Annotated in this window: 54 protein-coding genes and 2 tRNA genes (2 of these 56 cut by a window edge); 32 read left to right on the top strand and 24 right to left on the bottom strand. The window is 72.1% G+C overall.

Annotation, left to right across the window (positions count from 1 at the left end; translation table 11 throughout):
• Together holA and rpsT are read left to right on the top strand one after the other, a co-directional pair.
• Positions 1–823, top strand: the 3' portion of a protein-coding gene (gene holA / locus JNO54_RS11110; protein ID WP_307818177.1) for a DNA polymerase III subunit delta. The gene continues 158 nt to the left of window position 1, outside the view; only the last 823 of its 981 coding nucleotides appear in the window; the start codon falls outside the window, past its left edge; the stop codon is at positions 821–823.
• Positions 824–1047: 224 nt separating this feature from the next.
• Complete coding sequence (gene rpsT / locus JNO54_RS11105) at positions 1048–1314, top strand: 30S ribosomal protein S20 (protein ID WP_204143959.1); 267 nt, start codon at positions 1048–1050, stop codon at positions 1312–1314.
• A gap of 68 nt (positions 1315–1382) precedes the next feature.
• Here rpsT and JNO54_RS11100 read toward each other — a convergent pair whose 3' ends face one another.
• Complete coding sequence (locus JNO54_RS11100) at positions 1383–1931, bottom strand: type II toxin-antitoxin system PemK/MazF family toxin (RefSeq protein ID WP_204143958.1); 549 nt, start codon at positions 1929–1931, stop codon at positions 1383–1385.
• Positions 1932–1995: 64 nt separating this feature from the next.
• On the bottom strand, positions 1996–2760 hold the full coding sequence (locus JNO54_RS11095) for a CPBP family intramembrane glutamic endopeptidase (protein ID WP_307818176.1): 765 nt from the start codon (positions 2758–2760) through the stop codon (positions 1996–1998).
• Positions 2761–2828: 68 nt separating this feature from the next.
• Between JNO54_RS11095 and lepA the strand changes: the two genes are divergently transcribed.
• Positions 2829–4673 (top strand): translation elongation factor 4, encoded by a 1845-nt coding sequence (gene lepA, locus JNO54_RS11090; RefSeq protein ID WP_204143957.1) that lies wholly within the window; start codon positions 2829–2831, stop codon positions 4671–4673.
• Between the two features lie 39 nt (positions 4674–4712).
• Here the strand turns inward: lepA and JNO54_RS11085 are convergent, their stop codons facing one another.
• Genes JNO54_RS11085 through JNO54_RS11075 form a run of 3 tightly spaced genes read right to left on the bottom strand, consistent with a single transcriptional unit; the run spans position 4713 to position 9048 of the window.
• A complete protein-coding gene (locus tag JNO54_RS11085; protein ID WP_204143956.1) occupies positions 4713–5549 on the bottom strand; it encodes an SDR family NAD(P)-dependent oxidoreductase in 837 nt (278 codons plus the stop codon).
• Positions 5546–7600, bottom strand: a complete 2055-nt coding sequence (locus tag JNO54_RS11080) for a DUF8754 domain-containing protein (protein WP_204143955.1) — start codon at positions 7598–7600, stop codon at positions 5546–5548. The genes JNO54_RS11085 and JNO54_RS11080 overlap by 4 nt, the downstream gene beginning before the upstream one ends.
• Complete coding sequence (locus JNO54_RS11075; protein ID WP_204143954.1) at positions 7597–9048, bottom strand: WS/DGAT domain-containing protein; 1452 nt, start codon at positions 9046–9048, stop codon at positions 7597–7599. The genes JNO54_RS11080 and JNO54_RS11075 overlap by 4 nt, the downstream gene beginning before the upstream one ends.
• 115 nt (positions 9049–9163) lie before the next feature.
• Here JNO54_RS11075 and JNO54_RS11070 point away from each other — a divergent pair, with 115 nt between their 5' ends.
• Entirely contained in the window at positions 9164–9646 is a 483-nt protein-coding gene (locus tag JNO54_RS11070) for a hotdog fold domain-containing protein (RefSeq protein ID WP_204143953.1), read from the top strand.
• Between the two features lie 33 nt (positions 9647–9679).
• On the opposite strand, the gene JNO54_RS11065 is transcribed toward JNO54_RS11070, so the two are convergent.
• Entirely contained in the window at positions 9680–10468 is a 789-nt protein-coding gene (locus JNO54_RS11065; protein WP_204143952.1) for a tyrosine-protein phosphatase, read from the bottom strand.
• 27 nt (positions 10469–10495) lie between these two features.
• Between JNO54_RS11065 and hemW the strand changes: the two genes are divergently transcribed.
• The 3 genes from hemW (at position 10496) to fabG (ending at position 13290) form a co-directional block, all read left to right on the top strand.
• Positions 10496–11755: a radical SAM family heme chaperone HemW gene (gene hemW, locus JNO54_RS11060; protein WP_204143951.1), complete on the top strand. Its 1260-nt coding sequence runs from the start codon at positions 10496–10498 to the stop codon at positions 11753–11755.
• Entirely contained in the window at positions 11752–12429 is a 678-nt protein-coding gene (locus JNO54_RS11055; protein WP_204143950.1) for a trimeric intracellular cation channel family protein, read from the top strand. The genes hemW and JNO54_RS11055 overlap by 4 nt, the downstream gene beginning before the upstream one ends.
• Positions 12430–12534: 105 nt before the next feature.
• Positions 12535–13290, top strand: a complete 756-nt coding sequence (gene fabG / locus JNO54_RS11050) for a 3-oxoacyl-ACP reductase FabG (RefSeq protein WP_204143949.1) — start codon at positions 12535–12537, stop codon at positions 13288–13290.
• Positions 13291–13538: 248 nt separating this feature from the next.
• On the opposite strand, the gene JNO54_RS11045 is transcribed toward fabG, so the two are convergent.
• Positions 13539–14441 (bottom strand): DUF3097 domain-containing protein, encoded by a 903-nt coding sequence (locus tag JNO54_RS11045; RefSeq protein ID WP_204143948.1) that lies wholly within the window; start codon positions 14439–14441, stop codon positions 13539–13541.
• A gap of 128 nt (positions 14442–14569) precedes the next feature.
• On the opposite strand from JNO54_RS11045, the gene hrcA reads away from it, so the two are divergent.
• The 10 genes from hrcA (at position 14570) to leuA (ending at position 26481) form a co-directional block, all read left to right on the top strand.
• A complete protein-coding gene (gene hrcA, locus JNO54_RS11040) occupies positions 14570–15598 on the top strand; it encodes a heat-inducible transcriptional repressor HrcA (RefSeq protein WP_204144678.1) in 1029 nt (342 codons plus the stop codon).
• 61 nt (positions 15599–15659) lie between these two features.
• A complete protein-coding gene (gene dnaJ, locus JNO54_RS11035) occupies positions 15660–16781 on the top strand; it encodes a molecular chaperone DnaJ (RefSeq protein ID WP_204143947.1) in 1122 nt (373 codons plus the stop codon).
• 2 nt (positions 16782–16783) lie between these two features.
• On the top strand, positions 16784–17527 hold the full coding sequence (locus JNO54_RS11030; protein ID WP_204143946.1) for a 16S rRNA (uracil(1498)-N(3))-methyltransferase: 744 nt from the start codon (positions 16784–16786) through the stop codon (positions 17525–17527).
• Between the two features lie 56 nt (positions 17528–17583).
• Positions 17584–18645 carry a PhoH family protein gene (locus tag JNO54_RS11025; protein ID WP_204143945.1) on the top strand — a complete coding sequence of 354 codons (1062 nt, stop codon included), beginning with the start codon at positions 17584–17586 and terminating at the stop codon, positions 18643–18645.
• A complete protein-coding gene (gene ybeY / locus JNO54_RS11020) occupies positions 18642–19124 on the top strand; it encodes an rRNA maturation RNase YbeY (RefSeq protein ID WP_204143944.1) in 483 nt (160 codons plus the stop codon). Before JNO54_RS11025 ends, ybeY begins: the two co-directional genes overlap by 4 nt.
• Positions 19121–20407 carry a hemolysin family protein gene (locus JNO54_RS11015; RefSeq protein WP_204143943.1) on the top strand — a complete coding sequence of 429 codons (1287 nt, stop codon included), beginning with the start codon at positions 19121–19123 and terminating at the stop codon, positions 20405–20407. Before ybeY ends, JNO54_RS11015 begins: the two co-directional genes overlap by 4 nt.
• On the top strand, positions 20404–21330 hold the full coding sequence (era, locus tag JNO54_RS11010) for a GTPase Era (protein ID WP_204143942.1): 927 nt from the start codon (positions 20404–20406) through the stop codon (positions 21328–21330). The genes JNO54_RS11015 and era overlap by 4 nt, the downstream gene beginning before the upstream one ends.
• Positions 21331–21466: 136 nt before the next feature.
• Positions 21467–23272 carry a BCCT family transporter gene (locus JNO54_RS11005; protein ID WP_307818175.1) on the top strand — a complete coding sequence of 602 codons (1806 nt, stop codon included), beginning with the start codon at positions 21467–21469 and terminating at the stop codon, positions 23270–23272.
• A gap of 201 nt (positions 23273–23473) precedes the next feature.
• A complete protein-coding gene (locus JNO54_RS11000; protein WP_204143941.1) occupies positions 23474–24508 on the top strand; it encodes an aspartate-semialdehyde dehydrogenase in 1035 nt (344 codons plus the stop codon).
• 188 nt (positions 24509–24696) lie between these two features.
• A complete protein-coding gene (gene leuA, locus JNO54_RS10995) occupies positions 24697–26481 on the top strand; it encodes a 2-isopropylmalate synthase (protein WP_204143940.1) in 1785 nt (594 codons plus the stop codon).
• Positions 26482–26492: 11 nt separating this feature from the next.
• Here the strand turns inward: leuA and JNO54_RS10990 are convergent, their stop codons facing one another.
• Positions 26493–27116 carry an alpha-ketoglutarate-dependent dioxygenase AlkB gene (locus tag JNO54_RS10990; protein ID WP_204143939.1) on the bottom strand — a complete coding sequence of 208 codons (624 nt, stop codon included), beginning with the start codon at positions 27114–27116 and terminating at the stop codon, positions 26493–26495.
• A 49-nt stretch (positions 27117–27165) separates the two neighbouring features.
• Complete coding sequence (locus JNO54_RS10985; protein WP_204143938.1) at positions 27166–28191, bottom strand: DUF2157 domain-containing protein; 1026 nt, start codon at positions 28189–28191, stop codon at positions 27166–27168.
• A gap of 174 nt (positions 28192–28365) precedes the next feature.
• Between JNO54_RS10985 and recO the strand changes: the two genes are divergently transcribed.
• Both recO and JNO54_RS10975 read left to right on the top strand, forming a co-directional pair.
• Positions 28366–29127 carry a DNA repair protein RecO gene (gene recO / locus JNO54_RS10980; protein ID WP_204143937.1) on the top strand — a complete coding sequence of 254 codons (762 nt, stop codon included), beginning with the start codon at positions 28366–28368 and terminating at the stop codon, positions 29125–29127.
• Positions 29124–29909 (top strand): isoprenyl transferase, encoded by a 786-nt coding sequence (locus JNO54_RS10975; protein WP_204143936.1) that lies wholly within the window; start codon positions 29124–29126, stop codon positions 29907–29909. Before recO ends, JNO54_RS10975 begins: the two co-directional genes overlap by 4 nt.
• A 4-nt stretch (positions 29910–29913) precedes the next feature.
• On the opposite strand, the gene JNO54_RS10970 is transcribed toward JNO54_RS10975, so the two are convergent.
• Genes JNO54_RS10970 through JNO54_RS10950 form a run of 5 tightly spaced genes read right to left on the bottom strand, consistent with a single transcriptional unit; the run spans position 29914 to position 33431 of the window.
• Positions 29914–30312 carry a Fur family transcriptional regulator gene (locus JNO54_RS10970; RefSeq protein WP_204143935.1) on the bottom strand — a complete coding sequence of 133 codons (399 nt, stop codon included), beginning with the start codon at positions 30310–30312 and terminating at the stop codon, positions 29914–29916.
• The gene (locus tag JNO54_RS10965; protein WP_204143934.1) at positions 30305–31321 is read right to left on the bottom strand and encodes a metal ABC transporter permease; all 1017 of its coding nucleotides are present in this window, start codon (positions 31319–31321) and stop codon (positions 30305–30307) included. The genes JNO54_RS10970 and JNO54_RS10965 overlap by 8 nt, the downstream gene beginning before the upstream one ends.
• Positions 31314–32123 (bottom strand): metal ABC transporter ATP-binding protein, encoded by an 810-nt coding sequence (locus JNO54_RS10960; protein ID WP_204143933.1) that lies wholly within the window; start codon positions 32121–32123, stop codon positions 31314–31316. Before JNO54_RS10960 ends, JNO54_RS10965 begins: the two co-directional genes overlap by 8 nt.
• A complete protein-coding gene (locus JNO54_RS10955; RefSeq protein ID WP_204143932.1) occupies positions 32114–33076 on the bottom strand; it encodes a metal ABC transporter substrate-binding protein in 963 nt (320 codons plus the stop codon). The genes JNO54_RS10960 and JNO54_RS10955 overlap by 10 nt, the downstream gene beginning before the upstream one ends.
• A gap of 43 nt (positions 33077–33119) precedes the next feature.
• Positions 33120–33431, bottom strand: coding sequence for a hypothetical protein (locus tag JNO54_RS10950; RefSeq protein ID WP_204143931.1), 312 nt, complete (start codon positions 33429–33431; stop codon positions 33120–33122).
• Positions 33432–33488: 57 nt separating this feature from the next.
• On the opposite strand from JNO54_RS10950, the gene JNO54_RS10945 reads away from it, so the two are divergent.
• From JNO54_RS10945 to JNO54_RS10935, 3 genes are all read left to right on the top strand, one after another.
• Entirely contained in the window at positions 33489–34898 is a 1410-nt protein-coding gene (locus JNO54_RS10945) for a glycine--tRNA ligase (RefSeq protein ID WP_204143930.1), read from the top strand.
• Positions 34899–34992: 94 nt separating this feature from the next.
• Positions 34993–35466, top strand: a complete 474-nt coding sequence (locus JNO54_RS10940) for a sigma-70 family RNA polymerase sigma factor (protein ID WP_204143929.1) — start codon at positions 34993–34995, stop codon at positions 35464–35466.
• A complete protein-coding gene (locus JNO54_RS10935; protein WP_204143928.1) occupies positions 35463–35948 on the top strand; it encodes a hypothetical protein in 486 nt (161 codons plus the stop codon). The genes JNO54_RS10940 and JNO54_RS10935 overlap by 4 nt, the downstream gene beginning before the upstream one ends.
• A gap of 3 nt (positions 35949–35951) precedes the next feature.
• On the opposite strand, the gene JNO54_RS10930 is transcribed toward JNO54_RS10935, so the two are convergent.
• The gene (locus JNO54_RS10930) at positions 35952–36785 is read right to left on the bottom strand and encodes a sulfurtransferase (protein ID WP_204143927.1); all 834 of its coding nucleotides are present in this window, start codon (positions 36783–36785) and stop codon (positions 35952–35954) included.
• Positions 36782–37825: a cation diffusion facilitator family transporter gene (locus JNO54_RS10925; RefSeq protein WP_372430718.1), complete on the bottom strand. Its 1044-nt coding sequence runs from the start codon at positions 37823–37825 to the stop codon at positions 36782–36784. The genes JNO54_RS10930 and JNO54_RS10925 overlap by 4 nt, the downstream gene beginning before the upstream one ends.
• Between JNO54_RS10925 and dusB the strand changes: the two genes are divergently transcribed.
• Positions 37824–39038, top strand: coding sequence for a tRNA dihydrouridine synthase DusB (gene dusB, locus JNO54_RS10920; protein ID WP_204143926.1), 1215 nt, complete (start codon positions 37824–37826; stop codon positions 39036–39038). The genes JNO54_RS10925 and dusB overlap by 2 nt on opposite strands.
• Here dusB and JNO54_RS10915 read toward each other — a convergent pair whose 3' ends face one another.
• On the bottom strand, positions 39039–42422 hold the full coding sequence (locus JNO54_RS10915; protein WP_204143925.1) for a pyruvate carboxylase: 3384 nt from the start codon (positions 42420–42422) through the stop codon (positions 39039–39041). It abuts the gene before it with no gap.
• A gap of 93 nt (positions 42423–42515) precedes the next feature.
• Between JNO54_RS10915 and JNO54_RS10910 the strand changes: the two genes are divergently transcribed.
• The 7 genes from JNO54_RS10910 (at position 42516) to JNO54_RS10880 (ending at position 48126) form a co-directional block, all read left to right on the top strand.
• A complete protein-coding gene (locus JNO54_RS10910) occupies positions 42516–43763 on the top strand; it encodes a deoxyguanosinetriphosphate triphosphohydrolase (protein ID WP_204143924.1) in 1248 nt (415 codons plus the stop codon).
• Positions 43764–44173: 410 nt separating this feature from the next.
• Positions 44174–44902 (top strand): C2 family cysteine protease, encoded by a 729-nt coding sequence (locus JNO54_RS10905; protein ID WP_204143923.1) that lies wholly within the window; start codon positions 44174–44176, stop codon positions 44900–44902.
• Between the two features lie 11 nt (positions 44903–44913).
• Complete coding sequence (locus tag JNO54_RS10900; RefSeq protein ID WP_204143922.1) at positions 44914–45186, top strand: DUF6406 domain-containing protein; 273 nt, start codon at positions 44914–44916, stop codon at positions 45184–45186.
• Positions 45183–45539 (top strand): hypothetical protein, encoded by a 357-nt coding sequence (locus tag JNO54_RS10895; RefSeq protein WP_204143921.1) that lies wholly within the window; start codon positions 45183–45185, stop codon positions 45537–45539. Before JNO54_RS10900 ends, JNO54_RS10895 begins: the two co-directional genes overlap by 4 nt.
• A gap of 44 nt (positions 45540–45583) precedes the next feature.
• On the top strand, positions 45584–47506 hold the full coding sequence (dnaG, locus tag JNO54_RS10890) for a DNA primase (protein WP_204143920.1): 1923 nt from the start codon (positions 45584–45586) through the stop codon (positions 47504–47506).
• A complete protein-coding gene (locus tag JNO54_RS10885; RefSeq protein ID WP_204143919.1) occupies positions 47503–47997 on the top strand; it encodes a hypothetical protein in 495 nt (164 codons plus the stop codon). Before dnaG ends, JNO54_RS10885 begins: the two co-directional genes overlap by 4 nt.
• 56 nt (positions 47998–48053) lie before the next feature.
• Positions 48054–48126: transfer RNA gene (locus JNO54_RS10880), tRNA-Asn, on the top strand.
• A gap of 424 nt (positions 48127–48550) precedes the next feature.
• Here the strand turns inward: JNO54_RS10880 and JNO54_RS10875 are convergent.
• Positions 48551–49477, bottom strand: a complete 927-nt coding sequence (locus JNO54_RS10875; protein WP_204143918.1) for a transporter substrate-binding domain-containing protein — start codon at positions 49475–49477, stop codon at positions 48551–48553.
• Positions 49478–49598: 121 nt separating this feature from the next.
• Between JNO54_RS10875 and JNO54_RS10870 the strand changes: the two genes are divergently transcribed.
• Positions 49599–50999, top strand: coding sequence for an NAD(P)/FAD-dependent oxidoreductase (locus JNO54_RS10870; protein ID WP_204143917.1), 1401 nt, complete (start codon positions 49599–49601; stop codon positions 50997–50999).
• An 18-nt stretch (positions 51000–51017) separates the two neighbouring features.
• Here the strand turns inward: JNO54_RS10870 and JNO54_RS10865 are convergent.
• Positions 51018–51091 (bottom strand) — tRNA-Ile (locus JNO54_RS10865).
• Positions 51092–51299: 208 nt separating this feature from the next.
• On the opposite strand from JNO54_RS10865, the gene JNO54_RS10860 reads away from it, so the two are divergent.
• Entirely contained in the window at positions 51300–51800 is a 501-nt protein-coding gene (locus JNO54_RS10860; protein ID WP_204143916.1) for a DUF3145 domain-containing protein, read from the top strand.
• A gap of 66 nt (positions 51801–51866) precedes the next feature.
• On the opposite strand, the gene JNO54_RS10855 is transcribed toward JNO54_RS10860, so the two are convergent.
• The 5 genes from JNO54_RS10855 to JNO54_RS10835 form a co-directional block, all read right to left on the bottom strand.
• Positions 51867–53318: an acyl-CoA carboxylase subunit beta gene (locus JNO54_RS10855; protein WP_204143915.1), complete on the bottom strand. Its 1452-nt coding sequence runs from the start codon at positions 53316–53318 to the stop codon at positions 51867–51869.
• Positions 53318–54559: a beta-ketoacyl-ACP synthase II gene (fabF, locus tag JNO54_RS10850; RefSeq protein WP_204143914.1), complete on the bottom strand. Its 1242-nt coding sequence runs from the start codon at positions 54557–54559 to the stop codon at positions 53318–53320. The genes JNO54_RS10855 and fabF overlap by 1 nt, the downstream gene beginning before the upstream one ends.
• An 81-nt stretch (positions 54560–54640) precedes the next feature.
• Entirely contained in the window at positions 54641–54889 is a 249-nt protein-coding gene (locus JNO54_RS10845; RefSeq protein ID WP_204143913.1) for an acyl carrier protein, read from the bottom strand.
• A 60-nt stretch (positions 54890–54949) separates the two neighbouring features.
• Entirely contained in the window at positions 54950–55966 is a 1017-nt protein-coding gene (locus JNO54_RS10840; protein WP_233703232.1) for a beta-ketoacyl-ACP synthase III, read from the bottom strand.
• On the bottom strand, positions 55963–56290 hold the final stretch of the coding sequence (locus tag JNO54_RS10835) for an ACP S-malonyltransferase (protein ID WP_204143912.1). Its footprint extends 854 nt past the window's final position; only the last 328 of its 1182 coding nucleotides appear in the window; its start codon lies off the right edge, out of view — the gene reads right to left on this strand; the stop codon is at positions 55963–55965. The genes JNO54_RS10840 and JNO54_RS10835 overlap by 4 nt, the downstream gene beginning before the upstream one ends.

Below are 56290 nucleotides of genomic sequence, written 5' to 3'. Positions count from 1 at the left end.
CGAGCCGGGCGACCTCGGGGTCCAGGCGAGCCCATCACTCTTCGGCGAGGACAAGGCGATCGTCGTCCGTGGGCTCCACGAGGCGGGCGACGCCCTCCAGCAGGATCTCCTCGCCTACCTCGACGACCCGGCCGAGAGCGTCACGCTCATCGTGCTCCACGGCTCCGGCAACCGTGGCAAGAAGGTGCTCGACACCCTCAAGAGGTCCAAGGCCCGGGTCATCGACGCCCCCGCGATCCGGTCCGACCGTGACAAGGCCGACTTCGTGACCAACGAGCTCCGCCGGGCCCGCCGCAAGATCACCCCGGACGCGGTGCACGCGCTCGTCGAGGCGGTCGGCAAGGACCTGCGCGAGCTCGCGTCAGCCTGCACCCAGCTCGTCGACGACACGACGGGAGTCATCGACCACGAGGTTGTCGACCGCTACCACGGGGGCAAGGTCGAGGCGACCGGCTTCCGCGTCGCCGACGCCGCGGTGAGCGGCGAGGCCGGCGAGGCGCTGCGGCTGCTCCGGCACGCCGTCGCCGTTGGTGTCGACCCGGTCCCCATCGTCGCGGTGCTCGCCGGGCAGCTCCGGCAGCTCGCCAAGGTCGGGGGAGCGGGGCGGGGCCGCTCGGGCGACGTCGCCCGAGAGCTCGGCATGGCTCCGTGGCAGGTCGACAAGGCTCGTCGCGCCCTGCGCGGCTGGTCCGGGCCGGCCCTCGGCCGGGCCATCCAGGCGGTCGCCGCGGCCGACGAGGAGGTCAAGGGTGGTGGCCGCGACCCGGTCTACGCCGTGGAGCACGCCGTGCTGACGATCGTGCGGGAGCACCAGTCAGGCTGACCCGCTTGCGTCCGCCGATGTGGGGGGAGATCCCCCACGGTGGCGGACGCTACGGTTTTGCCCCGCCCGCAGGGCCGCTGATATCGTGGATCCTTGCGTGCGCGCTGCGGTCGTGCGCGCACTGCACGCAGCACCCAGGGCGTCTCTCCCACGGTATCCCCACGCCGGTCCCGAGATGCCCTGCCGCCCTCAACGGCAACCACCGACCAACAGAGAGATTTCACGTGGCAAACATCAAGTCCCAGATCAAGCGGATCAAGACCAACCAGGCCCGGACCGAGCGCAACCGCGCCCACAAGTCCGAGCTGCGCACCTCGATCCGCCGGGTCCGTGAGGCTGTCGAGTCCGGCGACGCGACCGCCGCGGCCGACGCGCTCAAGCTCGCGTCGACGAAGCTCGACAAGGCCGTGAGCAAGGGCGTCCTCCACGCCAACCAGGCCGCGAACAAGAAGTCCGCCCTGGCGAAGAAGGTCGGCTCCCTCTCCAAGTGAGCCGCGCCTGACCGAAGGGGCCCGCACCGATCACCGGTGCGGGCCCCTTCGTCGTCTGCGGACCTGCCTCAGACCGGGTCGTCGTCGTAGGCCAGCCCTCGGCTCACCGCGTCGATCGCGTGGACGACGGCGGCGTACACCTCGGGCGAGACCGTGCCGCCCTCGCGCCGCACGGTGGCGGGGTCGAGCCGCACGATCCGGTTGACCCGGGCCTCGCTGGGCCGGCCGCGGCTGTCCCAGGCCCCCGTGCCGACGTCGATCCAGTGCCGGCCCGCGCGGCGCTCCTGCTCCTCGTCGCGGTCGTGGTCCTGGCTCGTCATCGGCACGCCGAGCAGCCAGCCACCGTCCTGGCCGACCACGAGGGTCGGGCGGTCCTTGCCCCGGGAGTGGTCCTCCTCGAAGGGGACGTGCGCCCAGACGACCTCGCCCGGGCCGGCCCTCTCGGCCAGCGGGCCGTACGGCGAGACCGGGCCGGTGTAGTCGCCCGGGTAGCCACGGGCCTCGGCCGGCGCAGCCGGCCGCGAGAAGTCTCCCTGGACCTGGGTCTGGATCGTGGTCCAGCCCTGCGGTCCGTCGAGCCCGAGGAACCGTCGGGCGAGGACACGCAGAGAGGGCACGGCGGAAGGCTACAAAGCCGAGCCCCCCGGCGGGGCGCAAGCCGACCCCCCTTCGACCTCCGGCTCAGGTGAGCCAGCCCACATGGTCGCGGGCGAGGGCGTAGCCGACGAAGGCGACGATGTCGATGACCGCGTGGGCGACGACGAGGGGCGCCACGCGGCGGGTCCGCGTGTAGACCCAGCCGAGGAAGAGACCCATGACGAGGTTGCCCACGAAGCCGCCGATGCCCTGGTAAAGGTGGTAGCAGCCCCGGATCACCGCGCTCGTGACGATGATCTGCCAGCGGCCCCAGCCCGCCTGCGCCCACCGGGTGAAGAGGTAGCCGACCATCACGACCTCCTCGAGCACCGAGCTCTGGATCGCCGAGAGGACGAGCACCGGGACCGTCCACCAGTGCGGGACGAGGTCGGCGGCGACGATCGTCGTGCTCAGCCCCGCGGCCCGCGCGCCGAGGTACCAGGCGAGGCCGGGCAGGCCGACGGCGGCGGCGAGGAGCAGCCCGCGCAGCAGGTCCTGGCCGGGACGCCGCAGGTCGGCGCCTATGCGGGAGCGGGCGTCGGGGTCCTCGCGCGTCAGCAGGTGCAGCGCGAGCAGGGCAGGGGCGACGCCGAGGGCGACACCGGTGAGCTGCCAGAGCAGATCCAGCCAGGGCTGGTCCGGGAAGGCGGAGACGTTCATCCGGGCCGTCTGCGCGGAGAGCGGGACCCCGCTCGAGAGCATTGCGACGATCCGCAGCAGCGACCAGATCGCCGACGCGCCGAGCGAGACGGCGAGGACGAGCACGGTCTCGGTGAGCAGGGTCCGTCGGGCGAAGGGCGAGGTGCTCACGCAGAGAGCCTAGGATGGCCGGTGATCTGCCCCCCACCCCCAGAGGTTGAGTCCTACCTGTGTCACCCATGGCCACGAAGGCGCTGCAGCCGCACGCGACCCCGCCGGAGCAGATCCGCAACTTCTGCATCATCGCGCACATCGACCACGGCAAGTCGACGCTCGCCGACCGGATGCTCCAGATCACCGGGGTCGTCGAGGCCCGCCAGATGCGCGCGCAGTACCTCGATCGCATGGACATCGAGCGCGAGCGCGGCATCACCATCAAGTCGCAGGCCGTGCGGATGCCCTGGGCCCAGGACTCGCAGACCTACTGCCTCAACATGATCGACACCCCCGGGCACGTGGACTTCACCTACGAGGTCTCCCGCTCGCTCGCCGCCTGCGAGGGCGCGATCCTGCTCGTCGACGCCGCGCAGGGGATCGAGGCGCAGACCCTGGCCAACCTCTACCTGGCCATGGAGAACGACCTGACGATCATCCCGGTCCTCAACAAGATCGACCTCCCGGCCGCCCAGCCGGAGAAGTACGCCGCCGAGCTCGCCGGCCTCATCGGCTGCGACCCGGAGGACGTCCTCAAGGTCTCCGGCAAGACGGGCGAAGGGGTCGAGGAGCTGCTCGACGAGATCGTCCGGCAGCTGCCCGCGCCGGTCGGCGACGCCGACGCCCCGGCCCGCGCGATGATCTTCGACTCGGTCTACGACACCTACCGCGGAGTCGTCACCTACGTCCGGGTCGTCGACGGCAACCTCAACCCGCGCGAGCGGATCGCGATGATGTCGACGAAGGCGACCCACGAGCTGCTCGAGATCGGCGTCATCAGCCCCGAGCCGATGCCGAGCAACGGCCTGGGTGTCGGCGAGGTCGGCTACCTCATCACCGGCGTCAAGGACGTGCGCCAGTCCAAGGTCGGCGACACGGTCACCAACATGGCCAAGCCGGCGAGCGAGGCGATCGGCGGCTACAAGGACCCCAAGCCGATGGTCTTCTCCGGGCTCTACCCGATCGACGGCTCGGACTACCCCGCCCTGCGCGACGCGCTCGACAAGCTCAAGCTCAACGACGCGGCGCTCGTCTACGAGCCGGAGACCTCGGCGGCGCTCGGCTTCGGCTTCCGCGTCGGATTCCTCGGCCTCCTGCACCTCGAGATCGTCCGCGAGCGGCTCGAGCGCGAGTTCGACCTCGACCTCATCTCGACCCAGCCCAACGTCGTCTACCAGGTGACGATGGACGACGGCACCGAGGTCGAGGTGACCAATCCGAGCGAGTTCCCGCACGGCAAGGTCGCCGAGGTCCGCGAGCCGGTCGTCAAGGCGACGATCCTCGCGCCGAGCGAGTTCATCGGCGCGATCATGGAGCTCTGCCAGGGCAAGCGCGGCCAGCTCGGCGGGATGGACTACCTCTCCGAGGACCGCGTCGAGATGCGCTACACGCTCCCGCTCGCCGAGATCGTCTTCGACTTCTTCGACCAGCTGAAGTCCAAGACCCGCGGCTACGCCTCCCTCGACTACCAGGAGGCCGGAGACCAGGCCGCCGACCTCGTCAAGGTCGACATCCTGCTCCAGGGCGAGGGCGTCGATGCCTTCAGCGCGATCGTCCACAAGGACAAGGCGTACTCCTACGGCACGATGATGGCCGGCAAGCTCAAGGACCTCATCCCGCGGCAGCAGTTCGAGGTGCCGATCCAGGCCGCGATCGGCGCCCGGGTCATCGCCCGCGAGAACATCCGGGCGATCCGCAAGGACGTCCTGGCCAAGTGCTACGGCGGTGACATCTCCCGCAAGCGCAAGCTGCTCGAGAAGCAGAAGGCCGGCAAGAAGCGGATGAAGAACATCGGCAGCGTCGAGGTGCCGCCGGAGGCCTTCATCGCCGCGCTGTCCTCCGACGACAGCGGGGGCAAGGACAAGAAGTGATGACGAAGGGGGACCCGGGCGGGTCCCCCTTCGCGCTGCTCAGGCGTCCTTGCGCCCGGTGAAGTCGTCCATCGTGTGGTAGATCCCCAGGACCTTGTCGGCGACGAAGTCGCGGACCCCGATGGGCAGGACGCCCTTGGCGATCTCGCTGACGAGCACGGTCTTGGGCATGACGAGCATCGCCTGCCCGCGCAGCATCGCCGACCACGTCTGCTCGACGACGTCGTCGGGCTCGAGCAGCGGCAGCAGGGGAGCGGAGCGCGCTCCGTCGAACATCCCCGTCTTGACGTAGTACGGGCACACCGTCGTGACCTTGACGTGGTCGTGGCCGGCCTGCTCGAGCTCGAGCCGGACCGAGTCGGACCAACCGACCATGGCCCACTTCGAGCCGGCGTACGCGGCCATCCTCGGGTTCGAGGTGAGCCCGGCGGCCGAGGCGATGTTCACCAGGCGGCACTGCCGGGTGCCCTCGATCATCTCGGGGAGGAACTCGCGCGCCACGTGCATGGGGGCCAGGGTGTTGACCTCGAGCGTGAGCTGGGTGTCCTTCGGGTCGCTCTCCCAGAAGTACTGGTTGCCCCGGACGATGCCCGCGTTGTTGATGACGATGTCGACCGCGCCGACCTCCTTGCGGATCCGCCGGGCCGCGGCGCGCAGCGCGGGCAGGCGGCGCACGTCGACGACCTCGGGGATCACGGTCGTCCGCCCGACCGAGAGGGCTGAGAGCTCCTCCGCTGTGGCGGTCAGGGCCTCCTCGTCGATGTCGAGGAGGACGACGGCGGCGGCCCGCTCGGCGACGGCCCGCTCGGCGAAGAGCCGGCCCATCCCCATGGCGGCGCCGGTGATGAGCACGACGGCTCCGGACACGTCCTTCATGACTGACTCTCCTGCTCCTGGGCAGCACGGGCCGCGAGCGCGAGGGAGCGCACCCGGTCGATGTCGTCGTCGGTGTAGACGCCGTTGACGCCGGAGATCGTGGCCAGCTGCATGCCGTGCTTGAGACCGAGCTGGTAGATCTCCTTGACCTTCTCCCACTCGATGCTGCGGCCGACGGTGAAGGTCTCGAAGCGGCCCTCGAGCGCGAGGACGATCGTCTCGGCGAGGCACGCGAAGGCGACGCCCGGGGGGAGCCCGATGTCACCCATCCGCACGTCCTCGCCGGGCAGCAGGACCTCGCCGGACTCGACGACGAGCACGTCGGGCCGCTTGGCGACGTCGTCGGCGGAGAGGTCGAGCGGGCGGGCGACGTCGGTGATGACGCAGCCGGGCTTGAGCGCCATGACGTCGAGGACCTTCTGGCCCGCGGCCGAGGTCGCGGTGACGATCATGTCCATGTCGGGCAGGGCCTCGTCCGGCCGGGCCGCGACGAAGATCTTCGCCCGCGGGTGCTCCGCCTCGATCTCGCGCTTGAGCGCGAGCAGCTTGGCGGACTCGGGGGACACGAGCCACAGCTCGTCGCTGGCCAGGGCGAGCAGGCGGGCGCAGACCGAGCCGATCGACCCGGTCGCCCCGACGACCATCGTCTTGCCGCGCAGGCGCCCACGCTCGTCGACATCGGCGATCCCGAGTCGGCGCAGCGCCTCGTGGGCTGCCCAGAGGGCGCCCGAGGCGCTGTAGGAGTTGCCGGTCGTCACGGGCAGCGAGGCGCGCCGGGCGACCGTGACCCCGGCGTCGCCGACCACCTTGGTGAAGGCGCCGAGGCCCATGATCTGGGCCCCGAGCTTGCGGGCGATCTCGGCCGCGTCGAGCAGCCGCGTGTAGGTGAACTCGGGGCTGTGCGCCAGGAGCTCCTTGGGAGTCCCCCCGACGGTGATGAGCCACCCCTCGGTCTCGGCACCGGTCGGTGAGGTGATCCCGGTGACGTGGCTGTAGACGAAGGGGGGAAGGTACGCGGCGGCCTTCTCGATGACCGGGGTCATGCCCGGTACCTGGGTCATCGCGCGCAACGGCTGGACGTTGCGGAAGTACTGGGTCGACAGGGGGTGAATGACGAAGGCGAAGCGCGTCTTGCGTCGCGGACCGTTCGGCATGAGCGAGCGCGGCTCGATGCCGGCGGTCTGGATCGCCTGGAGGAGCTCGTCGGTCGTGAGGTGCCCGTCGTCGTCGAGGACGAGCATCATCGCCTCCAGCACGGCGGCGACGACAGTGATGTGCCGGAAGGGCTGGGGCGTGGTGTCGAGGACCCGGTCGACACCACGGCCGCCGAGCTCGGCGAGCCGGTCCGGGGAGATCGCCGAGGAGATCACGGTCGTGCCCGCGAGGTCCTCCAGCCCGAAGCCGGTGAGCTCGTCGTAGGAGGCGACGATGACGTCGCAGTCCCGGGTGGCCCGGCGGGCGATCTCGTGGCCGACCCACTCCGCCGGGGCCAGGAGGGTCTGGCGCAGGCGGCCGGGGATGACCCGCATCCCGAGCGAGGCGACATCGGCGGCCAGGCCGAGGGTCGTCGCGGCCGCCCGCAGGGCGACGTTGTCGAGCATCGCCAACGGGTCGGCGTGCTCGACGTTGTCCGTGAACTCCTCAAGGACCCTCACGGTGCGGGTGTGGTTGCCGGAGCCGAGGACGAGGGTCCGGGCGTTGGTGAAGTAGCCCGGCAGCTCCGTCTGCAGGCCGCGGATCGCCCACTCCTGGAGGACGTCGGTGAGCATGTCGCCGTCGGTGACGGGGACCCCGCCGCACGCCGCGCGCAGCCGCGACATGACGTCGGTGTCATCGGTGAGCAGACCGAGGGCGCGTGCCTCCCTGACTCCGGAGAGGGCGAAGGCCGCGGCCCGTCCTCGCCAGTGCACGATGCGAGCGACGGCGAGGTCGACGTCGCCGGACAGGCCCTCGCGGACGAGGCGGAAGGTCTGCTCGAGGAAGGTCGCACGGCTGTCGTAGTCCCCCTCGGGTCCCGCCAGGCTGATGTTGACGATGATGGGCCGCTTCATGGACTCATCCTCTCGAACTCGTCGTCGATGAGGTCGGCGATGGTGTCGGGATCCGGCACGAGGCCGGCGTCTCCGGCGATGCCGATATTCACCGAGCCGTTGTAGCTGAAGATGCAGACACCGAGCGGCTGGTTGCCCGACGTCGGGACCCACCCCAGGGTTCCGGAGACCGGCACCCCCGCGAAGGTCATGAGCTCGCGTGGTCCCGGGACGTTGGTGAGGACACCGACCCCCTTGTTGGCGAAGAGGTTGGTCAGCTGGAAGGCGAGCGCCTTCGGGGACTGCGCGATGGCCAGCTGCACGCCGAAGGTGATGGCCGGCTCGATGCTGTGCTTGATCCGGAACATGCGGGCCCGCATCTCGGCGACAGCGTGCCGCGTGCTCTCCAGCCCGAGGGGCATGGGGAGGAACACGAGGGAGAAGTGGTTGCCGAGCTCCTCGGGGAGGTTCGCGTCGAAGGGGAGGAGCGAGACGGGCACGAGCCAGGAGATCTCCTCGACGAGGGCGTCCTTCTCGGCGAGGTAGCGGGTCATCGCCTGGGAGACGAGGGCCAGCAGCACGTCGTTGACGGTGCCGTCGTGCTCCAGCGCAAGCGCCTTGATCGTCTGGAGGTCCAAACCCCTGACCCAGGAGACCTTCTTCTCGACCCCCGGCACGCCGGACCAGGCGGTGCGGGCGCTCGGCGGGGCGGCGAGCATGCGGCTGACCTCGGCGATGGTGTTGATCGACTGGTTGTCCTGGTCGGTCAGCCCCTCGATGAGGTCGAAGACGCGCAGCGGCCGCCGGATGAGCCCGATCCCGTCCCGGACGAGCCGGGGGTTGAGGGACATCGCGATGCGAAGGGGCGCCCGGAGGGTGCCGGCGACCAGGTTGCCGGCGTCGCCGAGGCCACGGCGGGCCACGGTGACACCGGTCGAGAGCAACCCTGGCCTGCGGTGCTCGCGACCCACCGGCACGGGCAGCACCGCGCTGCCGTCGGCCGGGTCGCAGAGGTTGAACATCAGCTGGGTCAGCCGGATCCCGTCGGCCAGAGCGTGGTGGAAGCGACAGAACATCACGGTGCCGTACCCCTCGACGCCGCTGAGGAACTCGATGCTCCACAGGGGATGGTCGCCGTCGAGCGGCTGGGCGAACTGCTTGCCGATCCAGGCCCGCAGCTCGTCCTCGTCGCCGTCGAGCCGGCTGGTGCTCACGTGACGACCGATGTCGAAGTCCTCGTCGTCCTGCCAGTACCAGCGTCCCTCGATCTCGACGGCCCGTCGCCGGAAGACGGGGTGCTTGCCGATGAGTCGTTCCTCGAGGAGCTGGTGCACGTCCTCGAGCGCCGGCGCCTCCTCGAACCACAGCATGGAGCGGACGTACATCAGGTTGTTGGGCCGATCCATGTGGAGCCAGGTCTGGTCCGAGGCGGGGATCGGCACGAGGTCGTCGGCTGCCAGGGTGCTCACCTGCCCAACGTACGTGGAAGTCGGCGGGGCCGGGCCCGAAACAGGGGCAAAGGTCACACGCCGAGACTCCTGGCCCGGTGGCCGATCACCCCTTCGTCCCACCTAGGGTGTCGGCATGGCCCAGAAGACCTACGCCCTGTACCAGCGATCCCTCCGGTACCCGAAGGGCAAGCAGCTCTTCTCCCTGCTCTACGCGCGCGTCGCGCCGTACTTCTGGACGGTGCGGCCGCAGGTGCGTGAGGTGCGACCCCACCACGCGGAGCTGACGATCAAGAACCGCAAGGCGGTGCACAACCACATCGGCACGCTCCACGCGATCGCCGTGTGCAACGGGCTCGAGGCCGCGATGGGTCTCGTCGCCGAGGCGACCTGCCCCGACCACCAGCGGTGGTTGCCTCGCGGGCTGAACGTCGAGTACCTCGCGAAGTCCACGACCGACCTGCTGTGCGTCGCCGAGACCTCGCCGCAGGACTGGGACAAGCCCGCGCCCTTCGACCTCGAGGTGCGCGTCAAGGCCGTGCGCACCGACGGCGTCGTCGCCGTGCAGGGCACCATCCCGGTCTACGTGAGCGAGAAGCCCGCGCAGACCGCTCCCTGAGGTGCGCCGAGCCCTGCGAGGAGCCTCGAAGGGCTAGTCGAGCAGCCGCGACCGGAGCCGGGCGACGTCGTCCTCGCGCCAGCCGCGCTCACGCAACCAGGCCTCGGCGCCGCCGTGCGCGTCGCGCAGGTGGGTGAGGACCGCGGCCATCGACTCCGCCTTGGGGCGCTGCTCGTCGATGGTGTGCGACGGCAGGCTGTAGCGGTACGGCTCGACGTCGATGAGCCGGTCGATGATCCGCTCGATCCGCTCGGCCGAGAGCACGTAGTCCTCGACGATCGCGTCGTCCGGCACCCCCGCGACCGACAGCGCCATGCCGACGACCGTGCCGGTGCGGTCCTTGCCGGCCGCGCAGTGGACGATCGTGCCGCCCGGGCTGCGCGATATCGCGGCCAGCGCGGCCCCCACCGAGTCCGGCCGCCGGGTCACGTAGCCCGTGTAGTGGCGGCCCCAGAAGTCGGCGTCGCGCACCGGCTTCGGCCGGCCCCGGGAGCCGTCCGGCTCGAAACGCAGGGCGAGCGCCTCGTCGACGGTCCGGGCGTCGTCGTCGGACTCGACGACGAGGCTGTGGTGGTGGTGCGTCAGGGAGGTCGCGCGCAGCGGCCCCTCGCCGGTGATCCGGTGCTCGAGCGTGCTGCGCAGGTCGACGACGTCGGTCACCCCGAGGGTGTCCACGAGGTGGGTCACCGAGGCGGGGGTGAGGTCCTGGAGGTTGTCGCTGCGGATGAGCCGCCCGCTCTGGGTCGCCCGTCCGTGCGTGGTGGGCAGCCCGCCCATGTCACGCATGTTGACGACGCCCTCGAGATCGATCCAGCGGGTCATGTGGCCAGGGTAGCCGCGGGTGGGAGGATGTCCGCCGTGCCCACCCTGCCCGACGGAGACCCCGCGCCCTCGGACGGTTCCCTCCCCGAGGCGTCGGCCGCTGCGGTGGGTGCCCGGGCGCTCGGGATGTACGTGCACGTCCCCTTCTGCGCGGTGCGGTGCGGCTACTGCGACTTCAACACGTACACCGCGACCGAGCTCGGCGGCGCCGACGGCCCTGCGGGCTCGAGCCAGGCGAGCTTCGCCGAGGGGGCGCTGCGCGAGCTCGACCTCGCCCGCTCGGTCCTGGGGCCGGCGGCCCCCGAGGTCAGCACGGTCTTCGTCGGGGGAGGGACGCCCACCCTGCTGCCCGCCGCCGACCTCGTCCGGGTCCTCGACGGGATCCGGGAGCGCTTCGGTCTGGCGGCCGACGCCGAGGTCACCACGGAGGCCAACCCGGACTCGGTCACCCCTTCGTCCCTGGCGGCCCTGCGCGAAGGGGGCTTCACCCGGGTGTCCTTCGGGATGCAGTCCGCGGTGCCGCGGGTCCTGCAGACCCTCGACCGGACGCACGACCCGGCCAACGTCGCCCGGGCGGTCAGCGGCGCCCGTGAGGCCGCTCTCGCGGTGAGTCTGGACCTCATCTACGGGACCCCGGGCGAGTCCCTCGAGGACTGGCGGGCCAGCCTCGAGGCGGCGATCGCGCTGGACCCCGACCACATCTCGGCGTACGCCCTGACCGTCGAGCCGGGCACGAGGCTCCACGCCCGCGTCCGGCGGGGAGAGCTGCCGATGCCGACCGGGGACGACGAGGCGGACAAGTACGAGCTCGCCGACGATCTCCTCGGCTCCGCCGGTTACGACTGGTACGAGATCAGCAACTGGTCGCGCGCCGCGTCGGAGGAGGACCTGCGGTGCCGCCACAACCTTGCGTACTGGCGGGGCGACGACTGGTGGGGCGTCGGTCCCGGCGCGCACAGCCACGTCGCCGGCACCCGGTGGTGGAACGTCAAGCACCCGAGCTCCTGGGCCGCCCGACTGGCCCAGGAGGAGTCGCCGGCGGCCGCCCGGGAGGTGCTCGACACGGGCCAGCAGCACGACGAGGAGGTCCTCCTCGGGGTCCGCCTCGTCGACGGGCTGCCGGTCTCCGCGCTCACCGCCGAGGGCCGACGGGCGGTCGCCGGGCTCGTCGCGGACCGGCTCGTCGACGGACGCGCTGCCGTGCTCGGTCGTGTCGTGCTCACCCGCCGCGGCCGGCTGCTCGCCGACACCGTCGTCCAGGCGCTGCTCGTGGAGGGGGCCGTATGAGCGAGCACCAGGCCCTCATCGAGGAGATCATCCGCAGCATCGACCTGCTCGGCGTCGTGACCAACGCGCTGCTCGGGGCGGCGGTGGCCCGCCAGTTCAACCTTGACCCGGTCGGCTTCGCGATCCTCTCGATCATCTCCGCGCTCGGGGGTGGTGCGATCCGGGACGTGCTGCTCGACACGACGCCGGTCGCGCTCACCGACCCCGCCTATCTCGTGTGCGCGCTCGGGGCCTCCGCGCTCGCCTTCCTCGTGCGTTTCGAGGGGCGGCGGTGGCGGCAGGTCTTCCCGTACGTCGACGCGCTCGCGCTCGGCACGTGGGCGGTCGTCGGCACGCAGAAGTCGCTCCAGGCCGGCCTCGCCCCGCTGCCCTCGATCCTCCTCGGCGTCCTCACCGCGGTCGGTGGCGGCGCGGTCCGCGACGTGATGCTCGGCCAGGTGCCGAAGATCTTCCGCCAGTCCGAGCTCTACGCGACCGCCGCGCTCATCGGTGCGATCGCCTACTACCTCCTGCGCGAGGTGGGCCTGGGCCCCTTCGCCGCTCCTGTGGGCACCCTCGTCGGTGCCGGCGTCTGCCTGCTCGCCCACAAGCAGGGCTGGGTGCTCCCGACCCAGCCGGTCCTCAGCGCCAACCTCCGCGGCAAGACGGTCAACCGGTTCCGCCGGCGGGGCTGAGCGACCCGTGACGTGCGTCGCTCCGCGGTCCCGACGCGCCCCCTTCGCCCTCGGGCTGCTATGCATAGGGCGAAGGCCCACCACCACGTACCCGCAGGAGAACGCATGAGCACCCAGCGCACCGCCGTCGTCACCGGAGCCGCCCGCGGCATCGGCAAGGCCATCGCCCTCCGATTCGCCCACGACGGCCACAAGGTCGCCGTCGTCGACCTCGACGAGGCCGCCTGCCAGGGCACCGTCGACGAGATCACCGCCGCCGGCGGGCAGGCCATCGCCGTCGGCGCTGACGTCTCCGACGAGGAGCAGGTCGCCGCCGCCTTCGAGCGGATCGCCGCCGAGCTCGGGGCCCCGACGATCCTCGTGAACAACGCGGGGATCATCCGCGACAACATGCTCTTCAAGATGACGACCGACGACTGGGACGCCGTCATGGGCGTGCACCTGCGCGGCGCCTTCCTCATGACCAAGGCGTGCCAGGCGTTCATGACGCAGGAGAAGTACGGCCGCATCGTCAACCTCTCCTCGACCTCGGCGCTCGGCAACCGAGGCCAGGCGAACTACTCGGCCGCCAAGGCCGGCATGCAGGGCTTGACGAAGACCCTCGCGATCGAGCTCGGCAAGTTCGGCGTCACCGCCAACGCGATCGCGCCGGGCTTCATCCAGACGGAGATGACGGCGTCAACGGCCGAGCGGCTCGGCGTCCCGTTCGACGACTTCATCAAGTACTCGGCCGAGCAGATCCCGGTCCAGCGTGTCGGCCAGCCCGAGGACATCGCCGCGACCGCCGCGTTCCTGTGCTCCGAGGAGGCCGGCTTCGTCTCCGGCCAGGTCATCTACGTCGCCGGCGGCCCCAAGGACTGACCCCAGATCCAAATTTCCCCAGGTTTCTGACATCCGCCCGCGAACATTCGCGGGCGGATCGTCAGTTCCATGGGCGGATTCTGAGGTGCCTGCCGGGGTGCCCCGGCGTCGTCCCCTTCGTCCTGGTCTGGGCGGGGCGAAGTGGCCGTCCTGTCTCCCGATGAGTGGGTCGGCGTCGGCTTGGGCTCCGAACAATCCGCCCGCGAACATTCCTGAGCCTTTGACAGAAGCCCGGGGAAATTCGGATCTCAGGGGGTGGCGGCGGTGACGAAGTCGATGAGCTCCTCGACCCGGCCGAGGAGGGCGGGCTCGAGGTCGGCGTAGGTCCGCACGGTCCCGAGGATCTGCTTCCACGCCCGGGCGATGTCGGCCTGGGTGTCGTGCGGCCAGCCGAGGTGGGCGCAGATCCCGCGCTTCCACTCGACCGAGCGCGGCACCGTGGGCCACGCGTCCATCCCGAGCCGCTGGGGGCGCACCGACTGCCAGACGTCGACGAAGGGGTGCCCGACGATCAGGACGTGGGGGGCGAAGGGGGTCAGGCCGGCGGCCTTCGCGACGATCCGGGACTCCTTCGAGCCGGGGACGAGGTGGTCGACGAGGACACCCATCCGGCGCCCCGGTTCGGGGGCGAAGTCGCGGATCGCGGCCTCGAGGTCGTCGACACCGTCGAGCATCTCGACGACGACGCCCTCGACCCGCAGGTCGTGACCCCACACCTTCTCGACGAGCTCGGCGTCGTGGCGGCCCTCGACGAAGATCCGCGACCCGATGGCGACCCGCGCCGCCCCGTCGTGGACGGCGACCGAGCCGGACGCGGTCCGGGCGGCGGCCTGCTGGGCCGCGGCGAGCGCGGCCCGTCCGGCAGCCTTCGGGGGAGTGAGCACGACCGGGGCGCCGTCGATGAGGAAGCCCGGCCCGAGCGGGAAGGCCTTGACCTTGCCGCGCCGGTCCTCGAGGTGGACGACGTGCATGCCGCCCGCCTTCTCGACGCGGACGACCGCGCCGACCCACCCCGTCTCGAAGTCCTCGACGACGAGGTCGGGGGTCGCCTCGACCTCGCGGCTGCGCGGGCGCCCCGCGGAGCGCCAGTCGCCGGAGAGCACGTCAGAGCCGTAGCGGTCGGTCGGGGGCCGGGAGGTCGGGGGCGTCACGTCGCGGCACGCTACCCGGCGGATTGGGGAATGGCCGGGAGGTCCGTAGACTTGGCACTCAGGTGTCGAGAGTGCCAGGCAGGCCCAGCCGAGATGACGAAGGGAGCACGAGGAGCCCCATGAGCGCACTGAGCTCTGAGAGACGGATGGCCGTCCTCTCCGCCATCGTCGAGGACTACGTCCACACGAGCGAGCCGGTCGGCTCCCGCGCCCTCCTCGAACGCCACCAGCTCGGCGTGAGCGCCGCCACCGTCCGCAACGACATGGCCGCCCTCGAGGACGCCGGCCTCATCGCCGCCCCGCACACGAGCGCCGGCCGCATCCCTACCGACGCCGGCTACCGCGCCTTCGTCGACCAGCTCTCGACGCTCAAGCCGATGTCGCGCGCCGAGCGGGCCGCGATCGCGCAGTTCCTCGACGGCGCCGACGAGCTCGACGAGGTCCTCGACCGCACCGTCCGGCTGCTCGCGACGCTCACCCGACAGGTCGCCGTCGTCCAGTACCCCTCGCTGACCCGCAGCACCGTGCGCCACGTCGAGCTCGTGCCGATGAGCGCCACGCGCCTCATGGTCATCGCCATCATGGGCACCGGCCGGGTCGAGCAGCGCGTCATCGCGACCGACACCGACTACACGACCACGGCCGGTGCCGAAGAGCTCGCCGCCGCGCGCACCCACATCAACGCCGCCGCCACCGAGCGCCGCCTCGCCGAGGCGGTCACCGCGCTGCGCACCCTCGACGACGACCAGCGCACGAGCTCGAGCCTGACCGCCGGCGTCCTCGCAGCACTCGAGGAGGCCGCCCGCGAGGAGAGCGAGACCCGCGTGACCCTCGCCGGCACCGCCAACCTCGCCCGCACCCCCTCGGACTTCCCGCTCACCCTCGAGCCCGTCCTCGACGCGCTCGAGCAGCACGTCGTCCTCCTGCGCCTCCTCGGCGCCGAGGCCGAGCAGACCGGCGAGGTCGCGGTCCGCATCGGCAGCGAGAACCCCGTCACCGGCCTCCAGAGCACGTCGGTCGTCTCCACCGGCTACGGCGTGGGCGACGAGCTCGTCGGCCACGTCGGCGTCCTTGGGCCGACCCGGATGAACTACCCCGCGACGATCAGCCAGGTCCGGGCCGTCGCGACCTACCTCTCCCGGATCATCGCCGGCTGACCCACGGCCCCGGCACAACCCCTTCGCCCCCGAACCCCATCTGCAGAGGACCTCACCGCACGTGAACGACTACTACGCCGACCTGGGTGTCGACCGCTCCGCGACCCCGGAGGAGATCAAGAAGGCCTATCGCAAGATGGCCCGCAAGCTCCACCCGGACGTCAACCCCGGTCCGGAGGCCGAGGAGGAGTTCAAGCGCGTCAGCCAGGCCTACGACGTCCTCGGCGACGAGGCCAAGCGGCGCCAGTACGACAGGGGCGCCGACCCCTACGGTGGCGCGCACGAGGGCTTCGGCGCCGGCTTCTCCTTCAGCGACATCATGGAGCAGTTCTTCGGCCAGGCCGCCGGCGGCGGCCGCGGTCCGCGCCCCCGTCAGGCGCGCGGCCAGGACGGGCTCGTCGCCCTCCAGGTCGACCTCGAGCAGGCGGTCTTCGGCGGGACCCAGGAGCTGACCATCGACACCGCCGAGCGGTGCGGCACCTGCTCTGGCGACGGTGCGCAGCCCGGCTCGGGCCGTCGCACCTGCGACGCCTGCGGTGGTCGCGGCGAGGTCCAGATGGTCCAGCGCAGCTTCCTCGGCCAGGTCATGACGTCGCGTCCGTGCGCGGCCTGCCAGGGCTTCGGCGAGGTCATCCCCAACCCCTGCTTCGAGTGCTCCGGCCAGGGGCGCGTCCGCTCCCGGCGCACGATGAACGTCCGCATCCCCGCGGGGATCGACACCGGCACCCGCATCCACCTCGCCGGCGAGGGTGAGGTCGGCTTCGGCGGAGGCCCGTCCGGCGACCTCTTCGTCGAGCTCCGGGTCGCGCCGCACCCGACCTTCACCCGCGAGGGCGACGACCTGCACGCGTCGGTGCGGCTGCCGATGACCGCGGCGGCCCTCGGGACGACGCTGACCTTCGAGACCTTCGACGGCCCGCAGCAGATCGAGATCAAGCGCGGCACGCAGCCCGGCGACACCGTCGTCCTCGACGACCTCGGCGTCACGCACCTGCGCGGCGGCGGCCGCGGCCGGCTGATCATCCACGCCGACGTCCGCACCCCCACCCGCCTCGACGCCGAGCAGGAGGAGCTCCTGCGCCGCCTCGCCGAGGTCCGTGACGAGACCGACCCGAGCGGCCAGCTCGCCGACGTCGACTCCGGGTTCATGGGCAAGCTCCGCCACGCCTTCAAGGGCCGCTGACGGTGACCGCACCCCTCTTCCACGTCTCCCCGGGGAGTCTTGAGGGCGTCGCCCCGGGCGCGACCGTGGTCGTGGAAGGGGTGGAGGCACGGCACGCGGTCACCGTGCGCCGGATCGCGGTGGGGGAGAGCGTCATCGTCGCCGACGGCGACGGGGCAGGGGCCGTCGGGACGGTCGAGTCGGCCGACCCGACCGCCCTCGTCGTGCGGGTCGAGACCCGACGCGACGAGCCGGCGCCCTCCCTTCGCCTCGTCCTCGTCCAGGCCCTCGCCAAGGGCGGTCGCGACGAGGCCGCCGTCGAGGCGGCCACCGAGCTCGGGGTCGACGAGGTGATCCCGTGGGAGGCGGACCGCTCGATCGTGCGCTGGAAGGGGCCGAAGGTCGCCAAGGCCCACCAGAAGTGGGTCAACGTCGCGGTCGCCGCCGCCAAGCAGTCGCGCCGGGCCCGCACGCCCCTCGTCACGCAGCCGGTCTCCACCAAGGACCTCGCGACCCGCGCGGCCGCGGCCGCGGCCGCCTTCGTCCTCCACGAGGACGCCACCGAGCCGCTCGCGACGGCGGCGCTCCCCGCCGAGGGGGACGTCCTGCTCGTCGTCGGGCCGGAGGGCGGCATCAGCCCGGCCGAGGTCGACGCGCTCGTCGCCGCCGGCGCCGCGCCGGTGCGCCTCGGTACCTCCGTCCTGCGCTCCTCGACGGCCGGCCCGGCAGCGCTCGCCGTGCTCTCGGCCCGCTCGCGCTGGACGTAGCCGGGGGCGCCGGCGGATCGTGCCGGCAGGCCCCCCGCCCGTAGACTCGAGCCACGATGCCTGATCCTTCGCGACCCGACCTCTCCGCACTCGACGGCCTGCCCGACGAGGCACCCACCTCCGCCCCCGACGGCGACACGACCGTCGACGAGACGATCGTCCTGCCGGACTCGGTGACGCCGGTGGCCCTCCTCGGCCCGCGCGACGAGCTGCTCCGCACCATGGAGCGGCAGTTCCCCCGCACCGAGATCCTCGTGCGGGGCAACGAGTTCCGCCTCTCCGGGCCCGCGCGTGACGTCGACATCATCGACCGGCTCCTCGGCGAGCTCATCGAGATCGTCCGCGCCGGCCAGCCGCTCAACCGGGACGCCGTCGAGCGCTCCATCGGCATGCTCCGCGGCAGCAGCCAGCAGCGGCCCGCCGACGTGCTCACCGCCAACATCGTGAGCAACCGGGGCCGCACCGTCCGGCCCAAGACGCTCGGTCAGAAGGAGTATGTCGACGCGATCGACGCCAACACCGTCGTCTTCGGCCTCGGTCCCGCCGGCACCGGCAAGACCTACCTCGCGATGGCCAAGGCCGTCGCGGCCCTGCAGGCCAAGCAGGTCGACCGGATCATCCTCACCCGCCCGGCCGTCGAGGCGGGGGAGCGGCTCGGCTTCCTGCCCGGCTCGCTCAACGACAAGATCGACCCGTACCTGCGCCCCCTCTACGACGCCCTGCACGACATGATCGACGCCGAGTCGATCCCGCGGCTCATGGCGGCCGGCACGATCGAGGTCGCGCCGCTGGCCTTCATGCGTGGCCGCACGCTGAACTCCGCCTTCGTCATCCTCGACGAGGCGCAGAACACCTCGCCCGAGCAGATGAAGATGTTCCTCACCCGCCTCGGCTTCGGCTCCAAGATGGTCGTCACCGGCGACACCTCGCAGGTCGACCTCCCCGGCGGCATCGAGTCGGGCCTCAAGGTCGTCCGGCGCGTGCTCGACGGCATCGAGGACATCCACTTCGCCGAGCTGACGAGCGAGGACGTCGTCCGGCACCGCCTCGTCGGCCAGATCGTCGACGCGTACGGCCGCTACGACGCGCGCCGTGGTCCGAGGGGGGAGCAACGATGAGCGTCGAGCTCGGCAACGAGACCGACCACGAGGTCGACCTCGACGAGATCCGCGAGATCTGCACCTACGTCCTCGAGCAGATGCACGTCCACCCGGGCGCCGACCTCTACGTGCGCCTCATCGACGAGCCGACGATGGCTCAGCTGCACGAGCAGTGGATGGACCTCCCCGGCCCGACCGACGTCATGTCCTTCCCCATGGACGAGCTGCGCCCCGGCCGCCCGGGCGAGCCCGCCGAGGGCATCCTCGGCGACATCGTGCTGTGCCCGAGCGTCGCCGAGCAGCAGGCCGCCGCTGCCGGGCACGCCCCCGCCGAGGAGCTGCTGCTCCTCACCACCCATGGGATCCTGCACCTCCTCGGCTACGACCACGCCGAGGTCAAGGAGGAGCGCGAGATGTTCGACCTCCAGCGCCGACTCCTCCTCACCTTCCTCGCCGGGCGGGGACGCACGGCGAACCCGCCGGCCGGCCGGTCGTGAGCCTCCCGCTCGTCGTCGTCGCGCTCGTCGCGACGGTCCTCGCGTTCGTCCTCGTGCTCGTCGAGTCGGCGATCTCGACGACCTCCCGGGTCGCCGCGGAGGCGGCCGAGGAGCAAGGACGAAGGGGGGCGGCCCCCCTTCGCGCGATCCTCGCCGACTCCTCCGGCTACGTCGCCGTCCTCGCCTTCGTGCGGGCCATCGCCGAGGCGACGGCCGCCGTCGTCGTCGCTGTCGGCGTCACCGAGGCGATCGAGGGCACGATCGAGCCGATCGTCGTCGCGATCGCGATCATGGTCGTTGTCTCCTTCGCCCTCGTCGGGGTCTCGCCGCGCACGCTCGGTCGCCAGCACTCGACGGCGATCGCCCTCGCGGCGGCACCGGTCGTCGTCGCGCTCCGTGGCGTGCTCGGTCCCGTGGCCCGCCTGCTCGTCGGCCTGGGCAACGCCGTCACCCCGGGCAAGGGCTACCGCGACGGCCCCTTCCGCTCCGAGGCCGAGCTGCGCGACCTCGTCGACCTCGCCGGGGAGTCCGCGCTCATCGAGGCCGAGGAGCGCGAGATGCTCCACTCGGTCTTCGACCTCGGAGACACCCTCGCGCGAGAGGTCATGGTGCCGCGCATCGACATGATCACCATCGAGGCCGACAAGCCCGCGCGCAAGGCGGTCAACCTCTTCATCCGCTCCGGCTTCTCCCGCGTGCCCGTCGTCGGGGAGAGCACCGACGACATCGTCGGGCTGCTCTACCTCAAGGACGTCATCCGCCGCACGACCGCCAGCCCCGAGGCCGGCGCCACCAAGGTCTCCGCCTTCATGCGACCCGCCCCCTTCGTCCCAGAGAGCAAGCCGATCGACGACCTGCTCCGTGAGATGCAGCGCGACAGCACGCACGCGGCGATCGTCGTCGACGAGTACGGCGGCACGGCCGGGCTCGTCACGATCGAGGACATCCTCGAGGAGATCGTCGGCGAGATCGACGACGAGTACGACCGCGAGACCCCTGGCGTCGAGGTCCTCGACGACGGCACGGTCCGGGTGCCCGCCTCGATGCACGTCGACGACCTCGCCGAGCTCTTCGACGTCACCCTCGAGGAGGACGAGGTCGACACCGTCGGCGGGCTCATCGGCAAGGTCGTCGGCAAGGTGCCGATCCTCGGCTCGCGGGCGGAGGTGGCCGGCCTCGTCCTCACGGCTGAGAAGATGTCCGGGCGGCGCCACCGTGTCGCGAGCGTCATCGTCGAGCGGAGCGAGCAGGCCGCCGACCATGTGGAGGAGGAGGCCTCGTGAGCGAGGACCACGACGAATACCGCGCGGGCTTCGCCTGCCTCGTCGGTCGACCCAACGCCGGCAAGTCGACGCTGACCAACGCCCTCGTCGGCGACAAGGTGGCGATCACCTCGAGCAAGCCGCAGACCACCCGGCACACGATCCGAGGCATCGTCTCCCGGCCGGGGCGGCAGCTGATCCTCGTCGACACACCAGGCCTCCACAAGCCGCGGACGCTCCTCGGTGAGCGGCTCAACGACCTCGTCCGCGAGACCCTCCTCGAGGTCGACGTCATCGGCTTCTGCCTGCCCGCGGACCAGAAGATCGGGCCCGGTGACAACTTCATCGCCGCAGAGCTCTCCGAGCTCCAGCGGGCCAGGCGGGTCCCGGTCGTGGCCATCGCCACGAAGACCGACCGGGTCGACCGAGAGCGCCTCGCCGAGCACCTCATCGCCATCGACCAGCTCGGCGACTGGGCCGCGATCGTCCCCTGCTCCGCCGTGCGCGGCGACCAGGTCGACGACGTGCTCGCACTGCTCAGCGACTACCTGCCGCCGGCCCCGGCCCCGCTCTACCCCGAGGACGTGCTCACCGACGAGCCGGCCGAGACGATGATCGCCGAGCTCGTCCGTGAGGCCGCGCTCGAGGGCGTGCGCGACGAGCTGCCGCACAGCCTCGCCGTGGTCGTCGAGGAGATGGTCCCGCGGGAGGACCGGCCCGAGGGCGACCCGATGACCGACGTGCGCGTCAACGTCTTCGTCGAGCGCGAGAGCCAGAAGGCGATCATCATCGGACGCGGCGGGTCACGGCTGCGCGAGGTCGGGACCAACGCCCGCCAGGGCATCGAGCGCGTGCTCGGCCACAAGGTCTACCTCGACCTCCACGTCAAGGTCGCCAAGGACTGGCAGCGCGACCCCAAGCAGCTGCAGCGGCTCGGCTTCTGATCCCTCCGCCTGGTCACTCCTGATTTGCCCCTCCCCGCACCGCGGGTCATCCTTGACGGCGGCCCACCCCCAGGGGTGGCGCAGACGCCACATACGCAACGGAAGGGGACGGCGGCCGTCGGTCGCCTACACAGACGTGACCAATCACAAGAAGCAGCGGCCGGAGACACCGCGCAGCCGGGTCGGGAGCACCGGGCCCGCAGGTGCTGCCCGTCTCACCGGCGACGCGGGGATGCTCGACAACGACCCTGCGCCGAGCGTCCGCCACCCGGCACTCGAGCCGCTGGTCGTCCCGCAGCACGACCAACCCGGTCGTCTCGACAAGATCGTCTTCGGCGTCACCGCCGCGCTGGCGATCGCCTTCGTCGTCTGGGGCGGGGTGAGCACCGCGACGCTCGCGAACGCCTCGGCGGGCGGTCTCGACTGGGTCGTGACGAACGCCGGCTGGCTCTTCAGCCTCACCGCCACCGGTTTCGTCTTCTTCGTCATCTGGCTCGCTGCCGGCAAGTACGGCTCCGTCCCGCTCGGCCGCGACGACGAGGGCCCGGAGTTCCGCACCGTCTCGTGGATCGCGATGATGTTCTCCGCCGGCATGGGCATCGGTCTGATGTTCTACGGCGCGGCCGAGCCGCTGGCGCACTACGTGACGCCCCCGCCGGGCACCGGTGAGCCGGGCCACGAGGCCTCGACCCGCACCGCGATGGCGACCACGTTGTTCCACTGGTCGCTGCACCCGTGGGCGATCTACGCCGTCGCCGGTCTCGCGATCGGCTACGGGGTCTTCCGCAAGGGGCGCCCCCTGACCATCAGCGGCGTCTTCGAGCCGCTCATCGGTCGTCGCCGCGTGCACGGCGCCACGGGCAAGGTCATCGACGTCTTCGCGATCTTCGCGACCCTCTTCGGGTCGGCCACCTCGCTGGGGCTCGGGGCCCTGCAGATCGCGTCGGGGGCGCAGATCGTCGGCTGGGCCAGCGGCCCGAGCAACGTCCTGCTCGTGGGGATCATCGTCGTCCTGACGATCTGCTTCATCATCTCGGCCGTGTCCGGTGTCGCGAAGGGCATCCAGTGGCTGTCCAACACCAACATGGTGCTGGCCCTGGCCCTCGCCCTCTTCGTCTTCGTCGTCGGCCCGACGATCTTCATCCTCAACCTGCTGCCGACGACGCTGGGCACCTACTTCCAGCACGTCATGGAGTACTCCGCCCGCACCAACGCCCAGGGAGAGGAGGGCGTCGAGGCCTGGCTGTCCGGCTGGACGATCTTCTACTGGGCCTGGTGGGTCAGCTGGACGCCCTTCGTCGGCATGTTCATCGCCCGCATCTCCCGTGGCCGCACCATCCGGGAGTTCGTCACCGGCGTGCTGCTCGTCCCGAGTGTCGTGAGCCTCGTCTGGTTCTCGATCTTCGGCGGCGCTGCGATCGACGCCGAGGCGAAGGGGGCCGAGCTGGCGGCCGCGGAGTCGGCCGAGGGCACTCTCTTCGCTCTCCTGGGCACGATGCCCTGGGCGACGGTCACCTCGGTGCTCGTCATGGTGCTCGTCGCGATCTTCTTCGTCTCCGGCGCCGACGCGGCCTCCATCGTCATGGGGACGCTCAGCGAGAACGGCACGCTCGAGCCGACCCGACCGACGGTGCTCTTCTGGGGTGTCGCGACCGGTGCCGTCGCGGCGATCATGCTGATCATCGGCGGCTCCGACGCGCTCTCCGGCCTGCAGCAGGTGACGATCATCGCCTCGTTGCCCTTCGTCGTCATCATGGTCGGCATGGCTGCGTCGCTGCTCAAGGACCTGCGCTCCGACCCGATGGTGGTGCGTGGCCAGTACGCCCGCGCGGCGGTCGAGCAGGCCGTCGTCGAGGGGGTCACCGAGCATGGTGACGACTTCGCGCTGTCGGTGGACCGAGCGGCACCGGGGGAGGGCGCCGGCCACGCTGTCGAGTCCTGATCCACGCAGCAGCGGGGCCGCCCACGACGGTGTGCGGCCCCGCTGGTGTGCGTGCTCGGCACCTCGGGCGGTGCAGAGGGTGACCCGCTCGCCGTCGATGACGGCGCTGATCAGGTCGCTCGCAGGGCAGCTCCTGCCACGGATCCGTCCAGCAGGCAGTCGCCGTCCGTGCCCCGACCGCCGTCCACCTATCCTGGGCGCATGCGTATCGGTGTGTTTGGTGCTACGGGTCAGGTCGGTTCGGTCATGCGCGCGCTCCTGGAGCAGCGCGACTTCCCGGTCGAGGAGATGCGGTACTTCGCCTCGGCCCGATCGGCAGGCTCGACCCTGCCCTGGAAGGACGGGGAGGTGACCGTCGAGGACACCGCCACCGCGGACTTCTCCGGGATCGACATCGCCCTCTTCTCCAACGGCGGGTCGACGAGCAAGGAGTGGGCGCCCAAGGTCGCCGCTGCCGGCGCGACCGTCATCGACAACTCGAGCGCCTGGCGCAAGGACCCCGAGGTCCCGCTCGTCGTCTCGGAGGTCAACGCCGCCGACCTCGGCGACATCCCCAAGGGCATCGTCGCCAACCCCAACTGCACGACGATGGCCGCGATGCCGGTGCTCGCGCCGCTCCACGCGAAGGCGGGCCTGGTCCGCCTCCACGTCGCCTCGTACCAGGCCGTCTCGGGCTCGGGCGGCGCCGGGCTCGTCGAGCTCGACAGCCAGCTGCGCGCGGGCTACGCCTCCGGCGACCCGAAGGACCTCGCCGTCGACGGCTCGGCCCTCACCCTCCCTTCGCCCCAGGTCTACAAGGTGCCGGTCGGCTTCAACGTCGTCCCCGTCGCCGGGTCGATCGTCGACGACGGCAGCGAGGAGACCGACGAGGAGCAGAAGCTGCGCAACGAGTCGCGCAAGATCCTCCACGCGCCCGACCTGCGGGTCTCCGGCACCTGCGTCCGTGTGCCCGTCTTCTCCGGTCACTCGCTCGCGATCCACGCCGAGTTCGAGCAGGACATCAGTCCCGAGGAAGCCCTCGAGATCCTCGGCCAGGCCCCGGGGGTCGTCGTCACCGACGTCCCCAACCCGCTCGAGGCGACCGGCAAGGACGAGATCTACGTCGGCCGCGTCCGTGCGGACCAGGCGGCGCCCGAGGGCAAGGGGCTCGTCCTCTTCGTCGTCGGTGACAACCTTCGCAAGGGCGCTGCCCTCAACGCGGTCCAGATCGCCGAGGAGCTCCTCGCGCGCCGCTGAGGACCTGCACGATGAACGTCCACGGAGGGGGACCGGCCGACGCCGGTCCCCCTCCGCCGTCTACACTCGCCAGCATGCGCGTGGTTCTCCTCCTTCGCCGCCGCGACGAGGCCTAGATCGGCCCCCCTCGTCGCGGAGTGCGTGATGCCCGGCCGGCCCCCACGCGATGACACGAAGCGAGTGAGCAGATGATCCACCCCCAGACCCCGTCGGGCATGCCGACGACGAAGTACGTCCCCTTCCAGGACCAGATCCGCGTCGAGCTGCCGGACCGCACGTGGCCAGACCGCGTCATGACGAAGGCGCCGCGCTGGTGCGCCGTCGACCTGCGTGACGGCAACCAGGCGCTCATCGACCCGATGGACCCAGAGCGCAAGCTGCGGATGTTCCAGCTGCTCGTCCGGATGGGCTTCAAGGAGATCGAGGTCGGCTTCCCGAGCGCGAGCCAGACCGACTTCGACTTCTGCCGCCAGCTCATCGAGGGCGGGCACATCCCCGACGACGTGACGATCCAGGTGCTCACGCAGTGCCGCGACCATCTCATCGAGCGGACCTTCGACGCCATCACCGGCGCGAAGCAGGCGATCGTCCACTTCTACAACTCGACCTCGGTGCTGCAGCGCCGTGTCGTCTTCAACACCGATCAGGACGGCATCGTCGACATCGCGCTCCAGGGTGCGCGCCTCATCAAGAAGCTCGAGGAGACGATCCCGGACACGACGATCTACTACGAGTACAGCCCGGAGTCCTACACGGGCACCGAGCTGGAGTTCGCGGCGCGGATCTGCAACGAGGTCATCGACATCATCGACCCGTCGCCGGACCACAAGATGATCATCAACCTGCCGGCGACCGTCGAGATGGCCACGCCGAACGTCTACGCCGACTCGGTCGAGTGGATGATCCGCAACATCGAGCGCCGCGACTCGGTCATCGTCTCGCTGCACCCGCACAACGACCGGGGCGAAGGGGTGGCTGCCGCCGAGCTCGGTTACCTCGCGGGTGCGGACCGGATCGAGGGTTGCCTCTTCGGCAACGGTGAGCGCACGGGCAACGTCGACCTCGTCACCCTCGGCATGAACCTCTTCAGCCAGGGCATCGACCCGCAGATCGACTTCTCGCAGATGGACGAGATCCGCCGCACCGTCGAGCACTGCAACCAGCTGCCCGTCCACCCGCGCCACCCGTGGGGCGGAGACCTGGTCTACACGGCCTTCTCCGGCTCGCACCAGGACGCGATCAAGAAGGGCTTCGAGGACATGGAGGCCCGGGCCAGGGCGGCGGGCACCGACGTCAACGGCATCGACTGGGGCGTGCCCTACCTGCCGATCGACCCGCACGACATCGGCCGCAGCTACGAGGCCGTCGTCCGCGTCAACAGCCAGTCCGGCAAGGGGGGCGTGAGCTACCTCCTCAAGAGCGAGCACGGGCTCGACCTGCCGCGCAGGCTCCAGGTGGAGTTCAGCCAGGTCGTGCAGCGCAAGACCGACGCCGAGGGGGGCGAGGTCAGCGGCGCCGACCTGTGGCAGATCTTCGGCGACGAGTACCTCCATGCCGAGGTCGTGGGCGAGCGCTGGGGCCGCTTCTTCCCGGTGCGCTCGACGATCACCGGCTCCGACGACGGCATCGACGTCATCGAGTCGACGATCCTCGACAACGGTCACGAGCAGACGATCCACGGGCGCGGCAACGGCCCGATCGCGGCCTTCATCGACGCGCTGTCGACGATCGGCGTCGACGTGCGCGTGCTCGACTACGCCGAGCACGCGCTGTCCGCCGGTGGCGACGCGCGTGCCGCGGCGTACGTCGAGTGCGCGGTCGGAGAGCGGGTCCTCTGGGGCGTCGGCCTGCACGAGTCGATCGTCAAGGCCTCGCTCCGCGCGATCCTCTCTGCGGTCAACCGCGCCGAGCGTGACGCGGTCGTCACCGGGCCCGGCGAGCGGGCGATCAGCCGCCCGGGCGGCGGTCCCTGACCCGAGCTGCCTCAGCGGACGCCGCGGACCCGGAACTGCGCAGAGATGCGCGGTCCGACCGCGGCCTTCGTCTTCGGGATCGCGTGGTCCCACGTGCGCTGGCAGCTGCCGCCCATGACGACGAGGTCGCCGTGGCCGAGCGAGTAGCGGCGGCTCTCGCCGCCGTCGCGGGGGCGCAGCGCGAGCTGCCGGGCCGAGCCGAGCGAGACGATCGCGATCATCGTGTCGCTCTCGCGGCTGCGCCCGATGCGGTCGCCGTGCCACGCGACGGAGTCCCGCCCGTCGCGGTAGAGGCACAGGCCGGCCGTGGCGAAGGGCTCGCCGAGCTCGCGCGCGTAGTGGGCGGAGAGCCGGTCGCGGGCCTCGGCGAGCGCCGGGTGGGGGAGCGGCGCCCCCTCGTCGTAGAAGGCGGTGAGGCGCGGCACGTCGACGACCCGCTCGTACATCTGGCGGCGCTCAGCGCGCCAGGGGACGTGCCGGACGAGCGCGTCGAAGACCTCGTCGGCGCCACCCAGCCAGCCTGGGAGCAGGTCGACCCAGGCGCCGTGCGACAGCTCGATCCGGTGCAGGCCGGAGAGGCTGCCGAAGCTGGAGTCCTCACCGGCGTCGAAGAGGGAGCCCTGGAGTGCGAGCATGCGTCGAGCCTAGCAAGAGATCGAACAGATGTTCGAGAGGCTGGTCGGGTCAGCGTGCCGGGTCGGCGCCGTCCCGGGTGCGTAGGCGCAGGCCGAGCACGCTGGCGCCGAGCAGGACCGCACCCGCGACGAGCAGCGCCCCGGCCGCGCCGAGGGCGCCGTCGGAGAGGTCGACCGCGGCCTCCGTGGCGGCCAGGGTCAGCGCGACGACCCCCGTCCCGAGGTAGGGCCAGTCGAGGGTGCGTGAGTAGAGGACGAAGGCGGCTGCGCCGACGACGGCGAGCAGGACGTAGGCGATCCACGACCGGTCGTCCGCGATCGTCGTCTGCGCCCCGATGACGCTCAGGACGCCACCGACGACCTGGCCGAGCGTCCGCTCGCGGAGCACCCCCCGCTCGGTGAGCACGAGCCACACGCCACCCAGCGCGAGGACCATCACGGCGACGACGAGGGCAGCGCGGCGCGGCGGGTCCTGCGTCAGCACGAGCGTGATGAGGGTCAGCGGCGCGGTGATCGCGATGCCGAGGTGGGCCACCGCCGTCCGGGTGAGGGCGTAGACGAGGATCATCAGCAGGCACGCGACCCCGAAGCCGAGCTGCTGCGGCCGGGGCTCCTCGAGCTCGGCGACCTGCATGCCCCAGGTGCCGACCGCGCCGGCGGCCACCGCCGCGGCGCCGACCCCGAGCGTCCCGGCCAGGAGCAGGCGGGCCTGCCGGGCCAGCGGGGTGGCCTCGTGCTCGGCGGGTGCGGTCCGACGGACGGCGAGGGCCGCGCCCGCGAGGACGAGGGCGCTGACGAGCAGAGCGGCGACGCGTGCCCCCGGTCCCATCCGGGACCACTGCGAGGCGATGAAGACCGCCGCGGCCGCGACGACGAGGATCCCGCCGAGGTACCCCGCGACCTCGGCTGCCAGGCGTGAGGTGGCTGGGCGGTCGGTGCGCCGGGCGTCGTGCGGTACGCGCGCCGCAACGACCTGCGTCGCGGCGGCGCGGTCGTCCTCACGCAGGAGGCCGGCATCGACGAGATCGCCGGCGATGTCCCGCGCGAGGTGGCTGGACGGCTCGATGGTCCCCATCGCCCCAGTCTCCCGCGACCCGCGCCTCCCCGTCGGTGAACCAGAGGATCACGGCGCGCCCGACAACCACTCTCCCCGCGCGACGTCCGGCGACTCGGCGCTCTGGCTGGCCTCCCGTGGCTCGCCGAGATGGTGCTGCGCCGGTCCGCCGTCCACGCGTAGGACAATGGCCCCATGCCCCTCTACCGAGACACCGGTGTCGTGCTCCGCACGCACAAGCTCGGGGAGGCGGACCGGATCATCACGGTGCTCACCCGGGGCCGGGGCAAGATCCGCACGGTGGCGAAGGGGGTGCGCCGCACCAAGTCTCGTTTCGGCGCCCGTCTGGAGCCCGGCATGCACGTCGACCTCCAGTGCTACGAGGGACGCAACCTCGACACCGTGACCCAGGCCGTCGGGCTCGACGCGTGGGGGCACGACCTCGCGAGCCGCTACTCCGAGTGGACCGCGGCCGCGGCGATCCTCGAGACCGCCGACCGGCTCACCGAGGAGCAGGAGGTCTCGGTGCAGCAGTACCACCTGCTCTGCGGGGCGCTGCGCACCCTCGCCGGCGGCGAGCACGACGCCTCGCTCGTCCTGGATGCCTACCTCCTGCGCGCGCTCGCCGTGGCCGGCTGGGCGCCGAGCCTGCACGACTGCGCCCGCTGCGGCGCGGACGGGCCGCACCGCGCCTTCCAGGTCGCCGCCGGCGGCACGGTCTGCGCCCAGTGCCGCACCCCGGGTGCGACCGCCCCGGCGCCGGCGACCCTCACCCTCATGGCCGCGCTGCTCAGCGGCGACTGGGCCGAGGCCGACCGCTCCGAGCCGGCAGCTCGCCGCGAGTCCAGCGGGCTGACCGCCGCCTTCCTCCAGTGGCACCTCGAGCGCGGCATCCGGTCGCTGAGCCTCGTCGACCGCACCCCGACGCCCGCAACCGGACCCGCAAGGACACGATGACCACCCAGCGCTACCTCACCCCCTTCGCCCACCCGAGCGGGGCCACCCCCCCACCCGTGCCCGCCGACCTCGTCCCCGGCCACGTCGCGATCGTCATGGACGGCAACGGCCGGTGGGCCAACGAGCGCGGGCTGCCCCGGACGAAGGGGCACGAGGCGGGGGAGGGTGCGCTGCTCGACGTCGTCGCCGGGGCGCTCGAGATCGGCGTCCAGCACCTGTCGACCTACGCCTTCTCCACCGAGAACTGGCGCCGCTCGCCCGAGGAGGTGCGCTTCCTCATGGGCTTCAACCGCGATGTCATCCGGCGCCGCCGCGACCAGCTGCACTCGTGGGGCGTGCGGATGCGCTGGGTCGGGCGCCGACCGCGGCTGTGGAGCTCGGTCATCAAGGAGCTCGAGATCGCGCAGGAGATGACCCGGCACAACGACGCGATGACGCTGTACTTCTGCGTCAACTACGGCGGCCGCGCCGAGATCGCCGACGCGGTGCAGCGCATCGCCGAGGAGGTGCGCAAGGGGCGCCTCAAGGGCAGCGGCATCGACGAGCGGACGATCGCGCGCTACCTCGCCGAGCCGGACATGCCGGACGTCGACCTCTTCCTGCGCAGCTCCGGGGAGCAGCGCACGAGCAACTTCCTGCTGTGGCAGAGCGCCTACGCCGAGATGGTCTTCCAGGACACGCTGTGGCCGGACTACGACCGGCGGCACCTGTGGGAGGCCATCGAGACCTACGCGCGGCGCGAGCGCCGGTACGGGGGAGCGGTCGACGCCCCGAAGGGGTGAGCGCTCACGCCCTCGAGCAGCGGCCGCAGCGGCCGAAGATCTCCAGGGTGTGCTCGACCTCGGTGAAGCCGTGCTCGGCGCTCACCTGCTCGGCCCAGCGCTCCACCGCAGGGCCCTCGACCTCGACCGTCGCGCCGCACTCGCGGCAGACGATGTGGTGGTGGTGGCCGGTGCTGCACATCCGGTAGACGGATTCGCCCTCGTCGGTCCGCAGCACGTCGACCTCGCCGTCTGCGGCCATCGTCGTCAGGGTGCGGTAGACCGTCGCGAGCCCGATGCGCTGGCCGGCGTCACGCAGCTGGGTGTGGATCTCCTGCGCGGAGCGGAACTCCGTCGTCGCGCCGAGCTGCTCGGTGATCGCGGTGCGCTGCCGGGTCGGGCGGCGGGTGGGCGTCTCAGCCACGGGCCACCTCCTCCTGGGCGTGGGGGTGCATGGGGTCGTGCTCGTGCTCCGAGTGCTCGTCCCAGTGGTCGCCGTGGCTCGCGTGCCGGTGGCCGTCGTGGAGATAGTCGACGTGGTCGCCGTGGGGGATCGCCTCGTGGCCGCACTCGGCCCAGTGGACGTGGTCGTGCTCCTCGGCCGGGGCGTGCTGCCCGCGGCGCAGCCGGGTGCGGACCGCCCCGGCCAGACCCGCGAGCGCGAAGACTGCGATGGCCAGCAGGACGATCGTGCCGCCGCTCGGGGTGTCGGCGTAGAAGCTGACGACGACGCCGCCGACGCTCGTGAGCAGCCCGATGAGGACCGCCCAGCGCAGGCTCGCCCGGAAGGACCGCCCGAGGAACTGGCCGGACGCGTTGGGCAGGATCATCAGCGCGCTGATGAGCAGCAGGCCGATGACCCGCATCGAGACGACGACGGTGACCGCGGTGAGGACGGCGAGCAGCACGTTGAGACCGAGCACAGGCAGGCCCGTGGCCCGGGCATACTCCTCGTCCTGCGCCACGGCGAAGAGCCGGCCGCGCAGCGTCGTCGTCACGAGGATCACGACGAGTGAGAGCACCGCGAAGACCACGAGGTCCGTGCGGCTCACCGTGTTGATCGCGCCGAAGAGATAGCCCGTGAGGTTGGCGGGGGTGCCGCTCGGCGACCTGGCGATGATGACCACGCCGGCGGCGATGCCGCCGTAGAACATCACCGCGAGCGCGAGGTCGCCGCTCGTGCGGCCGAGCCGCTGGACGAGCTCGATGACGACGGCGGCGACGACCGCCGCGACGAGCGCGGTCCACACCGGCGAGCTCCCGGTGAAGATCCCGACGCCGACGCCGGCCAGGGCGACGTGGCCGATGCCGTCGCCGATGAGCGACATGCGCCGCTGCACGAGGAAGATCCCGACGAGCGGAGCCGCGACCCCGACGAGGAGTGCGGCGAGCAGCGCGTTGCGCATGAAGTCGAGCGCGAGGAGGTCAAGCACGGGGCTCACCTGCGCCGCCGAGAGGGTGGAGGCCGAGCGACCTCGCGTCCGCGTCGTCGAAGGGGTGGTGGTGCCCGTCCTCGTGCCCGTCGGTGAGCCCCTCGGGCGGGCCGTCGTAGGCGATGTGGCCGGCCTGGACGACGACGGCCCGGGTGATGAGGTCGCGGAGCGCGGCGAGCTCGTGGGTGACGATGACGAGGGTCGCGCCGCGCTCGACGAGCCGGGCGAGGACCTGGCTCAGGACGCGCTGGTTGCCCACGTCGACGCCGGCCGTCGGCTCGTCGAGGAAGAAGAGCTCGGGCTGGGAGGCGAGCGCCCGCGCGATGAGCACGCGGCGCTGCTGCCCGCCTGAGAGGGTCGAGACGTCATGGCCCGCATAGTCGGCCAGGCCCACCGTGTCGATCGCGTCGGTGACGATCGCGCGGTCGGTCCGCGCCCCCGACCGCCACGGAGCCCACCACGGGTGGTGCGGGAGGCGTCCCACGGCGACGACCTCCTCAACGGTCGCGTTGACCGAGGCGCTGAGGGAGTGGCGCTGCGGGACATAGCCGACCCGGGTGCGGTCGTGCAGCTCGTCCCGTGGGGTGCCGAAGATGTCGACCGACCCGGCGAGCTGGTCGGCCAGGCCGAGGACGCCCTTGACGAGGGTCGACTTGCCGGCGCCGTTCGGGCCGAGCAGGGCGACGACCTCGCCCTGCCGGACGGTGAGGTCGACGTCGGCGACGACGGCGCGCTCGCCGTAGCCGAAGGCCGCCCGCTGCAGGTGCAGGGGCGGCGCGTCCGGCGCAGGGGTCAGCGGCACTCCTGTCCCTCCCGGAGGGTGGCGAGGTTGGCGCGCATGACGCCAAGGTAGTCCTGCGCGGCGGAGCTGTCGGTGATCCCCTCGAGCGGGTCGAGCGTCGCGACCTTGACGCCGGCCTCGCGGGCGATGGTCTCGGCGACCGCGCGCGGGGCGAGCGGCTCGGTGTAGATCGTCGCGACGTCGTGCTCGGTGATGTGGGCGACGACCGCGGCCATGTCCTGGGCGCTCGGCTCGGACTCGGGGGTGAGCCCGGTGATGCCCTCCTGCTCGAGGTCGTAGGCCTCGGCGAGGTAGGCGAAGGCGGTGTGGCTCGTGACGAGCTCGCGGTGGGTGCAGTCCTCGAGCCCGGCGGTCATGTCCTTGTCGAGCACGGTGAGCTCCTCGCGGAAGGCCGCGGCGTTGGCACGGTAGTCCTCGGCGTGCTCGGGGTCGGTCGTGGCCAGCCGGCCGGCGATCGCGTCGGCCACGTCGGCGTAACGGATCGGGTCGAGCCAGAAGTGCGGGTCGGTCGCGCCGTGGTCGTGCCCCTCGGGCCCGTCCTCCGCATGCTCGGCGTGCTCCTCGGGGCTCTCTCCCTCGTGCCCGGCCTCGCTCGCCCCGAGATCGAGGTGCGCGTCGCGGGAGACGTCGAAGGCGGCGTCGCCCGCCTCCGCGGCGGCGTCGTCGACGGCGGGCTGGAAGTCCTTGAGGTAGACGAGCAGGTCAGCCCGCGTCACGCCGAGCATGTCCTTCGGGGTCAGCTCGACGTCGTGCGCCTCGGCGCCGGGCCTGGTGAGGTTGGTGACGCTGACGTGCTCGCCGCCGACCCGGACGGCGGCGTGCTCGAGCGGGTAGAAGGAGGCGACGACCTCGATCCCTCCGCCGTCGTCAGCGGCGTCCTCGGAGGAGCCGCACGCGGAGAGCGTGCTCGCGGCGAGGGCGGTGGCGGTGAAGGCGAGGAGAGGACGCTTCATGAGAACGATTCTCAACCATACTGAGAACCATTGTCAAAGCGGCTCAGCGGGGGACGGCCCGAACGATCGTCACGGCGAGGAGCAGGGCGATGACGGCGAGGCGGAGCAGCTTCTCCGCCGGGGTGAGCCGCGGCCAGCTCGCGACGAGGATCCACACGAGCAGCAGCGTCGCGACGGCGAGCAGGACCCACCCCCACGGCACGAAGCCGCCGAGCAGCACGAGGCCGAAGACGAAGAGGACGGGGACCGCCGGCGGGAGGCTCGAGATCCAGCGGACGGCGGAGCCGCTCGTCCGGCCGAGGACGTTGCCGTCGTCGGGGCGGTCGGGGCGGGGAGAGGGGGGAGACGCAGGCACGTCTCCCAGCGTAGGCGGTGGTGATCCGTGGCTCGTCGTCCGGTTAGCCTTGCGCCCATGGCCAAGCAGACCTCCACCGTCGACACCGTCGTCTCCCTGTGCAAGCGCCGGGGCTTCGTCTTCCCGTGCGGGGAGATCTACGGAGGCACGCGCTCCGCGTGGGACTACGGGCCCCTCGGCGCGGAGCTCAAGGAGAACATCCGCAAGCAGTGGTGGCGCTCGATCGTCCACGGCCGCGACGACGTCGTCGGCCTCGACTCCTCGATCATCCTGCCCTCCAAGGTGTGGGAGGCCTCGGGCCACGTCGCAACCTTCAACGACCCGCTCACCGAGTGCCAGTCCTGCCACAGGCGCTTCCGTGCGGACCACCTGCAGGAGGCGCTCGCCGAGAAGCAGGCGAAGAAGTCTGGCGAGGAGGTCGACCCCGACTCGATCCCGCTCGCCGAGATCAACTGCCCGAGCTGCGGGGTCAAGGGTCAGTGGACCGAGCCCAAGCCCTTCTCCGGGATGCTCAAGACCTACCTCGGCGTGCACGAGGACGAGTCCGGCCTGCACTACCTGCGCCCGGAGACCGCCCAGGGCATCTTCGTCAACTTCCTCAACGTCATGGGGACGGCCCGCAAGAAGCCCCCCTTCGGCATCGCCCAGACCGGCAAGGCGTTCCGCAACGAGATCACCCCGGGCAACTTCATCTTCCGCACCCGCGAGTTCGAGCAGATGGAGCTCGAGTTCTTCGTCAAGCCGGGCGAGGACGAGGAGTGGCACCAGTACTGGATCGACGAGCGCACCCGCTGGTACGTCGACCTCGGCATCAACCCGGACAACCTGCGGCACTTCGAGCACCCGCAGGAGAAGCTGAGCCACTACGCGAAGCGCACCGTCGACATCGAGTACCGGTTCAACTTCACCGGCAGCGAGTGGGGCGAGCTCGAGGGCATCGCCAACCGCACCGACTTCGACCTCGGCACGCACACGAAGCACTCGGGCACCGACATGGTCTACTTCGACCAGGCGACGGGGGAGAAGTACACGCCCTACGTCATCGAGCCCTCCGCGGGCCTCTCGCGCTCGCTCATGACCTTCCTCGTCGACGCGTACGCCGAGGACGAGGCGCCCAACGCCAAGGGTGGTGTCGACAAGCGCACGGTGCTCCGTCTCGACCACCGTCTCGCGCCGGTCAAGGCCGCCGTCCTGCCGCTCTCGCGCAACGCCGACCTCTCGCCGAAGGCGCGTGACCTCGCTGCCCAGCTGCGCAAGCACTGGAACGTCGACTTCGACGACGCGCAGGCGATCGGCAAGCGCTACCGCCGCCAGGACGAGATCGGCACCCCGTACTGCATCACCGTCGACTTCGACACCCTCGAGGACGACGCGGTGACGATCCGCGAGCGCGACTCGATGCAGCAGGAGCGGATCAGCCTCGACCAGGTCGAGTCCTACCTCGCGCCGAGGCTCCTCGGCAGCTGACCCCGCGGGGACCGCTCTTCGGTCGGGTCCCAACCCTTCACCCCTCGTCGTGCGTTGAGCAGGTGTGAGCGCACGGCGAAGGGGATGATGGGGCGTGGTCGTCGACGAGGACTTCGCGCAGTGGGCAGGGGCGCGTCAGCACGCGTTCGTGCGTGCGGCCGACCTCGTCTGCGGTGACCCCCACCTCGCGGAGGACCTCGTCCAGGACGCGCTGGCGAAGGACGCGGAGCGCTGGGAGCGGCTGCGGGGCGAGAACCCCGACGGCTACGCCCGCAAGATCCTCTACCGCGACAGCGTCTCGTCGTGGCGACGCACCCGGCACGAGGACCGAGGTGCCGAACTCCCCGAGCGCAGCGGCCACCCCTTCGCCGACGCCGTCCTCGACCGGGTCGCCCTCGAGCAGCTGCTCGGCGGGCTCACGCCCGGCCAGCGGGCGGTCGTCGTGCTCCGCTTCTTCGAGGACCGCTCGGTCCGCGAGTGCGCCGAGGTCCTCGGCATGCGGGGGAGAAGCACTGGCGCATCACCGGCGAGCCCGGCACCCGGACCGCTCGCCGGCGCGCACCGTTGAGCGCCCGGCCGGAGGACATCGTCGCGGCCGGGCCCGGGAGCAGCCGGCTGCAGCGGATCTCGTACGACGGTGCGGGCCGCAGGGTCGGCGTCCGGGACCTCCCGCTCGAGGTCGGCGGGACGATGGCCGGGACGGTGTCGAACATCGAGGGCTGGTCGGCAGCATCGGTCTTCCTGGGCCGGTCCGTCGGCGAGGAGCTCGGCGCCTACCAGGGGGCCTACACGGTGCAGATCGACATGTCGCCCAGGCCCCGGCTGCTCACGCCGCCGGTCTCCGACACGACCCACAAGGGCGGTTTCCAGCCTCTCGGGTGGGGTCCGCGAGACACCCTGCTCGTGCTCTCGTCGAGCGCCGAGGGGGAGCGGGTCCTCGCATGGGACGTCATCGGCGGCGGGGTGAGCCGGGCCGGAGAGCTTGTCGGGACGCCGGAGGTCGGTGCCGAGGAGCGACCCGGCCCGGCCCTGGCCGCGATCGCGCTCTGAGCGTCAGCCGCTCGCGACCGGTCGCTCGGGGTCGGTGATCCAGTGGCTCCACGAGCCGATGTACGGAATCGCCGCGATGCCCGCCTCGTGCATCGCGAGCACGGTGTGCGCGGCAGTGATGCCCGAGCCGCAGTAGGCCCCGACCGGGGCGTCGCCCCCGCGGTGCGCCCCGACGGCGTGGAAGCGGGCGCGCAGCGCGTCCGCCGGCAGGAAGCGGCCGTCCTCGCCGAGCAGCTCGCCCATCGGCACGTTGACCGCCCCGGGGATCCGGCCGGCGACCGGGTCGATCGGCTCGCTCTCGCCGCGGAAGCGCTCGGGAGTCCGCGCGTCGACAAGCACCCCTTCCTCGGCCACCCGCGCGGCACCCGCGGCGTCGAGCACCGGCATGCTGCCGGGCACGACGGTCACGTCGCCGGGCTCGAGGACCGCCGTCTCGGTCGACACGTCGTGCCCCTCCGCGCGCCAGCCCGCGAGCCCGCCGTCGAGGACCCGGACCTGCTCGACACCCGCCCACCTCAGCACCCACCAGGCGCGGGCGGCGGCGAGGGAGGTCTGCTGGTCGTAGACGACGACGGCATCGCGCGCGCGCACCCCCGCGGCCCGCAGGCCGGCCTCGAGCACGGCCGGGTCGGGGAGCGGGTGCCGACCGCCCTCCCCGGGCGGGCCGGCGAGCACGGCGTCGAGGTCGAGGGGGACCGCGCCGGGGACGTGCCCGTCCGCGTACAGCTGCGCGCTCGGACGGCCACCGAGCTCGTACTGGACGTCGAGCACGACGAGGTCCTCGCGGTCCTCGGCGAGCATCGAGGCGAGAGCCTGCGCGGTGATGAGCTGGGTCATGCCGGGTCCTTCGTCAGGGGAGCGGGTGGGACGTCGCGGGCAGGATCACTGACGGGGATCTCCGCCTCGTAGTCACCGTAGGCGCGCGGGTCCTCGCGCGGCTCGATGTGCGCCGAGACCGCGAGGTCGGGGAAGCGCTCGTGCAGCTCGGCCTCGACGTCCTCGACGAGGTCGTGGGCCCGTTGGACGCTCCAGACCCCAGGGACGAGCACGTGGACCTCGGCGAAGGACCGGTGGCCGGCCACCCGGGTGCGCAGCCCGTGGAAGTGCACCTCGTCCGTCGTCCAGCGCTCCAGCGTGGTCGCGATGTCGACGTTGTCCTGCTCGTCCATCGTGTGGTCCATGAGGCCGTGCGCGGACTCGTTGATCAGGCCCCACCCGGCCCAGAGGATGTTGACGGCGACGAGCAGCGCGATGACCGGGTCGAGCCAGTCGAGGCCGGTGAGCCACACGAGGGCCACGCCGATGACGACACCGACGGAGGTGACGACGTCGGTGAGGAGGTGCTTGCCGTCGGCGGTGAGGGTGATCGAGCGGTGCTCCCGGCCGGCTCTCACGAGGACGACGGCGACGAGGCCGTTGACGACCGAGGCGACGATCGAGATGCCCAGGCCGAGCCCGATGTCCTCGAGCGGTCGCGGGTCGAGCAGGCGCAGCACCGCCTGCCAGATGATGATGAGCGCGGCGACCGCGATCATCGCCCCCTCGACCGCGGCGGAGAAGTACTCCGCCTTCGCGTGACCGAAGTGGTGGCTGTCGTCGGCCGGCGCCGCCGCGACCCGGAGGGCGATGAGCGCGCCGACGGCCGCGACGAGGTTGACGACCGACTCGGCGGCGTCGGAGAGCAGGCCGACCGAGCCGGTGACGAGCCAGGCACCGGTCTTGAGCCCGATGGTCACGAAGGCGGCCGCGATGGCGAGCCAGGCGAAGCGGGTCAGGCGGGATCGGTCCGTGGCCTCGGGGGCGGCGGCGGCGGTGCTCATCACCCCATCATCGCCGACCGCCCCGACCTCGCGGCCGTGGGACGATAGGAGGGTCATGACTGCTCCGCCCGACGCACCCGCGACGACCCCGTCGCCCGTGCTGCCACCCCTTCGCCTGGGTCGCCACACGATCACCTCGCCCGTCGTCCTCGCCCCCATGGCCGGGATCACCAACCTCGCCTTCCGGCGGCTCTGCCGCCAGTACGGCGCCGCCGGGCACGCCGCGAGCGGCGCGAGCAGCCTCTACGTCAACGAGATGGTCACCTCGCGCGCCGTCGTCGAGCGCTCGCCCGAGACGATGCGCCTGCTCGAGCACGACCCCGACGAGCACCCCCGCAGCGTGCAGCTCTACAGCGTCGACCCGACGGCGACGCGACTGGCCGCCCGGCTCATCGCCACGGAGGACCGGGCCGACCACATCGACCTCAACTTCGGCTGCCCCGTGCCCAAGGTGACCCGCAAGGGTGGCGGCGCGGCGCTGCCGTGGAAGCGCGACCTCTTCCGCGCCATCGTCGGTGCGGCCGTCGAGGAGGGCGCGAGGCGCGACATCCCGGTGACGGTCAAGATGCGCAAGGGCATCGACGACGAGCATCTCACCTATCTCGAGGCGGCCCAGATCGCCGTCGACGAAGGGGTGGCCGCGGTCTCCCTCCACGGCCGCACCGCGGCCCAGGCGTACTCCGGCCAGGCCGACTGGGCAGCGATCCGGCTGCTCAAGGAGACGATCACGAGCGTCCCGGTGCTCGGCAACGGCGACATCTGGTCCGCCGAGGACGCCCTGCGAATGGTCGCCGAGACCGGCTGCGACGGGGTCGTCGTCGGGCGTGGCTGCCTCGGCCGGCCGTGGCTCTTCACCGACCTCGCGGCCGCCCTCGCCGGGTCGCCGGCGCGGGTCCGGCCGACGCTCGGCGAGGTGACGGCGACCCTGCGGCTGCACGCCGAGCACCTCACCGACTTCTACGGCGGCGACGAGCTGCGCGCCTGCCGCGACATCCGCAAGCACATCGCCTGGTACCTCAAGGGCTTCCCCGCCGGGTCGAGCGTGCGCAACCAGCTCGCCCTCGTCGACTCCCTCGCCGCCCTCGACGGGCTCATCGCGACCCTCGACCCGGACGTGCCGTGGCCCGACGAGGCGGCCGACGGCCCGCGCGGGCGGGCCGGGTCACCCCGGACCGTCGCCCTGCCGGAGAACTGGCTGCGCAGCCGCGAGCTCGACGACACCCAGGCGGCCCAGGTCGCCCAGGCCGAGCTCTCGGTCAGCGGAGGCTGATCACCCTTCGCCCTCGACGACGAGGAGGAGGTCGCCACCCTCCACCTGCTGATGGGTGCCGATGGCGGTCCGGGCGACGCGACCGGCGAGGGGCGTGGTGATGCTCGCCTCCATCTTCATCGCCTCGATCGTCGCGACCGTCGCGCCGGCCTCGACCTCGTCGCCCTCGGCGACCTGGAGGGTCACGACCCCGGCGAAGGGGGCGGCCACCTGACCCTCGACGCCCGGGTCGGCCTTCTCGGCCGCGACGACGTCCGCCTCGACGCTCGTGTCGCGGACGCGGACCGGTCGCAGCTGGCCGTTGACCGTCCCCATGACGGTGCGCATGCCCTGCTCGTCGGCATCGCTCACCGAGCTGATGCCGAGGGTGAGCGTCTTGCCGGGCTCGATCTCGACGTCGAGCTCCTCGCCCTGCGCCAGGCCGTGGAGGAAGGCGCCGGTGCCGAGCACCGAGGTGTCGCCGTACTGCTCGCGTGCAGCCCGCATCTCCGCGGTCGGCCCGGGGAAGAGGAGCTCGTTGAGCGTGGCCCGAGGGCTGTCGGCGAGGGCCTGCTCCTGCTCCGCGGTGAGCTCGGTAACCGGCTGACGAACCGTGCGGCCCTGGAGAGCCCTGGTCCGGAAGGGCTCGGGCCAGCCGCCGGGCGGGTCGCCGAGGTCGCCGGAGAGGAAGCCGACGACGGAGTCGGGGATGTCGAAGCGGGCCGGGTCGGCCTCGAACTCGGCCGGGTCGGCGTTCGTGCCGACGAGCGCGAGCGCGAGGTCGCCGACGACCTTGCTGCTCGGGGTCACCTTGACGATGTTGCCGAGCATGGAGTTGGCGGCGGCGTACATGTCCTCGACCTGCTCGAAGCGGTCGCCGAGCCCGAGCGCGATGGCCTGCTGGCGCAGGTTGGAGAGCTGGCCGCCGGGGATCTCGTGGCGGTAGACGCGGCCGGTGGGGGAGCCCAGCCCGGACTCGAAGGGCGCGTAGAGCCGGCGGACCCCCTCCCAGTAGGGCTCGAGTGCGAAGACCTGCTCGATGTCGAGGCCGGTGGGCCGGTCCGTGCCGTCGGTCGCCGCGACGAGCGCCGAGAGGGAGGGCTGCGAGGTCGTGCCGGCCATCGTCGCGGTCGCCGCGTCGACGGCGTCGACCCCGGCGTCGATGGCCGCCAGCAGCGTGCCGATCTGGCCCCCGGCGGTGTCGTGGGTGTGGAGGTGCACCGGCAGGTCGAAGCGCTCACGGAGCGCACGGACGAGACGCGCGGCGGCCGGGGCGCGCAGCAGCCCGGCCATGTCCTTGATCGCGAGGACGTGGGCGCCGGTCTCGACGATCTGCTCGGCGAGACGGAGGTAGTAGTCGAGGGTGTAGAGCTGCTCCGCGGGGTCGAGCAGGTTGCCGGTGTAGCAGAGGGCGACCTCGGCGACGGCGGTGTCCGTGGCGAGGACCGCCTCGACCGCCGGGCGCATCTGGCTCACGTCGTTGAGCGAGTCGAAGATCCGGAAGATGTCGAGACCGGACCTGGCCGCCTCGGCGACGAAGGCGTTGGTGACGCTCGTCGGGTAGGGCGTGTAACCGACGGTGTTGCGGCCGCGCAGGAGCATCTGCAGCGGGACGTTGGGCATCGCCTCGTGGAGCGCGGCCAGCCGCTCCCAGGGGTCCTCGTGGAGGAAGCGCAGCGCGACGTCGTACGTCGCCCCGCCCCAGGCCTCCATCGAGAGCAGCTGCGGGGTGAGCCGGGCGACGTGCTCGGCGACGTGGAGCAGGTCCCGGGTGCGCATCCGGGTCGCGAGGAGCGACTGGTGCGCGTCCCGGAAGGTCGTGTCGGTCACCGGGACGTCGGTGCGACGACGGAGGTCCTCGGCGAACCCCTTCGGCCCGAGCCGCCGGAGGCGGTCGCGGCTGCCCTCGGGCAGCGGACCGGTCGGCACGGCCGGCAGCTTCTCCCGCGGGTGGACCGCCGTCGTCCGTGGGCCGTGCGGCTGGTTGACGCTCATCTCGGCGAGGTAGGTGAGCAGCTTGGAGGCGCGGTCCTTGCCGGTCGGCGTCGTGAGCAGCGCGGGGCGCTCGTCGATGAAGCTCGTCGTCACACCGCCCGCCTGGAAGGCGGGGTCGGCGAGGACCGCCTCGAGAAAGGCGATGTTCGTCGCGACCCCACGGACGCGGAACTCCGCGAGCGCCCGGCGGGCGCGTCGTACGGCCTGCTCGAAGCTCGCCGCCCGGCAGGTGAGCTTGACGAGCATCGAGTCGAAGTGGGCGCTGATCTCGGCGCCGACGAAGGTCGTGCCGCCGTCGAGCCGCACGCCCGAGCCGCCGGCGGAGCGGTAGGCGGTGATCGTCCCCGCGTCGGGGCGGAAGCCGTTGGCCGGGTCCTCCGTCGTGATTCGGCACTGCAGCGCGAATCCCTTGGTCCGGATGTCCTGCTGGCGCAGCCCGAGGTCGGCGAGCGTGCGCCCGGCGGCGATCTCCAGCTGGGTGACGACGAGGTCGACGTCGGTGACCTCCTCGGTCACCGTGTGCTCGACCTGGATGCGCGGGTTCATCTCGATGAAGACGTAGCGGCCGTCCTCGCCGAGCAGGAACTCGACGGTGCCGGCGTTGACGTAGCCGATGGACCGGGCGAACGCGACGGCATGGGCGCACATCGCCTCGCGCGTCGCGGGGTCGAGGTCGGGCGCGGGGGCGATCTCGACGACCTTCTGGTGCCGGCGCTGGACCGAGCAGTCACGCTCGAAGAGGTGGATCACCTCACCGCTCGCGTCGCCGACGACCTGGACCTCGATGTGCCGCGGGTTGACCACGGCCTCCTCGAGGTAGAGCGTCGGGTCGCCGAAGGCCGCGTCGGCCTCGCGCTGAGCGGCCTCGAGGGAGGGACGAAGGTCCTCGGCCCGCTCGACCCGCCGCATGCCCCGGCCGCCGCCGCCGGAGACCGCCTTCACGAAGACGGGGAAGCCGATCTCGTGCGCGCCCCGCTCGAGGGCGTCGAGATCCGTGGTCGGCTCGGCGCCGCGCAGGGTGGGCAGACCGGCGTCGCGGGCCGCGGCGATGGCGCGCGCCTTGTTGCCGGTGAGGTGGAGGACCTCGGAGGGCGGCCCGATGAAGATGATGCCCGCGGCGACGCACGCCTCCGCGAGGTCGGGGTTCTCGGAGAGGAAGCCGTAACCCGGGTAGATCGCGTCGACCCCTGCCTCGAGCGCGACCCGCACGATGTCGTCGTGGTCGAGGTAGGAGCGGACCGGGTGACCCTCCGCGCCGATCTGGTACGCCTCGTCGGCCTTCATCCGGTGCTCGGAGGTCCGGTCCTCGAAGGGGTAGACGGCGACCGTCGTCGCACCCAGCTCGGTGGCGGCCCGGAAGGCCCGGATGGCGATCTCACCACGGTTGGCGACGAGGATCTTCTCGAACATGTGCGGTCCCTTCTCGGCGGTGCCCCGACCATAGGGCGCGTCCCCGCCGGGCCCTCGCCGTGTTCCACGTCACGGGACGCCTAGAGTGCTCGCGTGGGGTACACCGAGCGGGATCGCGAGCGCTGGCTGCGCGAGGACCCCGTGCACAAGCGGGCCGACCGCGACGACTTCGCCCGCGACCGGGGCCGGCTCATCCACTCGGCGTCGCTGCGCCGCCTCTCGGCGAAGACCCAGGTGCTCCAGCCGAGCAGCGACGACTTCATCCGCAACCGGCTGACCCACAGCCTCGAGGTCGCCCAGATCGGTCGCGAGTTCGGGGCGGCGCTGGGCTGCAACGGCGACGTCGTCGAGGTGGCCTGCCTCGCGCACGACCTCGGGCATCCCCCCTTCGGCCACAACGGCGAGAGCGCCCTCGACGAGATCGCCGCCGGCATCGGGGGCTTCGAGGGCAACGCCCAGACCTTCCGGATCCTCACCCGGCTCGAACCGAAGCGGGCCCACGCCGACGGCCGGCCCGCCGGCCTCAACCTCACCCGGGCCAGCCTCGACGCGGCGACGAAGTACCCGTGGCGGCGCGGCGAGGCCCCTTCGCCCACACCGAAGTTCGGGGTCTACGACGACGACCTCCCGGCCTTCGCCTGGATGCGCGAAGGGGTGAGCTCGCCCCTTCGCTGCCTCGAGGCCGACGTCATGGACTGGGCCGACGACGTCGCCTACTCCGTCCACGACGTCGAGGACGCCGTGGCGTCCGGCAACCTCGACCTGCGGCTGCTGCGCCATGCCGAGGAGACCCCGGTGGTCCTCGACGTCGCCCGCTCCACCTACGCGAGCGACCTCACCGTCGATGACCTCGGGGCGGCCCTCGAGCGGCTGCTGGCCACCGGGGCGGTCCCGGACCGGTACGACGGCTCGCGGATCGCTCTCGCGAGCCTCAAGGACATGACGAGCCGGCTCATCGGCCGCTTCGTCCAGGCCGCCGAGGCCGCCACCCGAGAGGTCCACGGTCGCGCCGACCTCGCCCGCTACGACGGCTCGCTCGTCGTCCCCGACGAGAGCCGCGCCGAGGTGGCCGTCCTCAAGGCGGTCGCCGCTCACTACGTCATGCGGGCCGAGAGCCGCACGGCCCTCTACGCCGACCAGCGCGCGGTCGTCGCCGACCTCGTCGGGTGGTTCGCCGAGGCGCCGGAGGATCGCCTCGACCCGGACCTGCTGCCCGACCTCGCGGCGGCCCCGGACGACAGGGCGCGGCTGCGTGTCGTCGTGGACCAGGTCGCCTCCCTCACCGACGCCCGCGCGCTGGCGCTCCACGCCGAGCGCCGTCGGGCCTCCTCCGGGACCTGACCGGGGAGTGCTCCCCATGGAGACGACGGCGCGGGCCCTCTCGCGTGACCGGACAGGAGCCGCCGAGTCAGGGGCGAGGGCATGAGCGTCACCGAGGGGATGGATGTCGAGCGGGTGCGCGCCAGCGAGCGCGCCCTGCTCCGCCACGCGAGCGAGATGGAGGGGGCCCGGCAGGGGGCACGACGGGCCGCGAGCCGGCTGACCGAGGTCTGGCAGGGGCCGGACGCGCAGCACTTCCAGCACCGCTGGCGCGGTGCGGAGCGGCACCTCGTCCTCGTCGAGGACGGGGTGCGGCGCCTCGCCGCGCAGCTCCAGGCGCAGGCACGGGGTCAGGAGCAGGTCTCCTCGGTCGAGGGCGGGCCGGTGGGTGGGGCCCTGCCGTCGGGTGGGGGACACCACCCGGTGACGGGGTGGGGAGCAACCCGGGCCTGCGGGACAAGGACGACCAGTCGACCTACGAGCCCATCGAGGGCCCGGTCGTCCAGGACGGCGCCTCCCCGGAGGACGTCATGCAGGGTGCCCTGGGTGACTGCTGGCTCATCTCGACGATGCGTGGGGTCGCCGCCGCGAACCCCGAGCTCATCGCGGACAACATCCGGGCCAACGACGACGGCACGTACACCATCACGCTCTACGAGCGTGGCGAGCCGGTCGAGGTCACGGTGACGGCCGAGTTCCCAGCCGTGGACGGGGATCCCACGTACGCCGACAACGAGGGCGAGCGCGAGCTGTGGCCGTTGCTGTACGAGAAGGCCATGGCGCAGCACATGGGCGGCAGCTACGAGGACCTCGACGGCGACTGGCCCTCGCGGGCCATCGAGGCCATGACGGGCGAGCCCGTCCAGACCTACGACGAGGGCTTCTTCCCCTGGGACAACAAGGACCTCCCGCCCGCCGCCGACCTCCGGTCCCGGCTGGAGGACGGGGGCGTGATCATCGCCTCCACCAACGGCGACGGGGACAAGGCCTCCGCCGGCGAGCTCGTGAGCAACCACGCCTACACCGTCACGGGGATCGACGACGACGGCAACGTCACGGTGCAGAACCCCTGGGGCAGCCACGAGCCGCCGATCACGATGACCTACGAGGAGTTCGAGGAGCGGTTCGCCCGCTTCGACGTCGGCTCGGCCAGGAAGTGAAGGAGCACGCCATGAGCACGATCACGTTGGACCAGAACATCCCCACGCAGGTGTGGGGGGCGCACGTCGTCGCGACGAACGTCATGGACGGCGAGCGCGCCCAGCTGCGCGTCACCCTCCCGGGCGAGACGGTCACCGTGCACAGGGTCGTCGTCGGCGACCGGGTCGAGGTCGGGGGGACGACCGTCACGGTGGTGGCGATCAGCGGGGGAGGCCACGAGGGGCCTCCCGGCCGCTCGACCGGCACCGTGACCGTGTCGCGCGCCGACGGCGAGGAGTCGTGACCGCGCTGCGGGGGGCTCCCGCGCTCGTCCTCGCCGTGCTCGTCGGGCTGACCGGCTGCTCGTCCGAGGACTCCTCGGCCCCGGAGACCACGCCCGCGGGCGCGCTCGTCCTGGAGGAGAACGCCCCGGCCGACGTCGCCGGCTCCTCGGTCGTCGCCACGACGTTCGAGGACTCGGGAGCGACGCTGCGCATCTCCGAGGACGGCTCGCCCTCGACCCCCACCGAGGTGAGCGTCGGGCACGAGATCCGCGTGGCCGACGAGGAGTATCGCGTCGAGGCGATCTGGTCCGAGGGGGACTCGGGCGAGCCCGGCGGCCAGGGGGGCCGCGTCATGCTCGTGCCTCTCCCCTGAGCCCGCCACATACACTCCCGGGGACGGGACGACGGAGGTGAGACGTGGCGGGCAGGATCCGGGCTGAGGACGTCGCGAGCGTCAAGGAGCGCACCTCGATCACCGACGTCGTCCGCGAGCACGTCACCCTGCGCCCGGCCGGCGTGGGGGCGATGAAGGGGCTGTGCCCCTTCCACGACGAGAAGACCCCGTCCTTCACCGTCCGGGAGTCGGTGGGGTCCTACCACTGCTTCGGCTGCGGCGAAGGGGGAGATGTCCTCGACTTCGTGCAGAAGGTCGACCACCTCACCTTCACCGAGTCCGTCGAGCGGCTCGCGAGCAGGCTCGGCCTCGAGCTGCGCTACGAGGAGGGCGGCGGACCGCGCGACGGGATGGGCCTGGGCAAGCGCTCGCGGCTCATCGAGGCGCACCGCGTGGCCGAGGAGTTCTACCACGAGCAGCTCGTGACCGGCCCGCAGGCGCGGGCGGGGCGGGACTACCTCCGGGAGCGCGGCTTCCTGCGGCCGGAGGCGGAGCGCTTCGGGGTCGGCTTCGCGCCGCGGGGTGGCGAGGTGCTCACCCGCTACCTCCTGGAGAAGGGCTTCACCGCGGACGAGCTGACGACGGCCGGGCTCTCCGGGCGCGGGTCGCGCGGCCTGTACGACCGCTTCCGCGGACGGCTCATCTGGCCGATCCGCGACACGACCGGGGACACCATCGGCTTCGGCGCTCGCCGCCTCTTCGACGACGACCGCAGCCCGGCGAAGTTCCTCAACACCTCCGAGACGCCGATCTACAAGAAGACCTCGGTCCTCTACGGGCTCGACCTGGCCAAGAAGGCGATCAGCGATGACCGCAAGGCGGTCGTCGTCGAGGGCTACACCGACGTCATGGCGGCCCACCTCGCCGGGGTGCCGCACGCGATCGCGACGTGCGGGACCTCCTTCACCGTCGACCACATCAAGGCGCTGCGCCGGATCGTGCGCGACGAGGCCGACCTCACCCCGGCCAAGGTGATCTTCACCTTCGACGGGGACGCCGCGGGGCAGAAGGCGGCGATGAAGGCGTACGCCGAGGACCAGCGGTGGGCGAGCCAGTCCTTCGTGGCCGTCGCCCGGGAGGGCATGGACCCGTGCGACCTGCGCCTGCGCGAGGGTGACGCCGCGGTCCGCGACCTCGTCGACTCCGCCGTGCCGATGTTCGAGTTCGCGGTCCGCACGACGCTGGCCCGCTTCGACCTCACGACGGCCGAGGGCCGGGTGCGTGCCATGGGTGCCGTCGCGCCGATCATCAACGCCATCCGCGACACCGCGCTGCGGCCGGAGTACATCCGGACGGTGGCCGGCTGGGTCGGCGTCGAGGTCGACCAGATGCGCACGGCCACGCAGCGTGCCGGCCGGCTCGCCGTCGCCCCCGACGCCAGGACGCCGGAGCGGCGTGGCGAGCAGGCGCCCGAGCCCACACCGGGCGAGGCCGCGATGAGCATGCCCGCCCCCGACCTGCGCGACCCCGTCGTGGCGGCCGAGCGGCAGCTCTTCCAGTCGCTCCTGCAGTACCCGGCGCTCTTCGCCGAGGCCGGGATCGAGACCTGGGACCCGGCCGCGATCAGCGCCCCCGCCCACCGCGCCGTGCTCGACGCTGTCCGGGCGGTCGGCCTGCGCCCGGACCTCTCGCTCGCGGGCTGGCACGCACTCCTCGGCGAGGCGGCCTCCCTCACCGTGCGGGGGCTGCTCGCCGAGCTCGCCGTGGCCCCGGTGCCGGTCGTCCACGACCCCTCGACCGGGATGCCCCCGCGGGCCTACACCGACTCGCTCGTCGCCCGGGTCCGGGAGCAGCAGATCAGCCGCCAGATCGCCGACAGCATGGCGACGATGCGACGCCTGGGCGCCGACCCGCAGGCCGACCCGACCCAGGTGCGCGAGCTCTCCCTGCGCCTCCAGGCGCTCGAGCGGCAGCGCGCCGCGATCAGAGACGGGATCTCCCGATGAGCCTCTTCCGACGTCGTCCACGCGTCGACCCGCCGTCCGGCCTCGAGCCGGGGGAGCGGGTCGTCGCGGCCGCCACGACCGCCGACGGCGGGGTCCTGGCCGTGACCAACCACCGGCTCGTCGTCGAGGGTGAGGGCGCCGTGCGCGCGCCCTGGCACCTCGTCGACGGTGGAGGCTGGCGCCCGGAGAGTGACGAGCTGTGGGCGAGCTTCGTCGACGGTCGCGACCCGGGGGCGTGGGTGCTGCCCGACGCCGGCCCGGTGACCATGGCCTTCCGCGAGCGGGTCCAGGCCAGCGTCGTCCTCACCGAGCACGTCGTGGTGGACCGGGTCAACGCCGCCCGGGTGGTCCTGCGCAAGGATCCCCGCGACGACCGGCTCTCCGTCCAGACCATCTACCGGCAGGGCGCAGACCCTGACCTCCCACCCCTTCGCCACGGGGTCGAGGAGGCCCTCGCGCGGCTGGCCGAGCACGTCGGTCTGGAGCGCTGATCCGGTTTTCGCGCGCCGGGATCTTCTTGCTATGGTGGCGCAGCGCTGCGGCGCGATCCCCTGTAGCTCAATTGGCAGAGCAGCCGACTGTTAATCGGCAGGTTGTTGGTTCGAGTCCAACCGGGGGAGCACCCAAGAAGCCCCTGAACTGCGGAGACGCCAGCTCGGGGGTTCTCTTGTCGTCCTGCGCATCGACCCTGCATCGTCGAGCCCGCTGTCGTGGGGGGGGGGCTTCCCAACGCCACCAAAGGATCCCGCGAACCGGCTCGCCGCGCTCAAGGGAGACCGGGCTCCCTGACCGCCGAACACGTCGATCCCGTTGGCGACGAACGCCGGGGAGCCCGCGAAGTGCCGAGCCTGGGCTGCCTCGTCGGGGTCGATGATCTCTACCGTGAACTCGGCTCAGCGAGTCCGATGTCGTCCAGGGCCGCCCGCAGCACGCGGGACGCGTGCTCGGCCCCGGCCGGTCGCAGGACCGTCCTGCGTCCGAGTCCCGCTGGGGGAGCACCCAGCAGGTCAGGCCCGGACATCCGTGTCCGGGCCTTCTGCGTGCTCAGCCGCTCTCGGACGTCGAGGACGCCGACGACGTCGATGACGTGGTCGAGCTCGTCGGGGGTGCCGTGCAGGAGGTGACCTCCGGGTCGACATAGCTCTGCGTACCGATGACCTCGGGCCCGGGCAGGTTGGCTCGGACCGCCTTGCGCCACTCGCCCGAGGAGACCATCGTGCGCAGCGCCTCGCTCACGCGGTAGCAGAGCTCCTCGTCGTCGGGCGACATGCCGACCCCGTAGGACTCCCGCCCGATGTCGACGCCCGCCAGACGCAGCGTCGACCGCTCGTCCTTGTCGGCCTCGAGGTAGCCCGCGAGGATCGTCGTGTCCGAGGTCACCGCGCCGACCTCGCGCTCGCGGAGGAGCTCGACGCACTCGCCGACCGTGGGACGCTCGACGATGTGCAGGCCGGGGTGGTCGTCGACGAGGCGCTTGACCGAGGCCGACCCGGCGGCGCCGCACACGGACTGACCGCGGAGATGCTCCACGGAGCGGACCTTGCTCCCTCGCGGGACGAGCAGGTCCTGCCCGGTGACGAGGTAGGGGCCGGCGAAGAGGACCTGCTCGGAGCGTTCGGGCGTCATCGAGTACGTCGCGATGACGAGGTCGGCCTGCCCCGTGGCGAGGAGGGTCTCGCGCTGGTCGGGGATGGCCTGGAGGAGCTCGAGGCGCTGGGCGCCGAGCTGCTGGGCCACGTACCGGGCGACGGCGACATCGATCCCCGAGTACTCGTCGTCCTCGCGCATGCCGAGACCGGGCTGGTCGAAGGGGACGGCGACCCGGAGCAGCTCCGGGCTCGCGGGCGCCGGGGTCGTCGACTGCGCGGCGGTCGAGGTGCTCTCGGGCGGCGTGCTCGACGACGTGCTCGGCGGGACGGCGACGCCGCGGCTGCACGCGGCGAGCAGCGGGGCCAGGATGAGCGCGAGCACCGCTCGACGTGCGCCTCCCCTGACCATGGCTCCCATCCTTGCACCGCTCGCGCGCGCGGTACGCGGACGCGGGGGGCGACCGGGTCAGTTGTGACCCGGTCGTCACCGCTAACCTCCTCCCATGACCGTCGACGAGGGGCACCCCGCCCTCGTCGGGGCTGCTCGGCGGCCGTACTGGACGGACCCCGCCGAGCGGGCGGTCCCCGTGGCGGGCGAGACCCTGCAGGGCGCCGTGCGCGCGGACCTCGCGATCGTCGGCGCGGGCTTCACCGGCCTGTGGGCTGCGCTGCAGGCGGCGGAGGAAGACCCGGGGCGCGAGATCGTCGTCATCGAGGGCGGAGCCGTCGGGTTCGGCGCCTCGGGCCGCAACGGGGGGTTCGTCTCGCCGTCGCTCACGCACGGTCTCGCGCAGGGTGTCGCCTGCTGGCCCGACGAGATCGAGACGCTGGAGCGGCTCGGGGCAGAGAACTTCGCCGGCCTGTGCTCTGACGTCGACCGGCTCGGGATCGAGTGCGATCTCCACGTGCCTGGCGAGCTGACCCTCGCGCTCACCGAGCATCAGGTAGCGGCCGTCGAGGAGGCCCACGCGCTGCACCGTGAGCACGGCGTCGACGTCACCCTCCTCGACGGGCCCGCCGCGCGTGAGCGGGTGCGCTCGCCGCGCTACCTCGCGGGCCTGCACGACCCGACGGTGGGCCTGGTCGACCCGGCCCGCCTGGCCTGGGGCCTCGCCGAGACGGTGCGGGCTCGCGGCGTGCGGGTCCTCGAGTCCAGCCCGGTCCGGTCCATGGAGCGCGAAGGGGGGTCCGTCCGCCTCGTCGGCGACACCGGGTCGGTCGTCGCCGACCGGGTGCTCCTGGCGACCGGTGCCTACCCGGCTCTGCTGCGCCGTCTCGGCGCCTGGGTCATCCCGGTCTACGACCACGTCCTGATGTCCGAGCCGCTGAGCGCCGCCCAGCTCGCGCAGATCGGGTGGGAGGACCGTGAGGGTCTGACCGACGCCGGCAACCAGTTCCACTACTACCGGCGCACGCACGACGACCGGGTCCTCTTCGGCGGGTACGACGCGAGCTACCACTACGGCGGCCGGGTCGACGCCGAGCTCGAGCAGGGGGCGTCGCACGACCTGCTCGCCGGGCACTTCTTCGAGATCTTCCCCCAGCTTGAGGGGCTGCGCTTCACCCACCGGTGGGCCGGCGTCATCGACACGACCTCCCGTTTCACCCCGATCTTCGGCACGGCGATGGACGGCCGGGTCTCCTACGCCGTCGGCTACACGGGTCTGGGGGTCGCCTCGACCCGGTTCGGCGCGCGGGTCGCGCTCGACCTCCTCGACGGGGTCGACTCCGAGCGGACCGCCCTGGCCATGGTCCGGGACAAGCCGATGCCCTTCCCTCCCGAGCCGCTGCGCTACCTCGGCGTGCAGGCCACCCGCGCCGCGCTGGCCCGTGAGGACCGCACCGGTCGCCGGGGCGTGCTGCTGCGCACCCTCGACGCCTTCGGGGTCGGCTTCGACTCGTAGGGACGCGCCACTGCTCGGTGGGGCGGCTGGGGCTTGAACCCAGGACCGACGGATTATGAGTCCGCTGCTCTGACCGACTGAGCTACCGCCCCGTGGCCTCCATGAGGGGCCAGCCGCAGGTTACCCGAGTGAGGGGTGGTGCTCCTGGTGACCATGAGGCACAATGTGACGCACATGCACGCCTGTGGCGTGCCTATATCGACCGAGCAGCACACCGAGCAGCACGTGAGCGAGCCTCCGGTCCTCCAGATGAGGTGCCTGGCGTTGGGGAAGACGTCCATCGCACCGAGGAGGATCAGGATGTCGTCTGCAACGCGAGGCGTGGTGTTCATCCACAGCACCCCGACAGCGCTCTGCCCCCACATCACGTGGGCGCTGGAGTCCGCTCTCGGGCGTGACGTGACCCTGGAGTGGACCGAGCAGCCGATCGGTCCATCCCTTCGACGTGCCGAGTTCTCCTGGACCGGCGCGCCCGGCACCGGCGCCGCGCTGGCCTCTGCCCTGCGGGGCTGGGAGGGCGTGCGCTACGAGGTGACCGAGGAGCCCAGCCCCGGGCTCGATGGCTCCCGCTGGTCGCACACGCCGTCCCTCGGCATCCACCACGCGACGATCTCCGCCTCCGGCGACACCGTCATCCACGAGAACCGGCTGCGCGAGGTGCTCACCCTCGCCCAGGGCGCCGACGAGGCCGTCGAGGACATGCTCGACGAGCTCCTCGGCACCGAGTGGGACGCGGAGCTCGAGGCCTTCCGACACGCGGGCGAGGGCGCCCCGGTGCGCTGGCTGCACAAGGTCGGCTGACCGGACCCCACGACGAAGGGGTGCGCCGCGGATCCTCCGCGCGGCGCACCCCTTCGTCGTGCGGGGCTACAACGGGATGTTGCCGTGCTGCCCGCGGGCCGCCGGGGCGTCCGCGAGGGTACCGGCCACGGCCGAGCGGGTGCGGGACGGCTCGACGATCTCGTCGACGACCCCGATCTCGACGGCGCGAGCGAGACCGCCGGAGAGCCGCTCGTGGTCGGCGGCCAGCTCCTCCTCGACGGCGGCGCGCTCGGCGTCGTCGACCTCGGCGAGCCGCCGGCGGTGCAGGATGCGGATCGCCGCGACGGACCCCATGACCGCCACGTGCGCGTCCGGCCAGGCGTAGACCTTCGTCGCGCCGAGCGAGCGTGAGTTCATCGCGATGTAGGCCCCGCCGTAGGTCTTGCGGGTGACGACGGTGACTCGGGGGACGACCGCCTCGGCGAAGGCGTGGAGCAGCTTGGCCCCGCGGCGCACGACGCCGTCCCACTCCTGGCCGACACCGGGCAGGTAGCCGGGGACGTCGACGAGGACGACGAGGGGGATGCCGAAGGCGTCGCACATCCGCACAAAACGGGAGGCCTTCTCCGCCGAGGAGGAGTCGAGGCAGCCGCCGAGCCGCATGGGGTTGTTGGCGATGACGCCGACCGAGCGGCCCCCGAGGCGGCCTAGGGCCGTGACGATGTTCGGCGCCCACCGGGCGTGCAGCTCTTCCGTCGTGCCCTCGTCGAGGAGGTTCTCGACGAGCGGGTGGACGTCGTAGGCCCGCTTCGCGGACTCCGGCAGCGAGGCGGCGAGGTCACGGTCCTCAAGACCGTCGACGTCGAAGTCGCCCTGGGTCGCCGGGTCGAGCAGCCGCGTGATGGCACGGGCCCGCGCGAAGGCGTCCTCGAGCGAGTCGGCGAGGACGTGGACGACGCCGGACCGGCGCCCGTGCGGCTCGGGCCCGCCGAGACGCAGCGCGTCGACGGCCTCCCCGGTGACCGAGCGGACGACGTCCGGCCCGGTGACGAAGATCCGGCCCTCCGGGGCGAGGATGACGATGTCGGTGAGCGCCGGCCCGTAGGCGGCGCCGCCGGCGGCTGCGCCCATGACGACCGAGATCTGAGGGATCTTGCCGCTGGCGCGGGTCATGATCGCGAAGATCTCTCCGACGGCGTGCAGCGAGACGACGCCCTCCGGCAGCCGCGCACCACCGCTGTGCCACAGGCCGATGACCGGCAGCTGCTCGGCGAGCGCGAGCTCGTAGGCGTCGACGACGACTCTGCAGCCGTCGACGCCCATGGCGCCGCCCATGATCGTCGCGTCGGAGACAAAGGTGACGACCCGTTGGCCGTCGAGCGTCCCGCGGGCGGCCATCATCCCGGACCCGTCGTCGGGGCCGAGCAGCTCGACGGAGCCCTCGTCGAGGAAGGACCTCAGGCGGGTCTCCGGGTGACGCGGGTCCTCGAGGCGGTCCGGCCGGCCGACCTTCGAGGTCGCGACGGCGGCAGCGGCCGGGCTGGGTGCGCGCGTCATCACAGGCTCCTGAAGGCAAGGGCGACGTTGTGACCGCCGAAGCCGAAGGAGTTGTTGAGCACGAGCAGGTCGCCGTCGCCGAGCGGCCGGGGCTCGTCACGCACGACGTCGAGCGTCACGGCCGGGTCGATCTCGGTGATGTTGATCGTCGGGGGAGCGACCCGGTCCCGGACCGAGAGCGCGGCGAAGACGGCCTCGAGGGCGCCGGCCGCGCCGAGGAGGTGACCGGTCATCGACTTCGTCCCGCTGACCGCCATGTGGTCCGCGTCGTCGCCGAAGGCACGTCGGACGGCGGCGACCTCCGCGACGTCGCCGACGGGTGTCGAGGTGGCGTGCGCGTTGATGTGGACGAGGTCCTTGGCGGTCGCTCCGGCGTCCCGGACGGCGTCGGCCATGGCGCGCGAGGCGCCGGCCCCCTCGGGCTCGGGGGCGGCCATGTGGTGCGCGTCGGCACTCGCGCCGAAGCCGGCGAGCGTCGCGTAGATCGTCGCGCCGCGGGCGCGGGCGTGCTCCTCGGACTCGAGGACCATGATCGCGGCGCCCTCGCCGAGGACGAAGCCGTCGCGGGTCGTGTCGTAGGGACGTGAGGCGGTAGCCGGGTCGTCGTTGCGCGTCGAGAGGGCCTGCATCGCGGCGAAGCCGGCGATCGGCAGCGGGTGGACGGCGGCCTCGGAGCCGCCGCAGACGACGACGTCGGCCTTGCCGTCACGGATCATCTGCAGGCCGTAGCCGATGGACTCGGCGCCCGAGGAGCAGGCCGAGACGAGGGTGTGGGCGCCGGCCCGGGCACCGAGCTCGAGCGAGATCGTCCCGGAGGCGCTGTTGGGCATGAGCATCGGGATCGAGAGCGGGTAGACGCGTCGCGGTCCCTTCTCGGTGAGCGTGTCCCACGCGGTGATGAGGGTCTGCACCCCACCGATGCCGGAGCCGACGGCCACACCGAGCCGCTCGGGCTCGACCTCGGGGGCGCCGGCGTCCTGCCAGGCCTCACGGGCGGCCACGAGGGCGTACTGGGCGAAGGGGTCGAGCCGCTTGGTCTCGACGCGGGCGAGGACCTCGGTGACCGGGGTGGTGAGGGTCGCAGCGAAGGTCACCGGCAGCTCGTGCTCGGCGACCCAGTCCTGCTCGAGGGGGCGGGCGCCGGAGCGTCCGGCGAGCGCGGCCTCCCAGGTGGAGGTGACGTCCCCGCCGATCGGGGTGGTGGCGCCGAGGCCGGTGACGACGACGGTGGGTGCGGTCATGAGTTCTCCGTGGTGGTGGGCGCGGTCGTGCTGACAGGCGAAGGGGGCGGGGTCCCCGCCCCCTTCGCCGAGGAGGGCCGGTCAGCCCTGGTTGCTCTTGATGTAGCTGACGGCGTCACCGACGGTCTTGAGGTTCTTGACCTCCTCGTCTGGGATCTTCACCCCGAACTTCTCCTCTGCGGTGACGGCGATGGTCATCATCGACAGCGAGTCGACGTCGAGGTCGTCGGTGAAGCTCTTCTCGGGGGTCACCTCGGACGCGTCGATGCCGGTCTCCTCGGCGACGACCTCGGCGAGGCCGTCAAGGATCTCCTGGTCGGTGTAGGCCATGCTCTTTCTCCTTCTGTTGGGTGGTGCTGGTGGTCGGTGGGGTGGGATCGCGGCGGCGGCCTACGGCATGACGACGACCTGGCCCGCGTACGCGAGCCCGGCGCCGAAGGCGATCTGAAGGACGACGTCGCCGCTGCGCAGCTGACCCTCCTCGACCATGCGCGACATGGCGAGGGGGACGGACGCGGCAGAGGTGTTGGCCGTGGTGACGATGTCCTTGGCGATGACGACGTCCTCGGGCAGGCCGAGCGTCTTGGCGAGCGAGTCGATGATCCGCAGGTTGGCCTGGTGCGGGACGAAGGCATCGATGTCGTGGACGGTCAGGCCTGCGGCGTCGAGCGTCTCCTGCGCCTTCTTGGCGATGGTCCACACCGCCCAGCGGAAGACGCTCTGGCCCTGCATCTTGATCGTCGGGAAGTCGAGCCCCGCGTCGTCGCGGACGTCGATCCAGGAGTCGACCTGGGCGATGACGTCACGCTGCTCGCCGTCGCTGCCCCAGACGGTCGGGCTGATCCCGGGCGAGTCGGCCCGGGAGACGACGGCGGCGCCGGCTCCGTCGCCGAAGATGAAGGCGATGCTCCGGTCGTCGTAGTCGGTGAAGTCCGAGAGCTTCTCGACGCCGAGGACGAGCACGTGGCGGGCCGAGCCGGATCGCACCATGTCGCTCGCCATGCCGATGCCGTGGCAGTAGCCGGCGCACGCGGCGCTGATGTCCAGGGCCATGCACGTCAGGCCGAGCCGGTGCGCGACCTCGGGGGCGGCCGCCGGGGTCTGGTAGGGGTGGGTGACGGTCGCGACGATGATCGCGTCGATGGCGTCGACCTCGAGCCCGGCGTGCTCGATCGCCGCGCGCGCGGCGTGCACGGACATGTCGACGACGCTCTCCTCGGGTGCGGCCCGGTGCCGGGCCTGGATGCCGGAGCGCTGCCGGATCCACTCGTCGGTCGAGTCGATGCGCTCGACGATCTCGCTGTTGGGCACGACCCGCTCGGGCCGGTACCCGCCGACCCCGCTGATCCGGGAGTGGTAGCCGCCGGCCACCGTGCCCAGGCCCGGGCTCAGGGTGACCATGCTCATGCGCTCTGCCCCGTCGGGTGGAGGCGCAGGAGAGGCTGGCCGGGGGAGACGGGGTCGCCCTCCTCGACGAGCCACTCGACGACCTGACCGCCGTGGGCGCTGACGACGGCGTGCTCGTCGCGCAGCGAGGACACGGTCGCGACGACGGCGCCGGCGTCGAGGGCGTCACCCAGACCGTGCGGCGCCAGCGTGACGGTGCCCTTGACGGGCGCCACGACGAGGCGCCAGGCCGGCTGGCTCGAGGTGCGGGTCTCGCCGTGCTCGCGGACCATGCGGTGGGCCGCCTCGAGGTCCGCGGGCGTGCGCAACGCGAGGGTCTCGACG

The organism is Janibacter endophyticus (genome assembly GCF_016888335.1).
GTDB classification, from domain to species: domain Bacteria; phylum Actinomycetota; class Actinomycetes; order Actinomycetales; family Dermatophilaceae; genus Marihabitans; species Marihabitans endophyticum.
The sequence above is the reverse complement of the archived record's forward strand: the minus strand, read 5'-3'. Positions and strand labels throughout refer to the sequence as shown.

What these genes read in the sequence shown, in the direction of transcription:
- lepA (WP_204143957.1), top strand. Translation starts at nt 2,829, where the DNA reads ATGGCCACGAAGGCGCTGCAGCCGCACGCGACCCCGCCGGAGCAGATC.
- JNO54_RS11085 (WP_204143956.1), bottom strand. Translation starts at nt 5,549, where the DNA reads ATGAAGGACGTGTCCGGAGCCGTCGTGCTCATCACCGGCGCCGCCATG.
- JNO54_RS11080 (WP_204143955.1), bottom strand. Translation starts at nt 7,600, where the DNA reads ATGAAGCGGCCCATCATCGTCAACATCAGCCTGGCGGGACCCGAGGGG.
- JNO54_RS11070 (WP_204143953.1), top strand. Translation starts at nt 9,164, where the DNA reads ATGGCCCAGAAGACCTACGCCCTGTACCAGCGATCCCTCCGGTACCCG.
- JNO54_RS11065 (WP_204143952.1), bottom strand. Translation starts at nt 10,468, where the DNA reads ATGACCCGCTGGATCGATCTCGAGGGCGTCGTCAACATGCGTGACATG.
- hemW (WP_204143951.1), top strand. Translation starts at nt 10,496, where the DNA reads ATGTCCGCCGTGCCCACCCTGCCCGACGGAGACCCCGCGCCCTCGGAC.
- JNO54_RS11055 (WP_204143950.1), top strand. Translation starts at nt 11,752, where the DNA reads ATGAGCGAGCACCAGGCCCTCATCGAGGAGATCATCCGCAGCATCGAC.
- fabG (WP_204143949.1), top strand. Translation starts at nt 12,535, where the DNA reads ATGAGCACCCAGCGCACCGCCGTCGTCACCGGAGCCGCCCGCGGCATC.
- JNO54_RS11025 (WP_204143945.1), top strand. Translation starts at nt 17,584, where the DNA reads ATGCCTGATCCTTCGCGACCCGACCTCTCCGCACTCGACGGCCTGCCC.
- ybeY (WP_204143944.1), top strand. Translation starts at nt 18,642, where the DNA reads ATGAGCGTCGAGCTCGGCAACGAGACCGACCACGAGGTCGACCTCGAC.
- JNO54_RS11000 (WP_204143941.1), top strand. Translation starts at nt 23,474, where the DNA reads ATGCGTATCGGTGTGTTTGGTGCTACGGGTCAGGTCGGTTCGGTCATG.
- leuA (WP_204143940.1), top strand. Translation starts at nt 24,697, where the DNA reads ATGATCCACCCCCAGACCCCGTCGGGCATGCCGACGACGAAGTACGTC.
- JNO54_RS10990 (WP_204143939.1), bottom strand. Translation starts at nt 27,116, where the DNA reads ATGCTCGCACTCCAGGGCTCCCTCTTCGACGCCGGTGAGGACTCCAGC.
- JNO54_RS10985 (WP_204143938.1), bottom strand. Translation starts at nt 28,191, where the DNA reads ATGGGGACCATCGAGCCGTCCAGCCACCTCGCGCGGGACATCGCCGGC.
- recO (WP_204143937.1), top strand. Translation starts at nt 28,366, where the DNA reads ATGCCCCTCTACCGAGACACCGGTGTCGTGCTCCGCACGCACAAGCTC.
- JNO54_RS10975 (WP_204143936.1), top strand. Translation starts at nt 29,124, where the DNA reads ATGACCACCCAGCGCTACCTCACCCCCTTCGCCCACCCGAGCGGGGCC.
- JNO54_RS10955 (WP_204143932.1), bottom strand. Translation starts at nt 33,076, where the DNA reads ATGAAGCGTCCTCTCCTCGCCTTCACCGCCACCGCCCTCGCCGCGAGC.
- JNO54_RS10945 (WP_204143930.1), top strand. Translation starts at nt 33,489, where the DNA reads ATGGCCAAGCAGACCTCCACCGTCGACACCGTCGTCTCCCTGTGCAAG.
- JNO54_RS10930 (WP_204143927.1), bottom strand. Translation starts at nt 36,785, where the DNA reads ATGACCCAGCTCATCACCGCGCAGGCTCTCGCCTCGATGCTCGCCGAG.
- dusB (WP_204143926.1), top strand. Translation starts at nt 37,824, where the DNA reads ATGACTGCTCCGCCCGACGCACCCGCGACGACCCCGTCGCCCGTGCTG.
- JNO54_RS10925 (WP_372430718.1), bottom strand. Translation starts at nt 37,825, where the DNA reads ATGACCCTCCTATCGTCCCACGGCCGCGAGGTCGGGGCGGTCGGCGAT.
- JNO54_RS10915 (WP_204143925.1), bottom strand. Translation starts at nt 42,422, where the DNA reads ATGTTCGAGAAGATCCTCGTCGCCAACCGTGGTGAGATCGCCATCCGG.
- JNO54_RS10900 (WP_204143922.1), top strand. Translation starts at nt 44,914, where the DNA reads ATGAGCACGATCACGTTGGACCAGAACATCCCCACGCAGGTGTGGGGG.
- JNO54_RS10885 (WP_204143919.1), top strand. Translation starts at nt 47,503, where the DNA reads ATGAGCCTCTTCCGACGTCGTCCACGCGTCGACCCGCCGTCCGGCCTC.
- JNO54_RS10870 (WP_204143917.1), top strand. Translation starts at nt 49,599, where the DNA reads ATGACCGTCGACGAGGGGCACCCCGCCCTCGTCGGGGCTGCTCGGCGG.
- JNO54_RS10860 (WP_204143916.1), top strand. Translation starts at nt 51,300, where the DNA reads ATGTCGTCTGCAACGCGAGGCGTGGTGTTCATCCACAGCACCCCGACA.
- JNO54_RS10855 (WP_204143915.1), bottom strand. Translation starts at nt 53,318, where the DNA reads ATGACGCGCGCACCCAGCCCGGCCGCTGCCGCCGTCGCGACCTCGAAG.
- fabF (WP_204143914.1), bottom strand. Translation starts at nt 54,559, where the DNA reads ATGACCGCACCCACCGTCGTCGTCACCGGCCTCGGCGCCACCACCCCG.
- JNO54_RS10845 (WP_204143913.1), bottom strand. Translation starts at nt 54,889, where the DNA reads ATGGCCTACACCGACCAGGAGATCCTTGACGGCCTCGCCGAGGTCGTC.
- JNO54_RS10840 (WP_233703232.1), bottom strand. Translation starts at nt 55,966, where the DNA reads ATGAGCATGGTCACCCTGAGCCCGGGCCTGGGCACGGTGGCCGGCGGC.